Genomic DNA, 56588 nt, shown 5'->3' with positions numbered 1-56588 from the left:
GGCCGACCGCGAGCAGAAGGCCCGGCTGGCCAAGCTCTCCGCCGACCGGGTGCAGGCCGGGGAGCTGGCCGGCGAGCCGATCACCGCGGTGCTCACCGAGGCCCCGGGCAACGGCGCGGCCATCGGCGGACTGAAGGTGTGCACCGAGAACGCCTGGTTCGCCGCCCGGCCGTCCGGCACCGAGGACGTCTACAAGATCTACGCCGAGAGCTTCCACGGCGCCGACCACCTGGCCCAGGTCCAGGACCAGGCCCGGGCCCTGGTGGCGCAGGTCCTGGGCGACTGAGCGCCGGGTCGCCCGCCCGGGGCGGGGCGGGCGACCCGACTCCGGTCGGGCCTCAGAGCGGCTGCGCCCCGCCGCCGTCCGGACCGCGGACGGCGGCGGTGTTCCAGGGCTTGCCGACCGCCGCCAGCGAGGCACCGGCCAGGGCCAGCGCCTCGCCCAGCACTGCCGCGATCCGGCTCGCCTCGCCGAGCTGCTCGCGGGCGTCCCGGACGGTCCTGACCAGGTCGAGGTCGGACACCTCGGGGGTGGCGGGGGTGAGCCGGCCGGCCGCCTGCTCGCTGCTCAGGAAGGTGCCGAGCCGGTCGAACAGCTCCGGCAGGTCGGCCGCGAGGGCATGCAGCGCGCCGACCGTGTCGGTCAGCTGGTCGGCGTCCAACAGGCCCGGACGGTCGTGCAGTTGGGCGATCTGGTTGGCGGACCGGATGGTCTCGGCGGCCTCGGAGATCAGCTCCCCGATCGGGCGGTGCGACGGTACGGGCCGGATCATCGGCATACCCCTCGGCTGGTCGTCGGTACGGGCGGGGGCGGCCACCCGCCCCGCACTGAGCCTGCCCCGGGACAGGGGCTTCAGCGGATCGGAACCGGCCATCCGTGATGGCCGGATCGCGCCGGATCGCCGCGGGATCGTCGCGGGATCGCGCCGGGGCGGCCGGCAGCCGGGCCCCGGCATGGCATCCTGATGGCATGGCAGCGACATGACACCAGGGGGTCCCGGTGCTCCACCGCTCCGCTCCGGACCAGGGCTGGGAGATCGCCGAGGCCCGCCCGCACCCGTTGCTGCGTCCCGGCGTGCACGGCTACCGGGGCATCCGGCTGGCCCTGCGCCGGCCCCGGCGGCGGCTCGAACTCCCCACCGGCGAGGTCACCCTGTTCCTCGGGCTGGACCACCGGATCCGGATCCACGAGCCGGCCGCGACGCGGTCCGCCGCCGACGGGCCGCCCGCGGCCGGGGTACGGTCCGCCGCGGTGCGCTCCGCCTCGTACGGCTCGCTGCTGTCCGGCCCGCGCACCCGGGCGTCGACCGGCGAGCACGACGGCGAGCTGTTCGGTGTGGAGGTGGTGATGGCGCCCTGGGCCGCGTACCGGCTGTTCGGCCTTCCGATGGCCGAACTCGCCGGCCGTGCGGTCGAGTTGGACGCCGTGCTGGGTGACCGCGCGGCGCGGACCCTGACCGCCGGCCTGACGGCCGCGCCGGACTGGCCGCAGCGCTTCGCGGCACTGGACGTGGCGCTGTGCCGGCTCGGCGGCCCGGGACCGGACCCGGCGCCGCAGGTGCTCGGCGCCTGGGGCGAACTCGTGCGCACCGCAGGCCTGGTGTCGATCCGCCGGCTGGCCGAGGACAGCGGCTGGAGCTGGCGCCGGCTCGACCGGGCCTTCCAGGAACAGGTCGGCCTCGGCCCGAAGGCGGTGGCCCGGGTTCTGCGGCTGCGGCACTGCCTGCGGTTGACCTCGCAGGGCCGGCCGCCGGCCGAGGTGGCGGCGGTCACCGGCTTCTACGACCAGGCGCACCTGTGCCGGGAGTTCAGGGCGATGACCGGTCTGTCGACCGGCCAGTTCCTGGCCGGTCGACAGACCGCCAACCCGGGGCCCCCGGCCCTGGACCGGTTGAGCGGCGAGGTCACCAGTGTCGTCCTGCCCCCGTGACCGGACCTGGCACCCCCGTCCCGGCACCGGCCCGGGGCCCCGGTGTCCGTGCGCTCAGCAGGCGTGGGTCGCCCCGCCGTTGCTGAGGTACGCGTCGGCGAACCAGCCCTCCTGGCCGGTGCCGTCGATCCGGCCGTACGTCCAGGTGGACTTGCCGTTGACGCTGCTGCCGACCCGGTAGCACCAGTAGTAGATCTTGGTGCCCTGGCCGGCCTGGCCGTACGCGTCGCAGGACAGGTACGGGCCCGAGCGGCGGGCCAGCGCCGAGGCGGTGATCGTCCCCGACCCGCCGTCCTTGTTGCTGTGCCCGTAGCTGCACACGCCGGTCGTGCCGGTCTCCGCCGCCGTCGCGGCGGGGACGGTGACGGCCAGCGTGCCGGCCGCCAGTGCGGCCGCGGCGGCGAACCCGGCGAGCGTGGCGGACCTGGCGGAACGTCGTGCCATGGCGGTGCTCCCTTGACTCGGTGGACCGGACTGCGACGACCGTAACGACCGCCGCCGCCGGCCGTCTTGGAGAATTTGGCGCGCCGGACCGGGACGCCACCGGGTCGGACGGTGGTGCCGTGCGAGGGCGCAGGCAGCTGGGAGCGCTCCCAGTGGCGGTCCCGGTGACTCCTCGGGGAGGGGTGGGGGGGGGTGGGTGGTTCCGCGACGCGGAGATCGCCACCCATGAAGTCAGATCGCCTGCCGAAGCGTCAAGAGCTCCCGCAATGTTCAAGTCTTGAAGGATTAAGCCATCCGCTCAGGCGGAGCCCCGGACCACCGGTTCCGCACCGAGCGCCACCCGGTGGGCGGCCCGGCCCGGATCGGCGACCCGGTCGAGCAGCAGGCGGGCCATGGTCCGACCCATCTCCCCGGTGGGCTGCCGTACACCGGTGAGCGGAGGGTCGGTGTGGCGGGCGACTCGAACGGGACGGGGTTGTGGGTACCGCCTCGTGGCCTCCGCCGGACACGCTCCGGTAACGCATTGGACTTCAAGTCTTGACACATGACCCCACCGGGAAGCAATCTTCCGGCAGATGCATGGGAGCGCTCCCACACTCTCGTGGCAGAGCCGCCCCAGGCCTCGGCAACGCCACCAGCCGCACGTCAACCGGCCGAATCCGGGCCGTCCCCCTTCGCCCCCGCTCCCCGAGCGCACCGCCGCGCTCCGGACCAAGGAGATCGACATGCGCACGTCCCGTGCCGCCCGCCCCGCCCCCGCCCCCGCCCGCAGAGCCGCCGTACTCGTGACCGCCGTGCTGAGCGCCACCGCGCTGCTGGCCACCGGCTGTTCCAGCAGCGGCTCGGGCAGCTCCACGGACGCCAACGAGAAGATCACTCTGACGGTCGGTGACTTCGGGACCTTCGGCTTCAAGGAGGCCGGGCTGTTCGACGCCTACACCGCGGCGCACCCGAACATCACCATCAAGGAGAACACCACCACCCAGGAGGCGGACTACTGGACCGCGGTGCAGACCCACCTCGCGGCCGGCAGCGGACTCGACGACGTCCAGGCCCTGGAGGTCGGCCGCATCGCCCTGGCCACCTCCGACGCGCTGAGCGGCGCGTTCCAGGACCTCTCCGGGGCGTCGGGCATCAAGAAGGACGACTACCTGCCGTGGAAGTGGCAGCAGGGCACCACCGCGAGCGGCAGGACCATCGGCCTGGGCACGGACGTCGGCCCGATGGCGGTCTGCTACCGGCAGGACCTCTTCCAGGCCGCGGGCCTGCCAACCGACCCCGCCGCGGTCGGCGCACTGTGGGCTGGTGACTGGTCCAAGTACGTCGAGACCGGCAGGCAGTTCCAGGCCAAGGCGCCCAAGGGCACGTTCTTCATGGACTCCGCGACCGGGCTCTTCAACGCGGCCGTCTCCAGCTCCACCGAGCAGTACTACAAGGGCGGCAAGCTCGCCTACAAGGACGCCGCCGGCGTCAGGAAGGCCTGGGAGCTGGCCATGCAGGCCGACGCCGCCGGCACCTCGCAGGGGCTGAAGGAGTTCGACACCCCCTGGCAGACCGCGTTCTCGCAGTCCACCTTCGCCACCACCATCTGCCCGTCCTGGCAGCAGGCCAACATCGAGAAGTACTCCGGCCCGGCCAACGCCGGCAAGTGGAACGTCGCCCAGGCGCCCGCCGCCGGCAACTGGGGCGGTTCCTTCCTCGCGGTGCCCAGCTCGGGCAAGCACGTCGCCGCCGCGCAGGAGCTGGTGGCCTGGCTGTCCCAGCCCGAGCAGCAGGCGAAGGTCTTCCAGAAGGTCGGCAACATCCCCTCCAACCAGGGCGCCTACGCGCTGCCCGGGGTGTCGGACTTCAAGAACCCGTACATCGGCCCGGACGCCCCCACCGGCCAGATCTTCTCCACCGCGGCCAAGGCCATCAAGCCGGCCGAGACCGGTGCGCACGCCGGTGACCTGCAGAACGCGTTCAGCAACGGCATCCTGCTGGTCGAGCAGAACGGCAAGAGCGCGGACGAAGCCTGGAAGGCCACCGTGCAGCAGATCGACAGCACCATCCAGTAGCCCGCTCCCGGGGCGGGGCCGACCCTCGTGGCCCCGCCCCGCCGCCGCCCGTTCCCCGCGGAGTCCCACTGCCGTCCAGTGACACCGCACGCCGTCCTTCACGGAAGGAAGCCACCCGTGGCCACCTCCACCAGCGCACGCGGAAGCGGACCGGACTCCGCCACCGCGGACCCGCCGGGCCCCGCGCCCGCCGCGGACCTCCGCCGCCAGGCCCTGCGCAGCCGCCTCTACCGCTGGGACACCAAGGCCTCGCCGTACGCGTTCGTGGCGCCGTTCTTCCTGGTGTTCGCCGTCTTCGGCCTCTTCCCGCTGCTCTACACCGGCTGGCTCTCGCTGCACCGGGTCAGCCTGTACAACGTCGACCGGGCCGAGTGGGTGGGCCTGGACAACTACACCGACCTGTTCACCGGCCCGGCGAGCCACTTCTTCTGGAACGCCCTGGGCAACACCGTCACGCTCGGCGTCCTGTCCACGGTGCCGCAGCTGATGACGGCCCTCGGCCTCGCCCACCTGCTCAACTACCGGCTGCGCGCCAGCGCCTTCTTCCGCACCGCGCTGCTCGCCCCGTACGCGACCTCGGTCGCCGCCGCCACCCTGGTGTTCGCGCTGATCTTCAGTCCGGAGAGCGGCATGGCCAACTGGTTCCTCGGCCTGTTCGGCATCGACCCGGTGGCCTGGGAGGCCGGCGACTGGACGTCCCAGTTCGCCGTCTCCACCATCGTCACCTGGCGGTGGACCGGCTACAACGCGCTGATCTACCTGGCCGCGATGCAGGCCGTCCCCGGGGAGCTCTACGAGGCCGCCGCGATCGACGGCGCGTCCCGCTGGCGGCAGTTCCGCCACGTCACCGTCCCGGCACTGCGCCCCACCGTGCTGTTCACGGCGGTGGTCTCCACCATCGGGGCCACCCAGCTGTTCGGTGAGCCCTTCCTGTTCGGCGGCCAGAGCGGCCACCAGGGCGGCGCCGCCCACCAGTACGAGACCCTCGGCGTCTTCATGTACGACCAGGGCTTCCGCAACAGCCTGCTCGGCCGCGCCTCGGCCGTCGCCTGGACGATGTTCGCGCTGCTCCTGCTGATCGGCCTGGTGAACGCCCTGATCGCCCGCCGCCTGCGCACGTCGCAGTGAGAGGAGGAACCATGACCCCCGGAGCCGTGCCCCCCGGAGCCGCGACCGCCGGATCCGTGCCCGCCGAGGCCGTGCCCGCCGAGGCCGTGACCGCCGGATCCGTGCGCGCCGCGCGCCCGCGCACCCGCCTCCCGCGCGGCGTCCCGCACACCCGGGCCGGCCGCCAGCACCACGCCGGGCCGCTGACCTACGCCGTCCTGGTCGTCGTCGCGCTCGCCTCGCTGTTCCCGCTGTACTGGACGCTGGTCGCGGCGTCCACCGACGCGCACGCGGTGGTGTCCACCCCGCCGCCGCTCGTCCCGGGCGGCAACCTGTTCAGGAACCTCTCCTACGTCTGGCACAACGCCGGGGGCCGGGGGATGGGCGTCGCGCTGCTCAACTCGACGCTGGTGGCGGGGTCCGTGACGCTGGGCACGGTCTCCTTCTCGCTGCTGGCCGGCTTCGCCTTCGCCAAGCTCCGCTTCCCCGGCCGCGGCGCCCTGACCGCCCTGGTGGTCGCGACCCTGGCGGTGCCCGCGCAGCTCAGCGTGGTCCCGCTGTTCATCCTGATGAAGCACCTGGGCCTGGGCAACCACCTCGGTGCGCTGATCCTGCCCGCCCTGGTCACCGCCTTCGGGGTGTTCTTCATGCGGCAGTTCCTGGTCCAGGCGTTGCCCACCGAGCTGCTGGAGGCCGCCCGGATGGACGGCGCCAACTCGCTGCGGGTGGTGTGGCACGTGGTGGTGCCGATCGCCCGGCCCGCGACGGCGGTGCTCGGGATGCTGACCTTCGTCCAGTCGTGGAACGACTTCCTGTGGCCGATCATCGTGATGAACGGCTCCAGCAACCCCACCGTCCAGGTCGCCCTGGCCGGGCTCGGCACCGGCTGGTCCACCGACTGGTCGATCATCATGGCCGGCGCCCTGCTCGGCACCCTGCCGCTGCTCCTGGTGTTCGTGCTGTTCGGCCGGCACATCGTCGGCGGCCTCACCCAGGGCGCGGTCAAGGGCTGACCCCGACCCGCCGTCCGACCTCTCGCACAACCACCGCCCGGCCGGGCAGAGTTGATCCGTACCGAGACCACTCCGGTGGGATCCCGGCGCCCGGCCGCACCGACTCCAGCACTCTGATGGGAGCGCCTCCCGCATGACAGCCCCCTCTCCGTCCCCCGCCGCCCCGACCACCGCGGACCCGTCCGGCCGGCTCGCCTTCCCCCGCGGGTTCCTCTGGGGGGCCGCGACGGCGTCGTACCAGATCGAGGGCGCCGCCGCCGAGGGCGGCCGGACCCCGTCGATCTGGGACGTCTTCAGCCGCACCCCCGGCAAGGTGCACGCCGGGGACACCGGCGACCAGGCCACCGACCACTACCACCGGTACCGCGAGGACGTCGCGCTGATGTCCGAACTGGGCCTGCAGGCCTACCGGTTCTCGCTCTCCTGGTCGCGGATCCAGCCGACCGGCCGCGGCCCCGCCGTCGAACAGGGCCTGGACTTCTACCGCCGCCTGGTCGACGAGCTGCTCGCCGCCGGCATCCAGCCGGTCGCCACGCTCTACCACTGGGACCTCCCACAGGAGTTGGAGGACGCCGGCGGCTGGCCCGTCCGGGAGACCGCCGAGCGCTTCGGCGAGTACGCGGCGATCGCCGCCGACGCCCTGGGCGACCGGGTGAGGTTCTGGACCACCCTCAACGAGCCCTGGTGCTCCGCCTTCCTCGGGTACGGCTCCGGTGTCCACGCCCCCGGCCGCACCGACCCGGCCGACGCGCTGCGCGCCGCCCACCACCTCAACCTCGGGCACGGCCGCGCGGTGGCCGCCCTGCGCGCCGGCCTCCCCGCCGACGCCCGGGTCTCCGTCACGCTCAACCTGCACCAGGTCCGCCCGCTCACCGACGGCGCGGCCGACCGGGACGCCGCCCGGCGCATCGACGCCGTCGGCAACCGGATCTTCACCGGCCCGATCCTCGACGGCGGTTACCCCGCGGACCTGCGCGCCGACACCGCGCACCTGGTGGACTGGGACGACCTGGTCCGGCCCGGCGACGAGGCCGCCGTCGGGGCCCCGATCGACGTCCTGGGCATCAACTACTACACGCCGACCCTGGTGTCCGCCCCCGCCGGCGACGAGCGCCCCGCACCCGGCGAGGCCGCCCGCAACGACGCCCACGGCGCCAGCGACCACTCGCCGTGGCCCGGCGCCGAGCACGTCGTCTTCCACCTGCCGCCCGGCGAGGTCACCGCGATGAACTGGGCCGTCGACCCGACCGGCCTGTACGACCTGGTCACGGACGTCTCCCGGCGCCACCCCGGCCTGCCGCTCATGATCACCGAGAACGGCGCCGCCTACGAGGACACCGTCACCCCCGACGGCGAGGTGCACGACCCGCAGCGCATCGACTACCTGCACCGCCACCTGGCGGCCCTGCACCGCGCCATCGCCGACGGCGCCGACGTCCGCGGCTACTTCCTCTGGTCGCTGCTGGACAACTTCGAGTGGTCCTACGGCTACAGCCGCCGGTTCGGCGCCGTGTACGTCGACTACCCCACCCAGCGCCGCATCCCCAAGGACAGCGCCCGCTGGTACGCCCGGTCCGTCCGGGCGAACGCGATCCCCCCGGTCCGCGACTGACCCGACCCGGACCGGGGCAGGGCGCGGGGCGGCCCGGGCGGCCGAGGGCCTGCCCGCCCGTCCCGCGCCCGTCCACCCGACCGTGAGGAGCACACCCCATAACGACCGTCCGGCCCTACCGCCCCGCCGACCGCGACGACGTGTACGAGATCTGCGTCCGCACCGGCCACCAGGGCGGCGACGCCCGCGGGCTCCACCCCGACCCGGAGCTGCTGCCCACCGTCTTCGCCGGGCCCTACCTGCGGCTCGACCCGGACCTCGCCTTCGTCCTGGACGACGGCGGCCGGGCCGTCGGCTACGTCCTCGGCACCGCCGACACGGCCGCGTTCGTCCGGGCCTTCCGCACCACCTGGCTCCCCGAGGTCGCCGCCCGTTACCCGCCCCCGGACGCGGCACCCGTCACCCCCGGCGAGGTCGTCGTCGACCTGCTGCACCGACCCGAACGGATGCTCCTGCCCGAACTGGCCGCCCACCCCGCCCACCTGCACATCGACCTGCTGCCCGAGCACCAGCGGCAGGGCCACGGCCGCCGGCTGATGGGCACCCTGCTGGCCGCCCTCGCCGCGCGCGGCGCACCCGGCGTCCACCTCGGGACGGTCACCGCCAACACGGCGGCCCGCGCCTTCCACGACCGGCTCGGCTTCCGGGAGCTCCCGGTGCCCGACCCCGGCCCGCTGACCTACCTCGGCCTGCCGCTACCGGTCGTCTGACGCACCGCCGACCCGCCACGGGCCGCCGGGCGGTGACGGGGGGTGACGGGTGAACAGACCCAGGTGGCCGTACGGCGTTGCCCCTTACGCGTGTTCCCTCCGGCGCCGCCGCCGGGCCGGCCGGTGCCGGTGTGACAGGGTCGCACGCCAGGTCGCAGCGCGCGGCGGGCCGTACGCCCTCCGGCCGCCGGCCCGGGCGTGTCCCGCGCCGAGCGCAGGCGGGCGGCTGCCCGGCCTCATAGCCTCGCCGCCATGGACATCAACCGTCGCTCAGTGCTGCGCCGTGCGGTGCAGGCGGCCTCGGCGGGAGCCGCGGTCGCCCTGGCGGCAGCGGGCCCGCCGCGCCACCTGCTGCCGTTCGCCGACCACGGGCCGACCACCCCCGAACTCCCCGCCCTCGCCCTGCAGAGCGGCGCGCTGCCCGCCCCGCTGCCGCCGCCGCCGGTGGTGCGCCGCTCCACCTGGAAGACCGACGAGCCCGAGACGCAGACCCTGACCGACCCCTCGGTCCGGGTGGTCTTCATCCACCACACCGGCGACCGCAACGAGTACGGACCGCAGGACGTCCCCGAGATCCTCAAGTCGATCTACCAGGAGCATCGGGAGAACCAGGGCTGGGACGACATCGGCTACAACTTCCTGGTCGACCGCTTCGGCACCATCTACGAGGGCCGGCTCGGCAGCACCGGCCGACCGGTGGTCGGCGCCCACACCCTCGGCTTCAACCGCGAGACGATGGGCATCGCGGCGATCGGCTCGTACGACACCGGGATCGAGGTGCCCACGCCCGTCATCGACGCGATGGCCAGGCTGGCGGCCTGGAAGCTCGGCACCTACGGGTTCGACCCGCAGGCCAAGGCGGAACTCACCTCCAACAGCAGCGGCAGCCGCTTCCCCGAGGGGACCAACCACACCTTCGACACCATCTCCGGCCACCGCGACGCGTTCTGCACCCTGTGCCCGGGCGACTCGCTCTACGCCGAGCTGCCCCGGATCATCGAGCGGGCCGCCGGCTTCCTGCACGGCGCGGCCCCCGCCGTGAACCCCGCCCAGGACGGCCCGGGACGCGGCCGCTTCGCCGGGATCCCCAGCGGCTCGGTGCTGCGCCGACCCCAACGGTCCGTCTGATCCCGGCCCGGGCCCCTCGGCCGCTCGCACGGGCGTGGCCCCGCTCGCGGGCCGTGCGATGATCGCTGGGTGACGAGGGCGAACGAGCGGTGGCGGCGGCGGTCCCGGGCGATACGTGTCGGCACGGCCGCCGGGGCGGCCGCCCTGCTCGCGGCGGGCCCGGCGGCGGGCCCCGCGGCCGCCGCGGGACTGCCCCGCGAGGCCTTCACCATCTCCGACCCGCGGATCACCGAGTCCAGCGGGCTGGCCGCGAGCCGCGCCCACCCGGGCGTCTACTGGACCCACAACGACAGCGACGACGGCCCCTACGTCTACGCCGTCGACTCCGAGGGCCGCACCGTCGCGACGGTCACCCTGCGCGGGATCAAGCCGCGCGACACCGAGGCGATCTCGCTCGGCCCCGACGGACAGCTCTACCTCGGCGACATCGGCGACAACCGCGACGGCACCTGGCCCGAAGTGTGGATCTACCGCTTCACCGAGCCCGCGGAACTGCGCGACCAGACCGTGGACGTCACCCGCTACCGGGTCACCTACGAGGACGGCCCGCGCGACGCGGAGGCCCTGATGGTGCACCCGGTCACCGGCCGGGCGTACATCGCCAGCAAGAAGCAGAGCGGCGGCGGCAAGCTCTACCGGGGCCCCGAGGCGCTCTCCGCGACCGGGGTGAACGTCTTCCGCCCGATCGCCGACGTGCCGTGGGTCACCGACGGCAGCTTCTCGCCGGACGGCACCCGGCTGGTGCTGCGCGGCTACTTCTCCGGCACCGCCTACCGCTGGCAGGACGGCCGCCCGGTCGAGGACGGTTCGGTCAACGTGCCGCTCCAGCGCCAGGGCGAGTCGGTGACCTACACGGCGGACGGCACGGCCCTGATGTTCGGCAGCGAGGGCAAGGGCAGCACGGTGTGGCGCGAGGCGCTCGACGCCGAGCCCGCCCCCGACGGCAGCCCGACCGGCGCCGGCGCCACCGCACCGGCGGCGGCCGGTACCGACCGCCGGGCCGACGGCGGCGGGAGCACCGGCGGCAGCGGCGGCGGCGCGGGCGGGTCGGCGGTGCTGGCCGTCCTGGTGGTCGGCGCCATCGTGCTGCTGGTCCGCAAGCGCCGCGGCGACTGAGGCCGGGGGCCGCCGGAGCGGTCAGACAAGCCCGAGGGGCGTGGTGGCCTGGGCCGCGCTGTCGAAGCTGCGCGCGGCGTCGAAGACCCCCGTCAGGTCGGGCAGCCGGCCGACCAGGTCGTGGGCCAGGGCGAGTTCGGCGGGCTCCAGCCGCCGGGTCAGGCCCACGTGCGGGGACCACCGGCCCGGCAGGTACAGCGGGTTGGGTTCGTCCGCGGTGGCCAGGACGGTCCAGATCTCCTGGTGCAGGGTGAGCAGTTCGACCGTCGGGACCACCGACCAGGTCAGCACCCGGCGGCGGCTGCGCGCACTGAACGACAGCAGACCGGTCAGCCGCACCGGCAGCGGCAGCGCCCGGGCGAGCAGCTCGTCGACCCGGGCGAGCGCGCCGTCCGGCAGCGCGCCGCAGGCGGCGAGGGTCAGGTGCGGGCGGTGCGTGGGATGGGTGTTGGCGGTGAGGCTCGGCACCCCGCCGTCGGAGAGCTGCCCCCACACCTCGCGAACGGCCCGGTCGAGGGCCCCGTCGCAGGTCAGTTCCACGGTCTGCATCCGTCCACCGTAGATCGTCGGCACTGCGGGGCGGCAGGCAGGTCGGGTGCGGTCCGCGCACGGCCCGGGTGTGCGGAAGCCGGCGGCGCGGACCGGTGGCCGGCAAGTAACCTGGCGCCATGAGCAGTCAGGTCCACCACTCCCGCTACTGCCCGACCTGCGGCACGCCGGTCAAGGACGGCCCGCGCGGCGGGTACGTGTGCACGCTCTGCTACACGGTGGAGGAGCCGCCCGGTGCGGTCACCGACCGCACCGAGTGGCGCCACACCAAGCGGCGGCGGCTGGCGGCCGCCCGCGCCGTCTGGGAGCGCGAGGGGCTGCTCACCGCCGACTGACCGCCCCCGGCGGTCAGCGGGCCGCGGGCTGCGCCCCGGCCGCCGGCGCCTGCCGGAGGTCGGCGAGCGCGTAGCCGTACTGGCCGACCGCGGTGAACATCGTGGCCCGGTCCGTCAGCGCCCGGGCGAGCGCCGCGGGGCCCCCGGGGTGGTCGAGCGCGTGCAGGCGGCGGGCCAGGGCCACGGCCCGGTCGAACAGCGGGAGCAGCTCGTCCAGCATCCGGCCGGTACCGTTCCCGGCCTCGGCCCCGGCGTCGACCCCGGCCCGTACCAGGAGCCGGCGCTGCCGGGTGACCAGTGCGGCGAGGTGGGTGTCCGGGTCCGCCCCGGCGAGCGGTAGCAGGGCTTCCACCTCGGCCGCGAGGGACGCCCGTTCGGCCCGGAAGCGCTCCCGGACGTCCGGGGACCAGGTGCGCGGCGGCCTTCCGTAGGGCGGCACCGGTTCGCCGGGCGCCGGGTGTTCGTCCGGCCGGCCGGACAGCGCCAGCAGCGTCGCCCAGTACTCCGCCTGCCGGAAGCCGAACGGGTTCCCGCGGCTCCCGGACAGGTGGGTGAGCAGGCCGAGCGCCTCCGCCCGTGCCGCGGCGGCCTGCCCCGCCCGGCCGTGGGCGTCCAGCAGCCGGGCCCGGTGGAGCAGCGTGTACAGCAGGCAGGACATCGCCCCGGGCCACGGTCCGGCCTCGGCCCGCTGCCGGTCGACCAGCACGTCGAGCGCGTCGAGCGCGGCGTCGAGCCGGCCGGCCGCCTCCCACTGGGCCGCCAGGGCGATCACCGTCGCCGGGTTCTCGGGCCGGTCGGCCGTCCGGTCGCAGCGGACGATCTCGGCGTAGGCCTCGGCCGCCTCCCGGTGCCGCTGTTCCTCCGCCAGGCCGTCGGCCCATCCGGCCAGGCCCCCCGGCGGACCGTCCTGTGCCCCGGCCGCGCTGCGGCCCATGGCCAGCAGCCGGGCCCGCACCGCCAGCGCCTCGGGCCGCCGGCCCACCGCGCAGAGCTCCCGCTGGTGGGCGTCCAGCACGTGGGGCAGCAGGCCGTCCCGGAGCCGGTCCGCCTCGCTCAGGCCGGCGAGCGCCGTGAGCGCCTCCTCGGTCAGTTCCAGCCGGACCCCGGGCAGCTCCCGGAGCGCGGCGCCGTGCGTCGTGCGCACCAGCGCCCGGGCGAGTTTCGGCCCGTACGCCGCGGGGTTGACCTCCAGCAGGGTCCGGTACGCCTGGACCTCCCGGGCCAGGTCGAGCCGGTGCACGTCGAGCAGCAGGACCTTGGCGTGCAGCACCGCATCGTGATCCATCGTTCCCCCATCCCTCGGCCACCCCGCGAGACTGCCCGCCGGACGGCCGGGCAGCGCGACGCGCGCACCGGGGCGGCCTACGGGCGGCCCGGTACGGGCGGACGGGGTGGATGGGTCGAGTCTGAGGGGTGCCGCGGATCCGGGACAAGGCCGGGAAATCGTGCTGTTCGTCCTACCGCCGGGGCCGCTGACGAGGCATGATGGACCCGACACTCTGCTGAGGGGCCCTCAGCCGCCGGTCCGCCGGGGTGCGGCGGATGACCGGCCGTCAGGCCGGGCCCGCCGGGCCGGAGGCTCCCGTACCGGAGCGTGCCGGCCGTCCACCGGCTGCGCCGCCCTTCCCGCCGGTGCCCCGCGCCGCCTTCCGTCCCGCCGCCGGCCTCCCCGGGCCGTTGCGGTGCCCCGCGCCGGTCACCTGTGGTGTGCTGGAGGGGGCGGGAGCCCGAGCACCGAGCCGGTGAGGAGCCTTCATGCGAGCGCGAACCGTCGTCGCCGTCGCCGTCGCCCTGGTACTCGCCGCCGGCTGCGGCTCGGCGGCCGCCCCGGCGCCGTCCGGGTCCGCGCCGTCCGTCTCCGGCGCCACCGGGGGCTCGGCGTCCGCCGGGCCGTCCGGCAGCGGGGTCCGGGTCGCCGGGCAGGTCGCCGACGGCCTCAACAGCCCGTGGGGCGTCGCGGTGCTGCCGGGGGGCGACCTGCTGGTGGCGTCCCGGAACACCGGGAGGATCACCCGGGTCGCGGCCGCGGACGGCGCCAAGACCGACCTCGGGGCCGTCCCGGGCGTGGTGGCCGGGGGCGAGGGCGGCCTGCTCGGCCTGGCCCTCTCACCCGACTACGCCACCGACCACCAGGTCTACGCCTACCTGACGGCCGCCGACGACAACCGGATCGTCCGCTTCACCTACGACGGGCAGCGGCCGCCCGGCCCGCAGCTCGGCACCCCCACCACGGTGCTCACCGGCATCCCCAAGGGCAGCAACCACGACGGCGGCCGGATCGCGTTCGGGCCCGACGGGATGCTGTACGCGGGCACCGGGGAGTCCGGCCGCCCCGACCTCGCCCAGGACCCGGCCTCGCTCGGCGGCAAGATCCTGCGGATGACCCCGGACGGCGCCCCGGCCCCCGGAAACCCGTTCCCCGGCTCGGTGGTCTACTCGCTCGGACACCGCAACGTCCAGGGCCTCGCCTGGGACGCGCAGGGCCGCCTGTGGGCGTCCGAGTTCGGCCAGAACACCTGGGACGAGCTCAACCTGATCACCCCCGGCGCCAACTACGGCTGGCCGGTGGTCGAGGGCCAGGCCCACCGCGCCGGCTACACCGACCCGCTCGTCCAGTGGCACACCGACGAGGCCTCGCCCAGCGGCATCGCGTACGCCGACGGGGCCATCTGGATGGCGGCGCTGCGCGGCACACGGCTGTGGCGGATCCCCGTCGACGGCGACCACGTGACCGGCGCCCCGGAGGCCTTCCTCACGGACGCGTACGGGCGGCTGCGCACCGTCGTCGCCGAGGGGAACGGCACGCTGCTGGTCAGCACCAGCAACACCGACGGCCGGGGCGAGGTGCGGGCCGGCGACGACCGGATCCTGCGGGTCGCCGTCCCCTGAGGAGGTGCCCGCCGGAGTACACCGCGTCACCGGTTCGGGGCGGTTGCCGCCGCCACGCGCGCCCGTTCCCGCGCCACCCGGTGACGGCTCGTTACGGTCCTTCGTACGCTCCCGACGGGGTGCGCTCCCGAGGAGAGGGCCGGACCGATGCTGAACCTGCTCCTGCTGACCGCCCCCCTGCTGGTGGCCGCCGTGCTGGCCGCGACCGACCCCCGCGGCCGGGCCCGCGGCGGGGGCCGACCCGGCGCGGGCCGGCACCGCCGCCGGCCGCGCTGAGCGGGCCGTGCCGGCGGGCCGCCCGTGGGGGAGGCGGCCGGGCCGGAGCAGGCGCAGACTGGATCTACCGCAGGTGTGGGTCGGCGCGGCCGCGACCGGGCTCGGCCACCGGCCGCAGGTGGGTCCGGTGGCGCGGCGCGTCCGGCCGGGTGCCCCGCCGACGTCGACGAAGGAGCGTCTCATGGCCGGTCTCGTCCGCAAGAGCCTCGACACGCCGGACGAGGTCCGGCCCTTCGAGGGGGGCAAGGGAAAGCTGGAACTGGTCGAGCTGGCCGGCGGCCAGGTGGGCCGGGCGACCTTCGAGCCGGGGTGGAAGTGGTCCGAGCACATCAAACCGCTGGCGGGGACGGACAGTTGCATGGCGGCGCACACCGGCTACTTCGTCTCCGGCCGGATGCGGATCGTCATGGACGACGGCGAGACGATGGACTTCGGACCGGGTGACTTCATGACCGTGGCTCCCGGGCACGACGGCTGGGTGGTGGGCGACGAGCCCTGCGTCGTCATCGACTGGCAGGGGTACGGCGACTACGCCAAGGGCTGACCCCGACCCCCGACCCCTCACCCCCCCGGGCCCTCGGCCCCGAACCCGCCGCAGGCCCCCCGATCAGGCCCCCCGACCGCCGGTCGGGGGGCCTCTCCGTGTCCCGACCCGCCGGTGCCGTCCCCCGGCCCCGCGGGCCGCCGTCCCGTGCACGGGTCTTTCCCCGGCTCGCCGGCTGCCATGACAATGCACATGGCAACCATCGGGCGAACGACGGGACACGGCAGTGGAACTGACGGATCAGCGGATCAGCCGGCGCACCCTCGGCCGGGCGGTGCTGGCACTCGGCGCGACGGGCGCCCTCGGCACGGGGCTCGGGGCGGTGGCGCCGAAGGCCGGGGCGGCCCAGGTCCCCGGCGGGGCGGACTGGATGGGGGCGCTGCCCGGCGACAGCTGGCTGTCCCGGCTCACCGTGCCCGGCACCCATGACACCTGCTCGCTGCACGGCGGCCCGATCACCCAGACCCAGACCCTCTCGGTGCCCGACCAACTCACCGCGGGCGTACGGTTCTTCGACATCCGCTGCCGGCTGGTCGACGGGGTCTTCGCGATCCACCACGGCCCGTTCTTCCAGGAGATCTTCTTCGGCGACGTGCTCAACCAGTGCCAGGACTTCCTCGCCCGCCATCCGCAGGAGACCGTGCTGATGCGGGTCAAGCAGGAGTACTCGACGGCCTCCGCCGCCGACTTCCGGACCGTCTTCGAGGGCTACCGGGCGAGATGGGGCGGCCTGATGTGGGGCGAGAGCCGGGTCCCGCGGCTCGGCGAGGTCCGGGGCCGGATCGTGCTGCTCGCCGACAGCCCCGGCCTGCCCGGGATCCCCTGGGGCGGTGCGCTCACCGACATCGAGGACGACTACGACATCGGCACGATCTTCGAGATCGCCTCCCGCAAGTGGCCCGAGACCTCCGCCCACCTCGACGCGGCCCGCGCGAGCGGCGACCCGCAGCGGCTCTTCCTCACCTTCACCTCCTCCTCCGGCTGGGGGCTGTGGCCCCGCCAGGCCGCCGACGCGATGGCGCCCCGGCTGAACGGCTACCTCAACGGCCTGAACCGGGCCGCCGGCCCGGTCCTCGGGACGGTGCCGATGGACTTCGTCGGCGCCGACTCCGTCCGCCGGCTGTACGCGCTCAACTTCGGCGGCTGACCGGGCGCCCCGCTGTTGACACCGCCGCACACCGGTCCCTAGCGTGAGGCACCCGTCATTACCGGCCGGTAGGGGAAGCCATGGACGCCGATCGCCCGTACGACCTGGTGCTGTTCGGCGCCACCGGCTTCACCGGCGCGCTGACCGCCGCGTACCTGGCCGCCAACGCGCCGGACGGCTGCCGCTGGGCGCTCGCCGGCCGCAACCGCGCCAAGCTGGAGGCCCTGCGCACCCGCCTGGCCGCCCTGAACCCCCGCTGCGCGGACCTCCCGCTGCTCGCCGCCGACGCGGCCGACCCCGCCTCGCTGCGCGCGGTCGCCGCCTCGGCGCGGGTCGTCATCAGCACCGTCGGCCCCTACCTCCGGTACGGCGAGCCGCTGGTGGCCGCCTGCGCCGACACCGGGACGGACTACGTGGACCTGACCGGCGAACCGGAGTTCGTCGACCTGATGTACCTGCGCCACCACCGTCGGGCCGTGCAGACCGGGGCCCGGCTGGTGCACTCCTGCGGCTTCGACTCCGTCCCGCACGACCTCGGCGTGCTGTTCACCCTGGAACGGATGCGCGCGATCGACGTGCTGCCCGAAGGGGCGGCGGTCTCGGTCCGCGGCTTCGTCCGGGCCGGGGGCACCATCTCCGGCGGCACCTTCGCCTCCGCGCTGAGCGCGATGTCCCGGCTGGGGGCCGCCGGCCGGGCCGCCCGCGAGCGCCGCGCCGCCGAGCCCCGGACGGCCGGACGCCGGATCAGGACGACGGCCGGGCCGGTCCGCCGGTCGGCGGAGGCCCGCGCCTGGGCCGTGCCGCTGCCCACCATCGACGCCCAGGTGGTCGCCCGCTCGGCCGCCGCCCGCCCCGACTACGGGCCGGCCTTCAGCTACGGCCACTACGCGGCCGTCCGCCGCCTCCCGGTGCTGCTGGCCGGCGCCGCCGGGCTCGCCGCCCTGCTGGTCGCCGCCCAGGTCCCGCCGCTGCGAAGGGCGCTGACGGGCCTGCGCCGGTCCGGCGACGGGCCGAGCGCCGAGCAGCGCGCGGCCTCCTGGTTCACCGTGCGCTTCGTCGGCGACACCGGCCCCGGCACCCGGGTCTTCACCGAGGTGTCCGGCGGTGACCCCGGCTACTCCGAGACCGCGAAGATGCTCGCCGAGTCCGCCCTCAGCCTGGCCTACGACGACCTCCCGCCCACCGCCGGCCAGGTCACCCCGGCCGCGGCGATGGGCACCGCGCTGATCGACCGCCTCACCGCGGCCGGGATGCGCTTCACCGTCCTGGACGGCCCGCCGGCCACCGCCCCGGGCCGGGGCGAGGGCTTCTAGCTAGGCCCGGTCCGGGCCCTCGCCGAAGCTCGCCCGGAGCATCTCCTCGCGGGACACCACCTTGATCCGCTCGCGGCCCTCGCGGGCGCCGAGGGCGCGCTCGTGGGCGTCCAGCCGGTGCCACCCCTGCCAGGTGGTGTATTCGACGCCGCGGCTCTCCAGGAACGCGGGCACGGCGTCCTCGCCGGGTGCGGCCGGGGTCCGCAGCCGGCCGGCGCGGTGGTCGGCGACCAGGCAGGCGACGGTCTCGTTGGCGTCGCCCTTGGTGTGGCCGATCAGGCCGACCGGGCCGCGCTTGATCCAGCCGGTCACGTAGGTGGACGGCAGCGGCGCCCCGGCCTCCAGGACCCGCCCCGCCTCGTGCGGGACGGTCGCGGAGACCGGGTCGAAGGGCAGCTTCGGCAGTTCGGCCGAGCGGTAGCCGACCGCGCGGTAGGCCGCCCGGACGTCCCAGTCGCGGTAGGTGCCGGTGCCCACCACGTTGCCGGTGCCGTCGAGTTCGGTGCGCTCGGTGCGCAGGCCGACCACCCGGCCGTCCTCGCCGAGGATCTCCACCGGGGACTCGAAGAAGTGCAGGAACAGCTTGTGCGGCCGGTCGCCGACGTCGCGGATGGCCCAGTTCTCCAGGGTGGAGGCCACCATGTCGGCCTGCTTGTTGCCGCGGCGGGTGGCGATCGAGCCGTCGTCGTACTCGATGTCCTCGGGGTCGACGATCACCTCGATGGTCGGGGAGTGGTCCAGCTCGCGCAGTTCCATCGGGCTGAACTTGGCCTGGGCCGGTCCGCGGCGGCCGAAGACGTGCACCTCGACGGCGCGGTTGGCGGCGAGGCCAGCGTGGACGTTCGGGGGTATCTCGGTCGGCAGCAGCTCGTCGGCGGTCTTGGCCAGGATCCGGGCGACGTCCAGCGCGACGTTGCCGACGCCGAGCACCGCGACCCGCTCCGCCTCCAGCGGCCACCGGCGCGGCACGTCGGGGTGGCCGTCGTACCAGGAGACGAAGTCCGCTGCGCCGTACGAGCCGTCCAGGTCGATGCCCGGGATGTCGAGGTCGCGGTCGGCGTCGGCGCCGGTGGAGAAGATCACCGCGTCGTAGAACTGGTGCAGGTCGTCGAGGCCGATGTCGCCCGGGTAGTCGACGTTGCCGAACAGGCGCACCTGCGGTTTGTCGAGCACCTGGTGGAGGGCGGTGACGATCCCCTTGATCCGCGGGTGGTCGGGGGCGACCCCGTACCTGATCAGGCCGAACGGCGCCGGCATCCGCTCGAACAGGTCGATCGACACACCGGGGTCGGCGGCGAGCTCGGACTTGAGCAGGGCGTCGGCGGCGTAGATCCCGGCGGGGCCGGCCCCGACGATCGCGACCCGGACGGGACGAGGCATGGCGGGTTCCTTCGGTCGGTGCGCGGCCGGGAGATCACCCGTCCTGGGTGCCACCCTCGCCGCCGCCCGGGTGTCGCAGTAGGGCAGGCCGGCCTATGGGGGCATAGGGCAGGTCTATGGGTGGGTGGGAACGAAAGCGGCCCCCGCCGGCCGGCCGGACGGGGGCCGGGCCCCGGCTACCCCACCATGGCGGCCAGCACCGTCCGCCAGTCCTCGCCGGGCTCCGGCCGGAGCGGCCCGGCGAGCGCCTCCGAGCGGTAGCGCCACGGACGGGCGAGCTCCGGGTCGGCGTCCGGGCGCAGGTCGACGGTGCTGGACGAGCCCAGCAGGCGGACCAGTTCGGCGGTGAACTCCGGCCAGGCGACGTGCCCGCCGACCGCGTTGACCACCCGGCCGGCGGCCCGGCCGGTGCCGTCCGCGCAGGCGGCCAGGGCCCGGGCCAGCGCGGCCGAGTGCACCCAGGCCGCGCCGTACCAGGCCCGGCCGTCGGCCGTGGGGTCGGGCAGCACCAGGGGCCGGCCGGCCTGCGCGGCCTGGAACAGCTCGCCGGTCGCGCCCCAGCGCAGCTGCTCGCGCAGCCGCCGGTGCGGTCCCCAGACGATCGGCGCGCGGACCACCGTGCCGGCGCCCCGGCCGTCGCTGCCCGCGGCTTCCAGCAGGATCCGCTCGCAGTCCAGCTTGGCCTGCCCGTAGGCGGTGACCGGCAGCGTGGCGGGCGCGCCCTCCTCGACCTCCGTCCCGGCCGGGCGCCCGTACGCGTCGATGCTGCTGACGAACACGAAGCCGCCCTGCCGCCAGGCGTCCACCATGGCCCGCATCGCCGCCACGTCGACCTCGTGGGCGGTGAAGGTGCAGGCCGCGTGGATCACCGCGTCCACCCCCCGGACGGCCGCACGCAGGCTGTCGAGGTCGGCCAGGTCGCCCTCGGCCACCTCGACGCCGTCGAGCGCCACCAGGTGGGCGGACTCCGGCCGGGCGAGCGCCCGCACCGGGCGGCCCTGGGCGATCAGCTCCTGGAGGACGGCGGCGCCGACCCCGCCGGTGGCGCCGGTGACCAGCACGGTGCCCGGACGCACCGGCCGGGAGCCGCCCCCGGTCCGGCGGGGGGCCGCCGCCAGGCGTTCGGCGTCCCGGGCGGCCAGCAGTCCGGCCAGCGCCCGCGGGGTGCGTTGCTCCAGGACGTCCAGCCCGGTCAGCGGCAGCCCGGTGCGCAGCCGCAGCCGCTCGGCGAGCTGCACGGCGACCAGGGAGTGCCCGCCGAGGACGAAGAAGTCGCCGTCCGGGCCGGGCCGGGTGCCGAGCAGCTCCCCGAAGGCCGTCCGGACCAGCTCCTCGACACCGGCCGCGGCGGGCTGTCCGGCGGGTGCGGCCGCCGCGGGCAGCGGCCCGGTGCCGGGCAGTCGGGCCGGGTCGACGGAGCCGTCCGCGGTCCGGGGCAGCGCGTCCAGCAGGGTGACCGCGGCGGGCAGCTGGCCGGCCGGCAGCAGCGGGCGCAGCCGGGCCCGCAGTTCGGCCCCGCAGGAGGCGCCGCCCGGGCCGCCCGCCACCACGTACGCCAGCGGCGGCCGCCCGTCGCGGACCAGCACGTACGCCTCGCGGACCCGGGGGTCGGCCAGCAGCGCGGCCTCGGCGGGGTGGCCGGGCGCGGCCGGCAGCACGCTGCCGGGCAGCTGCCCGAGCCGGCGGCCGCCGTCCTCGGCGACGGCGGCCAGCACGGCGGCGAAGTCCGCGGCGAGCAGGGCACCGGCGGGCTCGGTGAGCGCGTCGGCGTCGTACTGGACCAGGCAGTGCGGCTGCGGGCCGTCCGTCACGAAGAGCCCGAGGTCGAACTTGGCCTCCCCGAGGTCGACCTCGGCCGGTACGGCGTCCAGGCCGGGCAGCGGCAGTGCCCCGGTGGCGGCGACCAGGTCGCAGGTGACCGACAGCAGCGGCGAGCCGTCCTGGCCGCGGGCGGCGGCCCCGAGGCGTTCGACGACCAGGTCGAACGGCACCTCCTGGCGTTCCTGCGCGGCGAGTTGGGCGGCCTGCACCCGGCCGAGCAGCTCGGTGAAGGCGGGGTCGCCGGACACGTCGGCGCGGACCGGGAGGGTGTTGACGCACAGTCCGACCAGCCGGCGCAGCGCGGGCCGGGAGCGCCGGCCACCGGCGCACCCGAGGGTGAGGTCGCTCTCCCCGGTGGCCCGCCGCAGGGTGGCGAAGGCGGCGGCCAGGACGACGGTGAACAGGGTCGTGCCGTGCGCGAGACCGAGGGCGCGCAGCCCGTCCAGGACGCCCGGCTCCAGCGGCAGGCTGTGCAGCCGGGCCGCCCCGGTCCGGGGACCGGCGGGGGCGGGGCGGGGCAGCGGCACCGGGCGGGCCCCGGCGAGCTCGTCGGCCCAGGCGTCGACCTCGGCGGCGAGCTCCGCGTCGCGGCCGCGCTCCCAGCGCGCGAAGTCCGCGTACCGCAGGCCCGGTTCGGGCAGCCGGGCGGGCCGACGCTGGACGGCGGCGGCGTAGAGCTCGGCCAGGTCGCCGGTGAGCACGGGCAGCGAGCCGCCGTCGATCGCGATGTGGTGCAGGGTGAGCAGGACGGTGTGGTCCTGCGGGCCGTGCCGCAGGACCAGCGCGCGCAGCACCGGCCCCGGGTCCAGCTCGAACGGGCGGGCGGCCTCGGCGCGCAGCAGCTCCTGCACCCGTCCGGCCGGGGCGTCCAGGACGGGCACCGGCACCGGGGCGACCGGCCGGACCTCCTGGTACGGCTCCTGGCCGTGCTGCCCGTAGCGGGTGCGCAGGATGTCGTGCCGGTCGGTCAGTGCGGTGAGCGCCTCGGCGAGCGCCTCGGTGTCCAGCGGCCCGCGCAGCCGGGTGGCCACCGGGACGTGGTACCGGGCGCCGGCCCGGCCGAGCCGGTCCATCAGCCACATCCGGTGCTGGGCGTGCGACAGCGGGGCCGGACCGGTGGGCTCGGTGCGCGGGATGTCCGCGGGGCGGGTGGCGTCGGCCCGTCGCCGGGCCTGCCGGAGCAGTTCGGCCTGCCGCTCGGCGCTCGGCGGGGTGCTGCCCATCGGCGGGGTGCTGCTCATCGGCCCTCCTCGGTGCCGTCGCCCAGGGCGGCGAGCAGCGCCCGCTCGACCAGGGCGGCCTGCGCGGCGACGGTGGGGTGGGCGAAGAAGTCCACCAGCGAGAGGTCCACCCCGAGGTCCTCGCGCAGGTCGTCGACGACCCACATGGCCATCAGCGAGTGGCCGCCCTCGGCGAGGAACTCGGCGTCCGGCCGTTCGACCGGGTGGCCCAGGGCCCTGGTCCAGGCCGCGGCGACCTCCTGCTGGAGCGGGGTCAGCCGGTCCGTGCCGGCGGGCCCGGCCGGGGCGCCGTCGAGGTCGCGTCCGGCCAGTTCGCGGCGGTCGACCTTGCCGCTCCCGGTCAGCGGGAGCGCGTCCAGCACGGCCCAGGCGGTGGGGACCAGGTGTGCGGGGAGACGGTCGGCGAGGTGGCCGCGCAGCGTCTCGCCGGTGGGACGCTGGCCGTCGGCGGGGACCACGAAGGCGGTCAGCGCGGCGTCGTCCGAGCCGGCCCGGCGGACCACGACCGCCGCCTCCGAGACCTCCGGGTGCAGCCGCAGGGTGTGCTCGACCTCGCCCGGCTCGATCCGGAAGCCGCGCACCTTGACCTGGTCGTCGGCCCGTCCGTGGAAGTCCAGGGTGCCGTCCGGCCGGGCCGAGACCAGGTCGCCGCTGCGGTACATCCGTCCGGCGCCCGGGATCTCCCGGAAGCGGTCGGCCGTCAGCTCCGGCTGTCCGAGGTAGCCCAGGGCCAGCCGGCTGCCGCCGATCCACAGCTCGCCGCGCCCGCCGGCCGGCACGGGGGCCAGCCGTTCGTCGAGCACGCGCACCGAGGCCCCGCCGAACGGCCGCCCGATCGGCAGCGGGCCCGTGCAGTCCTCCTCGCGCACCCGGTGCAGGGTGGTGAAGGTGGTCGCCTCGGTGGGCCCGTACACGTTGACCAGGTCGAGCCAGGGGAAGGCCCGCAGCACGGCCCCGGCGGGCTCCGGTGCCAGGGCCTCGCCGCCGACCAGCAGGGTGCGCAGCACACCGAAGATCCGGGACTGCCGGGCCGCCAGCCGGTGGAACAGGGCCGTGGTCAGGAACGCGGTGGTGACGCCGAACCGTTCGACGTCCCGGGCCAGGTCCTCGGCGGTCGGGCGCTCGGAGGGCGAGACCATCACGGCGCCGCCGGCCGCCAGCGGCGCCCAGACCTCGAACGTGGCGGCGTCGAAGGTGGACGGCGAGTGGAACAGCACCCGCTCGCCCGGGCCCGGCCGCACCGCGTCCGGCGCCGTGACCAGGTCGGTGATCGCCCGGTGGGTGACCTGCACGCCCTTGGGACGGCCGGTGGACCCGGAGGTGTACATCACCAGGGCCGGGGCCCGCTCCTGGTCGGCGGCCGGGTGCGGGGCCGTGACCCCGGCCCGCGGCAGGCCGTCGAGGTCCAGCGCCAGGGCCTGCGCGGCCGGGACCCCGGCCTCGGCCAGCAGCGCCTTGTCGCCGAGCGTCAGGACGGCGCCGGCGTCGGCGAGCATCCCGGCGGTCCGCGGCCGGGGGTAGGCGGGATCCAGCGGGACGGCGTGCCCGCCGGCCCACCAGACGGCGAGCTGGGCGACCACCAGCCGGGTGGAGCGGGCCGCCAGCAGGCCGACCGCGCTGCCGGGCCCGACCCCGCGGGCGGCCAGCTCGGCGGCCAGCGCGGAGGCGGCGGCCGCCAGTTCGCGGTAGGTCAGGGCGGTGGTGCCGTCGGAGACGGCGAGCGCCTGCGGCCGCAGCGCGGCGTTGCGGGCGACCAGAGCGGGCACGCCGTTCGGTCGGGAGTCGTCGAAGGTCATGGGTGGTTCCCTTCCGGGTGCCCCGGCGCGGGGCCGGGGCATCCTGGTACGGCGGTGGTCAGGAGGCGGAGGCGGCGTGCGGCCGGCCGGCCTCGACCAGCGCGGCCAGGCTGCGCAGGTCGGGCTGGCGCAGCAGCTGCGGGGCGCGCAGCCGTACGCCGCAGGACTCCTCCAGGGCCACCAGCAGGCGGGCGGCGGCCAGCGAGTTGCCGCCGGCGTCGAAGAAATTGTCGAGCGGGCCGAGCTCCGGGCGGTCCAGCAGCTCGCGGCACAGCGCCAGGACGGTCCGCTCGGTGGCGGTGCCGCCGTCGGCGTCCCCGCCCGGCGCGGCGGCCTCGGCCGCCAGCAGGGCGGCCCGGTCGACCTTCCCGTTGGCGTCCAGCGGGTAGCCGTCGACCAGCCGGACCACGGTCGGTACGGCCTGCTCGGGCAGCCACTCCCGGACCTGCGGCAGCAGGTCCGGGCCGGTGACGGGGCCGTCGGCGGCGGGCTCGACGAAGGCGAGCAGCCGGGCCGAGCCGGACGCGTCGCGGCGCACCGCGACCACGGCCCGCCGCACCCGGGGGTCGCGCTCGAACGCGGCCTCGACCTCGGCCGGCTCGATCCGCACCCCGCTGACCTTGACCTGGTCGTCCAGCCGGCCCAGGAACTCCAGCACCCCGTCGGCGCGCATCAGCACCCGGTCGCCGGTGCGGTAGACCCGGTCGACGCCCTCGACGCCCTGCGGCGCGGGCACGAACCGGCGCGCGGTCAGCTCCTCGTCCAGGTAGCCGAGCGCCAGCAGGCCGCCGCCGACCCGCAGTTCGCCCGACTCGCCGCGCGGCACCGGGCGGCCGTCCCGGTCCGTGACGAGGAGTACGGCGCCGGGCACCGGCCGGCCGATCGGCGGCGGACCGTCCCCGCCGGAGCCGGGTGCCATGGTGTGCACGCTGGTCACCACGGTGGCCTCGGCGGGCCCGTACGCGTTGTGCACATGGGCCGTGACGTCCGGCGAGGGGTGCCGGCGCAGCCGGTCGCCGCCGACCGACAGGTGCCGCAGCACCAGGCCGGCCGGCCACGGCCGGTCGAGCACCGGTTCGGCCAGCGGCGTGGGCAGGACGCCGACGGTGATGCCGGCCTCCCGCCACCAGTCGGTGAGCGCGCCCGCGTCCCAGCGGACGGCGTCCGGGGCGACGCTCAGTGCGGCGCCCGAGGTCAGCGTCGCCCACAGCTCCATCAGGTGCGGGTCGAAGGCGACCCCGATCAGCAGGCTGTGCCGGTCGCCGGGGCCGAGGCCGGTCAGTTCGCGGTACCAGTGCAGCATCGCGCCCAGCGAGCGCTCCCCGACGGCGACCGCCTTCGGGGTGCCGGTGGAACCGGAGGTGAGCACCGCGTAGTGGCTGCCCGCGGGGGCGCCGACGGCGTCCGCGGCGGACGGCGCGAAGGCGGCCACCACGGTGGCGGCGGCCGTCGCGCCCTCGGCGGGCACCGTCAGCGGCAGGTGGTCCGCCGTGCGGTGGGCGGTGGGCAGCAGCGCGGGGTCGCCGACCAGGCAGGCCAGCCGCAGCTTCTCGGCGACGGCCTGCAGGCGCCGCTCGCCGGGACGCGGGCCGAGCGGCAGGTGGACGGCGCCGAGCCGGGCCACCGCGAGGGTGACGGCGACCAGCGCGGCCGAGTGGTCCAGGCAGACGCCGACCAGCTCGCCGGGGCGGACCCGGTGGCCCAGGGTGGCGGCCACCGCGTCGGCCAGCGCGTCGAGTTCGGCGTAGCTCCAGCTGCGCCCGCCGTCGATCAGCGCGGGGGCGTCCGGGGTGCGGCGCACCCACTCGGCGAACAGCGCCGTGACGGGAGAGTCCTGGGCCGGGTGGCCGTGGGTGACGGATCGGGTGATGGTGTCAGAAGTCGTCATGTCGTGGTCTCCGAACAGTGGTTGCGGTCAGCCCAGGCCCATGGCCCGCGCGACGATCACCTTCTGGACCTCGGAGGTCCCCTCGATGATCGTCATCATCCGGACGTAGCGGTACAGGAACTCCAGCGGATGCCCGCGCACCCAGCCGGTCGCCCCGTGCACCTGCAGCGAGCGGTCCACCACCCGCACGGCGGTCTCCGAGGAGGTCAGCTTCGCCAGCGCGGCGTTCTCCGGCGCCTCGGTGCCCTCGTCCACCAGCCGGGCGCAGGCCAGCGTCAGCAGCTTCGCCGCCTCCACCTCGGCCCGGCTGCGCACCAGGTGCTCCTGGACGTGCTGGTAGGCGCCGATCCGCTCGCCGAAGGCCTGCCGCTCCCGGGCGTACTCGACGCCCAGGCGCAGCGCGTACTCGGCGACGCCGTTGCACATCGCGGCCACCACCAGGCGTCCGCGCGACAGGCTGTCCATGGCCAGGGCCATCGCGGCGCCGACCCCCTCCGGGCCGCCGATCACCGCGTCCATCGGCACCCGGACCTGCTCCAGCACCAGTTCGAACATCGGCTCGCCGGACATGCCCTCGTAGCGCTGGCCGATCCGTAGGCCGGGGGTGTCCATCGGGAGCGCGAAGGCGGTCGCGCCGACGGTCGGCCCGTCGCCCAGGTCGGTGGCGGTGACGACCAGCGCGAGGTCGGCCCGGTCGGCGTTGGAGACGAAGGTCTTCCGTCCGCTGATCACCCAGCCGTCACCGTCCCGGACGGCCGTGGTGGTGAGCCGGAACGCGTCCGAGCCGGCCTGCGGCTCGGTCAGCGCCAGGCAGCGGGCGCTGGTCCCGCGCACCAGCGGCACCAGGTACTTCTCCACCTGCTCGGGCGTGCCGTGCCGCAGCAGCGGGCTCGGACCGTCCGACCCGGCCAGCGCGTACGGCGCCAGCGCGCAGCCGCTGCGGCCGGCCGCGTGGTGGAGCAGCACCACGGCCGTGAACGGCATCCCGGAGCCGCCCAGCTCCTCGGGGTAGTCGCCGGCGTAGAAGCCGAGCGCGGCCGAGCGCTTGCGCACGTACGCCCGCAGGTCGGCGGGCGGCAGGTCGGCGGTCTCCGGCAGTTCGGCGGCCAGCGGGACCAGCTCGCGGCGCACGAAGCTCTCGAAGGCATCGACCAGTTCGCGGTGGCCGTCCTCCAGGACGGACGCGGGGGTGGAGTTCACAGCTGACCCTCCGTCAGGACGCGTGCCTGGTCGGCCAGGACGGGGTTCTGGAACAGCACGCGCAGGGGCGGGCGGCCGCCCAGGCGCGGTTCCAGCCAGGCGGCCAGCTGCGCGGCGAGCAGCGAGTGGCCGCCCACCTCGAAGAAGTGCGACTCGGCGGTGAACCGGTCGTGGCCCAGCACCTCCCGCCAGGCCTCGGCGACCAGCGCCACGCCCGGGTCGGCGAAGACCACCTCGCCGGCCTCCGGCTCGTCGCCGGGAGCGGGCAGCTCCGCCACCGCCCGGGCCAGCGCCGCCCGGTCGGGCTTGCCGCCGGGCAGCACCGGCAGCGAGTCGAGTGCCACCCAGGCGCCCGGCACCAGCGCGCCGGGCAGCCGCAGCGACAGCGCGGCGTGCAGCGCCGCCTGGTCGGGAGCCTGCGGACCCTCCAGGAAGCCGACCAGCCGCGGGCCGTTCGCGGCCGTGGCGTCCAGCACCACCGCGCAGGAGCGGCCGCCGAGTTCGGCGGAGGCCGCCGCCTCGATCTCCTCCAGCTCGATCCGGAACCCGCGCAGCTTGACCTGGTTGTCCCGGCGGCCCAGGAACCACAGCCGCCCGTCCCGGTCGCGGTAGCCGCGGTCACCGGTGCGGTACACCCGCTCGCCGCCCAGCGCCGCCACCTCGACGAACCGCTCGGCCGTCGCCTGCGCCACCCCCAGGTAGCCGTCCGCGAGCGCCGGCCCGGAGACCGCCAACTCGCCGACCCCGCCGGCCGGCAGCGGCCGCAGCCCCTCGTCCAGGACGTGCACCGCCGTCCCCGGGAGCTCGGTGCCCAGCGGGATCTCCGCCCCCTCCGCCAGGTCGGCGGCGGTGATCTCGTGCACCGTCGAGGTCACGGTCGCCTCGGTGACCCCGTACGCGTTGAGCACCGTCGCCCGGGTGTCCGCCAGCAGACCCTCCAGCGCCCGGGCGGGCAGCCGCTCGCCGCCCAGCACCAGCAGCCGTGGCGACCAGAGCCCGTCCCGCAGTGCCTCCCGCAGTTCCTCGCGCACCGCCAGGAAGTAGCTGGTCGGCAGGTTGGCGACGGTGACCCCGCGGGCCGCCAGCACCGCGACCAGCTCGGGCGCGGTCGGCACCTCCCGCTGCGGCAGCACCAGGCCGGCCCCGACGGCCAGCGCCGGCAGCACCTCCTCCAGCGCCACGTCGAAGGACGGCCGGGCGAACAGCAGCACCCGGTCCGCCGGAGTCAGCCCGTAGCGCTGCGCCACCGCGCCGACGTACCCGGCGAGCGCGGCCCGGCCGACCAGGACGGGCTTGGGCACCCCGGTCGAGCCGGAGGTGTGGATCACGTAGGCCGCGCCGTCCAGCACGGCGGCGGGCGCGGCCTTCGGGAAGGCCGGACCGTCCAGCAGGGCGGGGGTGCGGCCCTCGGCGGGCAGCGCCAGCGCGCTCTGCCGGGTGGCCAGCACCAGGGCCGGGTTCAGCCGGTCCAGCAGCAGGGCGAGCCGAGTCGCCGGGTCGTCCGGGGACAGCGGCGCGTACACCGCGCCCGCCCGCAGGCAGGCCAGCAGCGCGACCACGCTCTCGACCCCGCGCGGCAGCAGCACGGCGACCGGCTGACCGGCCGTCACCCCGGCGGCGCGCAGGCGCTCGACCAGTTCGCCGACCCGGCGGTCCAGGTCGCCGTAGGTGAGCCGCTCGGTGCCGGCGATGACGGCGAGGGTGCTCGGGTCCTGGCGGGTCAGCGGGTCGAGCGGGGCGGTCTGCTCCGCTGCTGTGGCTGTGGCTGTGGCTGTGGCTGTGGCCGTGGCCGTGGTCGGCGCCGGTGCGGCGAGTGCGGCCAGGGCGGAGTGCGGCTCGTCGAGGTAGGCGCGCAGCAGCTCCAGCAGGCGCCCGGCCAGCAGTTCGGCGACCTCCTCGCCGAAGACGTCGGCGTCGTAGTCCCAGACCAGGGTCATCCCGCCGGGGCCGTGCCGCTCGGTGACGGTGCGCCGGTCGTCCGGCAGCAGCACGAGGTCGAGGTCGAAGCGGGTGGTGCCGGTGTTGAAGCCCTCGTAGAGGGTGACCTCCAGGCCCGGGACGTCGATCTCCGGGAGCGCGGCGTCGTGCGCGCTGAACATCACGCTGAACAGCGGGTTGTCGGCGCCACTGGTGTGCAGCCCGAGCGAGCGGGTCAACTCCTGCACCGGCACGTCCTGGTGGGGCAGTGCCCGGAGCAGGGTGTCGGTGACCTCGTCCACGCTGTCGGTGCCGGGCGCGGCCGGGTCCAGCCGCAGCCGCAACGGCACGGTGTTGACGAACATCCCGACGGTGGACTCGAAGCCCACCGGCCGGTTGCCGACCGCGGTGCCGACCACCAGCTCGCGGTGGCCGCTGTGCCGGCGCAGCAGCTCGCCGAAGAGCGTGAGCAGGACGGAGAACGGCGTGTGGCCGTCGGCCCGCCCGCGGGCCCGCAGCCGCTCGGCCAGGTCGGCGCCGATCGACTGCCGCAGCTGGCCGCCCCGGTGGGCCCGCACCGCGCCCGGCCTGGCCAGACCGGGAAGCGTCAGGGCGAGCGGGGCGTCGCGCAGCTCCTGCTGCCAGAACGCCAGGCTGCGCGCCCGGTCGACGCCGGCGCCGGCCCGGGCGTGCTCCTCGTACGAGCGGGTGGCCGGCAGCTCGGCGCGCTCACCGGTGACCGCGGCGCGGTACGCCGTGAACAGGTCGCGCAGCAGCATCGCGAAGGAGTGCCCGTCGTGGATCAGGTGGTGCTCGACGTGGATCAGCCGGTGGTGCTGCTCGCCCAGCCGGACCAGGTGCCAGCGCAGCAGCGGCGCCTCCTCGGTGTCCAGCGGCTCCTCGGCCTCGGCGACCAGCAGCCGCTGGAAGGCGGCCGCCGGGTCGGCCTCGGCGGACAGGTCGCCGGTGCGCAGCCGCACCTGGGCGTCGTCGCGCACCCGCTGGTCGGGCAGGCCGCCGTCGCGGGCGACCAGTTCGAGCCGCAGCCCGGCGTGGTGGTCGAGCACGGCGGCGAGCGCGGTGCGCAGGGCGGCCCGGTCGAGCGTTCCCCAGAGGTCCAGGTAGGCCGTGAAGTTGTAGGCACGGCTGCCGGGCTGGAGCTGCTCGTGCAGCCAGACGATCTCCTGCGAGGAGGAGAGAGCGAACATGGGTGGTTCCCCTTGCTTGTGGCGGGACATGTGCGGACGCGGGTCGCCGGCCCGGTGGTGCCGGGAGCGGCCCGCGGCGGGTCAGACCGCCGGGCCGGGCGCGGTGGCGCCCAGGTGCCGGCGGAGGGTGGAGAGCAGGGCGTCGAACGCCTCGGCGGCGGCCGGGTCCGGCCAGTGACGGCGGTCCCAGGCCAGCCGGACCAGCAGGTCCTGGCCGTGCGAGGCGGAGACGGCGAACGGGGCGGCCAGCGGGCGCCCGGACAGGTGGGTCTCACGTCCGGACACCTCGCCGAGCACCAGCGGCGGGCGGCGGTGCAGGTCCTCGAAGGTCAGCAGGCCGTCCAGGGCCCCGGACCACTGCGCGCCGGCCGACCGGGCGGCGTGCACCACCTCGTCGAAGGGCATGTCGGCGTGGTCCAGGTCGTCCCACCAGTCGGCACTGAGCCGGTCGAGCCCGGCGGCGCCCGAACCGGCCGGGTGCACCAGGGTGTTGAGGAAGCAGCCGAGCACCGGCGGGGCGGCGGCGGGCCGGCCGCCCCACGGATAGCCGAGGGCCGGCGTGGCCGCCGGGCCGAGCAGGCTGCGGGCGGCCGCCGAGACGGCGTCCAGCAGCGCGGGGAAGACGGCGCCGCGGGCGGCGGCCGGGGCGGGCGGCAGCCGGTGCGTCAGCATGCCGGTGTCCGGTTCCGCCCGGTACGCCGGTCGCGCGGACGCCCGCAGCGCACCGAGCCGGGCCGCCCAGTGGGCCCGGGCCCGGTCGGCGGAGGCGGCGGCCTCCGCGGTCAACTGGGCCTCCACGGTGGCGCGGTACTCGGCGGTGGCGGCCGCGGCCGCGTCCGGCGCACCGTCCTGCGGGCCGGGATCGGTCGCGTACCCGGCACTGAGGCCGGCGGTGACGATCCCGAGCGACTGCTCGTCGCAGGCGGCGTGGTCCAGGGCGACGGCGAGGACCTCCTCCTCGTGCCCGGGCCCGCCCGCCAGCAGCAGGCGCAGCGCCGGGCCGTCCGGCGACCAGCCGAGCAGCTCGCGCCGCAGCGCGTCGGCGGCGCTCTCGCCGGGTGCCGGTTCGACCCGCCGGACCTCCGCCGCCGGTGGCCCCGTCCGCAGGACGGGCGTGCCACGCAGCGACGCGAACCGGCCGCGCAGCGCCGGGTGCCGGGCGGCCAGCCGGGTCGCGGCCGCCCGCAGCCGGGACAGGTCGACGGTGCCCGCCGGGAAGGCGAAGAACAGCGGGACGACGTCGGGGCGCCCCAGCGGATCGAGGCGCCGGGCGAGCAGGAAGCGCCGCTGCGCGCCGGTGACCGGCAGCAGGTCGGCGCAGTCGCCGGCCACGGAACGGTAGCGGGAAAGGTAGGCGGTGGTGATGCTGGAGTTCACGGAGGGCTCCGGTCCTGGTTCGCATCGTGGTCCGCGGCCGGGGCCGCATGGTGGTGCGCGGTCCGCGGGCGACGGGGTGTGGCGGGTGGGCGGGGTGCGGTCCGGGTCGCGCGGGTTCAGTCGGCGGCGACGGCCGCGGCGCTCGCCGGTCTGTCCTCGGCGCCGTCCTCGGCACCGTCCTCGTGGCCGGGCGCGGACGTCGGGAGGTCCCGCAGTCCACGCAGTGGCGACAGCAGCAGGGGCAGCGGCACGGTCAGGAAGCCCGCCGCGCAGACCCACAGCGCCGCCCTCGGCCCGGCCGCCGCCGCGACGGCGCCGCCGGCCAGCGCACCCAGCGGCATGGTGCCCCAGACCAGGAAGCGCATGGTGGCGTTCATCCGGCCGAGCAGCTCGGGCGGGCAGATCGCCTGACGGAAGCTCACCTGGGCCACGTTGTAGACCACCGCGCCGAAGAGCACCACGGCCGAGCCGATCCCGAACAGCAGCACCCCCGCGCTCCGCCCGGCCAGCGGCCACAGCAGCGCGAACGGCGAGGTGACCACGGTCGACAGCCAGATCAGCCGGGCCTGGCCGACCCGTCGGGCCAGCGGTCCCGCGCACAGCGCGCCGGCCAGCCCGCCGAGGGCGGACACCGACAGCAGCAGGCCGATGGCGCCGGGGGAGAGGTCGAGCACCCGGGCCCAGAACACCGTCTGCACGGCCATCAGCAGGGCGGCGAACAGGTTGGAGGCGGCGGTCGCAGCGGCGATCATCCGCAGCAGGGGGTGCTTCAGGACGAAGGCGACGCCTTCACCGATGTCGGCCCGCAGCGAGCGGCCGGGCACCGGCTCGGGCACCTCCTCCCGGGTGCGGACGCCCACCAGGAACAGGGCCGAGGCGAGGTAGCCGAACGCGTCGGCGACGATCGCGAGCGGCGCCCCGAGCAGTTGGACCAGGCCGCCGCCCAGCCCGGGCCCGCCGACCTGGGCGACCGAACGCACCGTCTCCAGCGCGCCGTTGCCCGCGACCAGCTGTTCCCGGGGCAGCAGCTGCGGCAGAAAGGACTGGTGGGCGACGTCGAAGAAGACCGTGGCCACGCCGGTCACCAGCGCCACGACGTAGAGCTGGGCCATCGTCAGGACGTCGGCCGCCGAGGCCAGCGGGACGGAGGCGACGGCGAGGCAGCGCACCACGTCGGCGCGGATCAGCACCGGCAGTCGTCGCGTCCGGTCGAGCCAGGCGCCCGCGGGCAGACCGACCAGCAGGAAGGCGGCGGTCTCGGCGGCAGTGAGCAGGCCGACCTGGAACGGCGGGGCGTCGAGCCCGACGACGGCGACCAACGGCAGTGCGACCAGGGTCACTTGGCTGCCGAACTGGCTGGTGGCCGATCCGGCGAGCAGCAGGCGGAAGTCGCGATGGCGTAAGAGGCGGCCCCGTCCGAGCCGCTGAATGATGTTCATCTGTTCGACTGTCGGTGAAGAGAGTGATACCGGGCAACCGGCGTGAACGATTCCGGACTTCTCTCCCGATGGGCCCTCGGGTCACTTGTGGAGGGTGGGCGGCGGCCGGTCCCCGGGGCCGGCGCGTGGCGCCGTCGCCGCTGTCGCACGGGCCCCGGGGCGGTGAACGATACGGAGGCGAACCGTCCGTATTTCGGACAGACGTTGTCCGGTCACCGGACAGATGCTTTCAGATATGGCTGGATCGAGCGGTTTCATGTTCGTTCTTCATCTGCCTGTAGAGGTGCTGTGATAACCCTGCGTCGGTCACCGGTCCGCACCGCACCGAGCCGCGTACCGAGTCGTCTGCCGGTCCGTCACGGGCCTGTCACAGGGGCCGATCCGGGTGGCGGGCTGTGGCACGGTGGGCGGCATGCGAATTCGAGTCGTCACCATCGGTCTGGCCGCGGCCGCCACCCTGTTCTCCCTCACGGCCTGCGGCAGCAGCGGCAGCGACAGCCCGCAGGCGGCGCCGACCAAGGCCGCCGGCACCCCCTCCGCCGCGGCCGGCGCAGCCACGGGCGGCACCGGGTCCGCGAAGCCGACCGCCTCGGGCTCCGTCGTCGTGCCGAGCCCCAACGCCGCCCAGCAGGCCGGTCTCCTCGCGGGCCTGAAGGCCGTCAACCCGGAACTCGCGGCGGACCCGGCCAAGGCCGTCGGCAGCGCCCAGTACGTCTGCGCCCAGATCCACACCGGCAAGGACGACGCGGCGGTGGCGAAGGAGGCCGCCGCCCGGTTCAGCGGCGGCAGCGTCACCCTGACCGACCAGCAGGGCAAGCTGGTCATCGCCGCCGTGCGCACCTCGTTCTGCACCATGCCCTGACCTGCTCGCCGGCCGCCCCGGCCGGCCTCGGACGGCCCCGGCGGTACCACCGCCGGGGCCGTCGGGCCGTCGGGCCGTCGGGCTGCCGGTACGCCGGGGCTATCCGGGGGCGTCGGCCGGTGTGCCCCACGCCTCGCGGTACTCGATGTGCAGCTCGCGCGCCGTGCCGAGGACGCCCTCCCGGGCGTGGAACTCCGTACAGAAGTGCGGCCCGGCCGGATGGGCCGACACGTGGGCCGGGCCCTCGACGGCCAGGTCGAGGAACTTTCCCGCGGTCTCCCCGAACACCTTCGCGCTGCCGGTCATGAACAGCGTCTCGGCGTGCAGGTGCTGCCGGAAGAGGTCCCGGTTCTCCCGGTGGTGACGGGCCGCGTGGTCCACGCGGTCCCCGTCGACGACGGCCGCCCGCGGCAGGTCGACCTGTTGCGGAAGGCCCGCGCCGAGCCGCCCGCGCAGTTCCTTCCAGCGTGACGGCGCGAACTGCAGGCGGTGGTGCAGCAGGACGAGGTCCAGCCGGCGGCCGTCCCCGGCCGGGACGTCGGGCGGCAGGTCGTTCCCACGGATCGGGAGGTGGACCAGGGTGCGGGGCGAGCGGGCCGCGAGCAGCCACAGCGCGGCGAACGCCCGGGCCGCCGTACGGTCCAGGTGCCCGTCCACGAACCGGTCGCGGTCCAGGAGCACGGCCCGCGGCAGCGGCCGGGCCGGCCGGACCACCCGGTACTCCACCGGCCCCAGCCGGGCGCGGTGCACCGTGACCGGCAGGCCGATCCGCGCCGCGCGCCCGCGCCGGGCGGGCGGCGGCCCGGGCGCCGCGCCGTCCTCCGTCGATCCGCCGTGCTGCACCGGGGGGCGGTTCAACCCTGCGGGAGGCGCTTGTGCCACTGCGGCAGCGCCACCCTGATCCGGGTGTCGGCGGAGCCGTCCCACTCCACCGGCAGACCGGCCGCGGTGAGCACCCCGGCGATCTCCCGGCCGACCGCCACCGCGTCCGCGCCGGAACCGCGCAGCGGGCCGTAGGACAGCCACAGCCCGCCGCCGGCGGCGACGCGGGCGGTGTCCTGCTGGTGGAAGAAGACGAACCCGTGGTCCCCGTCGGCGGCCTCGGCGTCGATCTCGGAGTGGCCGCAGTTGCGGCAGCAGGTGAAGTCGGCGCGGGCGGTGACCCCGGCCGCGCCGAGGGTGTCAAAGGCCGCCAGCAGCCGGTCGGCGTCGGTCGTCGCCGGCCATGCGGCCTGCTCCGCCAGCCGCTCCTCCCACAGCAGGTCGACCAGGGCGGCGGCCTGCTCCCGGGTCACCGGCTCCTTCGCCGGGTCGAAGTGCTCCTCGACGTCCCGGACGAGCAGGGCGCGGGTTCGGAAGCCGCCGTGGATCTGTTCCCGGGCGAACCGCTCGGCCTCCTCCCGGGTGGCGGTCGGCAGGTCGGCGGGGGTGGGGAGGTCAGCTCGTTCCGTCATGCCCGCATCCTGCCACCGGGCACCGACACCCCGGCCGGCGCCCTACGGCCGGCACCCCGTCAGCGGTGCGCTGTCGCCGGCCGGGCGGCCGCAGATGCGCTCCAGCTTCGCCTGGCCGTCGGTCTGCCGGGTGACCCGGACGATGTTGATGCCGTGCCCGGGCTGGGTGCCGGTGGCGAGCAGCGGGCGGGTCTCCCGGAAGTCGACGATGCCGGTGGCGCGGTTCTTCAGCTCGACGGCCCGCAGGCCGGCCATCACCGCGCCGCGCCCGCCGTCCTGGCTCGCGCCGGCGTTCAGCGCCCCGGCGTGCAGGGCCGCCGTGGCGTCGTACGCGAGGGCCAGCGAGCCGTCCGAGAAGACGTCGTCCTCGTACGGGTTGCCGCCCGGCGGCTTGGGGACGATGCCCAGCTCGGCGGCGGCCGTCTCGGCGAGGTCGGAGGCGCCGGCGGTGACGGCCGGATCGGTCAGCGCGATGTAGTAGAGGGTGGCCTGCGGCGCCATCCGGGTCTCCCCGGTGCTGAACTGGGCCTTGGTCAGGTCGTCGCCGGTGAGCACGGTGAGCGGGCGGTTGCACCCGGGGTCGGTGGCCAGCCGCTTCATCAGCTGGTTCACGTCGTCGGCCCGGCCGGCCAGGTAGATGACGGCCGGCGGCTGCCCGGACTGGCAGCTCCGGCGCAGCGCGTCCTCGTAGTCGGGATCCCCGGTGCTGGTCAGGCCGTACTCCAGGGGCCGGTCCTCGGTCAGCCGGAAGCCCGCCTCGCGAAGCATCGTGCTGCCGTACTTGGCCTGTTCGGGGCTGTACTGGTCGTCCCGGCTGGGTCGCCTGGTGAGGACGGTTGCGGTGCGGGCGTCGGGGGCCAGGGCCAGCCCGTCGGCGATCCTGCGGAGCTCGGCGGCCTCCTCCTCGTCGGTGGCGGCCAGCCCGAAGTAGTTGACGTGGTTGCGGGCGAGGTCGCTGCCGGAGTTGGTGGTGTCGACCACCGGGAGACCGGCGCTCTGCAGCAGGCCGACGGCGTTCTGGCTGTCGGTGGTGTTGCGGCCGAGCCCGACCACCCCGACGATCGAGCGGTCGCGCGCGGCCACCGCCACGATCCGCTCGACCATCTCGGTCTGGAAGTACATGTCCTGACCGCCGTTGGCGACCAGGACCTTGACCTTGGTGGGCTCGCCCACGTTGTTGCGCAGCTGGGCCAGGTGCACGCCGGTGAGCTCCTTGAGGCTGTTCAGCGCCCGTGACTCCTGCCCGCTCGCGGTGGTCAGCGATCCGGCGTACACGACGGTCACGAACCGGACGTCGGGCAGCGCGGCGACCCGGTCGTTCTCCCGGCGGATCGCCGCCTCCAGGGTGCCGAGCCCGATGTCCGCGCCGGCCTTCGCGGGGTCGCCCTCGTGCCCGGGCCGGGCGCCGCTGAGCCGCACGTCGTGGGCGGTCGCGAAGGACACCCCGCCGGTGGCCACCCCGACGCACTGCCGCGCGCCGCCCGGGTCCACCCGCCACACCGCGTCGTGGTTGGAGCCGAGCAGCCGGCCCTCGCAGTACTGGTCGGACAGCTGCTGGCTGCGCAGCACACCCCCGACCGAGGCCAGCACCAGGACCAGCAGCACCGTCCACCGCGACCACAGCACCCACGCCGAGCGGCGGACCGGCACGGCGGCCAGCCCGGTCGTGTTCCCGGCCTGCAACTGCCGCCGGCTGAGCCCGACCGGCAGGGTCCAGGCCAGCGCCCGCCCGCGGCTCGGCGCCTGCCGCACCCGCAGGTTGCTCACCCAGCTCTCGTACGGGCTGCCGCGGCGCAGCCCGCCGACGGGGACGGTGACCGGCCCGGCGGCGTCCGGCTGGAGCCAGCTCGCGGCGTCCGCGTGGGCGACGCCGGCGAGCACCAGCAGCGGGTCCTGCTCGCTGCGGCGGCTGCGCACGTCGCTGATCGCGCTGAGCACCCGCAGCCCGCCGTTGGCGGCGCCGGCGCTCGGCAGGAAGACCACCGGCGGCACCCGGCGCTTGCGGTCGCGCAGGTCCGGGTTCCACGAACGGTGGGCCGAGCGGAGGTCCTCCAGCAGGGCGAGGGCGCGCAGTTGCAGGTGGAACTCCTGGGCGCGCTCGCGTTCGTCGGCGGGGGTGCCGGGCAGTTGCGCCTTGAGGATCTCGCCGGCGACCTCCCGCGCCCTGGCCTGCGTGACGTCCCAGGACATCCGGGGCCGCCAGATCGACCAGGCGGCGGCCTGCCGCCCGGAGGCGGCCAGGAAGGTGGTGGTGGCGAACCACCGGCTGGCCTGTCCCAGCCAGGACAGCGGTGCGGTGTTGCGCCGGACCCAGCCGCTCACCATCAGCAGCACGAAGGTCGCCAGGACGACGCCGAGCACCACCTCCCAGTGCGCCTGGGTCAGCAGCGTGGTCAGCCCGGCGAGCACCACGGCGCCGATCAGGGTCGTGGAGTTGAGCAGGGGTGACAGGGTCTGCTGGAGGGTGCCGCCGCGCCGGTCCGGCCGCCAGTGCAGGTCGCGGAGACGGGCCAGCACGGCCTCCACCCGGTCGTCGAGCGAGGGTGTGCCACCGGTCGGCTGGTCGACCAGCACGTGCCGGGCCGCGGCCTCGACGGCGGCGATCAGCCGGGAACGGGGGACGGCGTAGTTCCGGTACCAGGAGGGCCCGCGCCGCGCCCAGGGCCCCCGGGCGACGGAGTCCAGGATGCCGATCGCGTTGAGGTGCGGGTCGCCGCCCTCCGCGCCGCCGACCAGCCGGTAGGGCAGGCCGCCGACCTCCTGGGCGTCCTGCACGGCGCTGACGACGCCGGTCACCTCCCGGTCGAGCGCGGTGTCCGCCTCGTCGGAGTACAGCACCACCACCGGCATCGGCAGCCGGGCGCGGCGGAACTGGTCGATCAGGTCCTTGAAGAGCGTGTCGACCTCGTACTTCGCGGTCGTCGGCAGCCCGCCGAGCCCCGTGTCGCCGTGTGCGGATCCCTGTGCCACGCCAGCCCCCCGTACGTCCCCGAACCGCCACCGATCACGCATGTCTGATGAGGTGTCAGGCCGCGAGTGTAGACCCGGGCCCCGACAGGAGGACATGTCGCGGGCGGTCGTCGGTTGCGGGGCGGGCGCCGGCCGTCAGGGGGTGGCGGCCGGGAGCCGGAGGCGGAGCTTGCGGGCGTCGGCGGCGGCCGGGGGAGCGGCGCCGAGGTCGGAGAGGGTGGTCACCAGGACGGCGTCGACGTCGGGGAGCCAGTTGCTGGTCTTGGACTGGACGCTGACGCTCTGGTGCTGGGGGGTGCCGTCGCAGACGATCAGCGTCGGGGAGGTGCGGGTGGAGCCGAAGGCGACGGCGGCCGGGTCGGCGGGGTCGGGCTGTTCCACCGAGGTGTTCAGCGACCGCTCGCCGTCGGGGGCCGCGCAGGTGTAGAGCAGCTCCACCCGGACGCGGCCCGGGAGCTTGGGGTCGATGCCGGCCGAGCCGACGGAGATCTCGGTCCCCGCGGCGGGCGGGGACGGCGCGGGGGTCGCCGCCGGCGCCGGCTCGGGTGCGGGGGAGGACACCTGGTCCGGCGCGGGGGCGGGCAGCGGATCCGCGATGGACCCGGCCGCCGGGCCGGCGGGTGCCGCGACCGGGTCGGTGTCGGCGGCGAAGATCGCGGTCGGGACGAGGACGACGCTCGCCCCGAGGGCGAGCGCGAGCGCGCCGCCGAGTGTTCTGCCTGGCATGGTCCTCCTCGTGTCGGGGTCCATGCACCGACTATCGATCAGGACGCAACCGCCTGCGAGTCGGTACGTCCGGCCAGGTGTCCGGTCGGACGTACCGGCGGACGGCTGCCCGGGCGCCCGGCCGCTCAGGTGTACATCAGCGAGCCGGGGGTGGTGAGCAGCTCGCCCGTCTCCAGCCAGGTCTTCAGGCCGGAGAGGATCATCGGCCAGCCGCCGTAGAGCTCGTCGTTCGCGCCCTCGCGCAGCTCGTCATGGGTGACGGTGAGCCGGCAGGAGTCGCCGACCGGCTCGATCTCCCAGGTGACCCGGCTGGTGCCCTCTCGCTTCACCTCGTCGCTCCAGAGCGCCACCATGCTCTGTACCAGCCGGCGGGGCGGGTCGACCTCCAGGTTCACCCCCTCGCCGATCGGGCCGTCCGCCCGGGGGGAGCCCATCGTGAAGCGGGAGCCCGGGGTCCAGTCCGAGTGGACCCCGACGCCGAAGTTGTACCTGGCGCGGATCTCCGGGTCCGTGATCGCCTCCCAGAGGCGTTCCGGCGTGGTGCGGATGTAGATCTCGAAGACCTTCTGCATGGGAGTCTCCAGTCGGCTCTTGAGGTCGCTGAGCGCAGCCGCCCACGGCCCCGTGTACTTGCTCACCCACCGGTCGTGGACGAGCCGGATGGGGACCGGGTTCAGGAAGTGGAGCTTCTCCCGGCCCTGTCGCCGGGTGACGACCAGCCCGGCCTCCTCCAGCAGTTTGAGGTGTTTCATCACGGCGAAGCGCGTCATGTCGAAGCGGGCTCCGAGGGCTCCGAGCGTCTGCCCGTCCTGTTCGAAGAGGGCGTCGAGCAGGCTCCGCCGGGTCGGGTCGGCCAGGGCTTTGAACACCAGATCCACCCTTCGAGAATAGGTGACTGTTTGGTCACATGTCAACGCGGAGGCCACCCCCGGAGCGACTCGCCCCGGCGAGCCGGTGCGCTCGTCCGGTGGTCACGTTGCGCGGTCGCCTACGGTCGGACCAGTGACGGACGAGGCCCTGCCGCGGCGACGAGGAGACGGCCGACCCATGGAACGCAAGTGGTGGACCCTGGTCGCCGTACTGGTGGCGACGTTCATGCTGCTGCTCGACATCACCGTGGTGAACGTGGCGCTGCCCGCGATCCGGGCGGACCTCGGGGCCAGCTTCACCGACCTGCAGTGGGTGTTCGACGCCTACGCGCTGACCCTCGCCGCGCTGGTGCTGACGGCGGGTTCGCTCGCCGACCGGCTGGGGCGCCGCCGGGTGTTCGCCGTCGGCCTCGCGGTCTTCTCCCTCGCCTCGCTGCTCTGCGCGGTCGCGCCGAACCCGACCTTCCTCAACCTCGCCCGCGCACTCCAGGGCGTCGGCGGCGCGGCGATGTTCGCGGTGTCGCTGGCCCTGGTCGCCCAGGAGTTCGCGGCCGGGCGCGAACGCGGCACGGCGATGGGCATGTACGGCGCCACCATCGGGGTCGCGGTCGCGATCGGCCCGCTCGTCGGCGGAGCCCTCACCGACTGGCTCGGCTGGGAGTCGATCTTCTACGTCAACGTGCCGATCGGGCTGCTGACCCTCGCCGCCACCTACGCCAAGGTGCGCGAGAGCCGCGACCCGAACGCGACCCGGGTCGACTGGGCCGGTGTCGCGACCTTCAGCCTGTCGCTGTTCCTGTTGGTGCTGGCGCTGGTCCGGGGCAACGCCGAGGGCTGGGGCAGCGCGCTGATCGTCGTGCTGTTCGTCGGCTCCGCGCTGCTGATGGGCGCGTTCGTCCTGGTCGAGCGGCGGGTCCCCGAGCCGATGCTGCCGCTCGGCCTGTTCGCCCGCGGCGCCTTCACCGGCGTCCAGCTGGCGGCGTTCGCGGTCTCCGGCTCGCTCTTCGCCCTGTTCCTCTACATGACGCTCTACCTGCAGAACTACCTCGGCTACTCGCCCTTCCAGGCCGGCCTGCGCTACCTGCCGGTCACCGTGCTCAGCTTCGTCGTCGCGCCGATCGCGGGCATCATGCTCTCCCGGGTCCAGGCCCGCTACATGCTCGGGGTCGGCCTCGGCGCCGTCGGCGCCGGCCTGCTGCTGATGAGCGGCATCGACGCGGACTCCGACTGGACGACGCTGCTCAGCGGCTTCCTGGTGGCCGGCGCCGGGGTCGGCCTGATCAACCCGGTCATCGCCGATGTCGCCGTCAGCGTCGTGCCCAAGCAGCAGAGCGGCATGGCGGCCGGCATCAACGACACCTTCCGGCAGGTCGGCATCGCCGTGGGCATCGCCGTCTGGGGAGCCGTCTTCGTCGGCCGCGGCGCCGCCGAGGTCCGCGACCTGACCGCCGGGACGGCCGCGGCCGAGGGATCACGCCCGCGCGAACTCGTCGAGGCCGCCTCCTCCGGCAGCCTGGAGCAGGCCGTCGCCGCCTTCCCCCCGCCCGCCCGGGCCGCGGTCACGGCCGCCGCCCGCGAGGGCTTCCTCGCCGGCTTCAACGACGTGCTGACGCTCGGTGCGCTGCTGAGCTTCGCCGGAGCGGTCCTCGCCCTGTGGCTGGTCCGGGAGGACGAGATCGAGCGCGAGCGGCCCGAGCGGCCCGAGGTGGCGGCGGGCTGACCGCAGCCGGCCGTCACCCCTCCCCGACTGCCGCGAGCCCGCCGGCCGCCGGTCGCACGGCGGCCAGGTAGGCGTGGATGGCGTCGCGGTTGCGGGCCAGGCAGTCGATCCGCTGCTGGAGCCGATCGGCCTCGCCCCGCATCAGCGCCTCGGTCTCCGGGGTCAGGCACTCCGGGTGGACGTGGATCTCGTCCGGCCGGTCCAGGTACGGCAGGATGCGGCGGATGATCTCGGTGGTGAGGCCCGAGTCGAGCAGCCCGCGGATCTGCTGGACCCGGTAGACCTCCGCCTCGCGGTACGCGCGGTAGCCGTTCTCCGCCCGCTCGGGACGGAGCAGCGACTGCTCCTCGTAGTAACGCAGCATCCTGGCCGGCACACCCGTGCGGCGGGACAGCTCACCGATCCTCATGACACTCCCCGGCAGGCCGGTACGGCGGAGCTCCGGCCCGTGCTTGCCCTCACACTGATGTGAGGGTTCCACCATGAGTCTATGCCCCCCGCACCCACCACCGACCTCCCGGAACCACGGCTCAAGAACCCCGCACGGCTCCCGCTGCGGGCCCTGCTCGCCCTGTTCGCCACCGCCTTCGGCGCGGTCATGACCGAACTGCTCCCCGCCGGGCTGCTGCCCCGGATGAGCGACGGACTGCACGTCCCGGAGGCCCGCGTCGGCTACCTGGTGACCGCGTACGCCGCCGCCTCCTTCCTCGCCGCCGTCCCGCTCACCGCCGCCCTGCGCGGCGTCCGGCGCCGCCGCGTCCTGATCGGCGGACTCCTCGGCTTCGCGCTCGCCAACACCGTCACCGCCGTCAGCACCTGCTACCCCCTGACCCTCACGGCCCGCCTGCTCGCCGGAGCCGTCGGCGGCACGCTCTGGGCGATGCTGGCCGGCTACGCCGCCCGGCTGGCCCCGCCCGAGCGCCGCGGCCGCGCCATCGCCGTGGTCCTGGCCGGCATCACCGTCGCCCTCGCCCTCGGCCTGCCCGCCGGCACCGCCCTCGCCGGCGCCGTCGGCTGGCGCACCGTCTTCGCCCTGCTGGCCGCCCTCGCCCTCGCCCTCGTGCCGTGGAGCCTCGCCCACCTGCCCGACGCCCCCGGCGAGAGCGCCACCGGTCGCGCCCCGCTGCGCCGCATCGCGGCGATCCCCGGCATCCCCGCCACGCTCGCCGTCACCCTGCTCCTGCTGCTCGGCCACCAGGCGCTGTACACCTACCTGGTGCCCTTCGCCGCCCACGGCGGGCACGGTGGCGCCGGGCGCCTGCTCCTCCTCTTCGGCCTCGCCACCGTGGCCGGCGTCTGGCTCGGCGGGGCGCTCGTGGACCGCCGTCCCCGGCTGGTCCTGCTGGCCGCACTGGCCCTGATCGCGGGCGCGATGCTCGCCCTCGGCCTGTCCGGCGGCGCACCCGCCGTCACGGGGACCGCCGTCGCCCTGTGGGGCGCCGCCTTCGGAGCCGCGCCCACCCTGCTGCAGACCGCCCTGGTGGACCTCTCCGGGCCGCGCCACGCGGACGTGGCCACCGCCCTCCAGGCCACCGTCTACAACCTCGGGATCGCCGCGGGATCGCTGACCGGCGGCATCGCCCTGGACACCGCAGGCGCCGGAGCACTGCCGTGGACGGCCCTCCCGCTGGTGACGGCGGCGCTCGCCGTCGTCACCCTGACCCGGCGCCACGCCTTCCCCACCCGCCGTGCGACGGACGCCGCGACGCCTGCGGCCTGACCTCGAACGCCTGCGACCCGACCGGGAACACCTGCGACCGCGGGCCCGGCGGACGGGACGCCCCCCCCGGCGGGGGCCGTCCCGTCCGCGGCGGTGCGCCGCCTTCCCCGGGCGGCCCGCCGCTGACATGCTCGTCTGCCATGGCCCAGAACCGTCGTGAACCGATCACCGGCCCCGCCGCGGCGCCCGTGGCCGCCGCCGGGCCCGCCCCCGACACCTATCCGTCCAACACCGCGCTGTACGCCGACCCCGCCCTCGTCGAGGGCGTCGACTACGGCCTGCGCTCCCGCCGGCACCCCGCCGATCCCCGGGACCCGGCCGGCCGGACACCCGCCGTACGGACCACGGTCATCGCGCCGCACGGCGGAGGCATCGAGGAGGGCACCTCCGAACTCTGCCTGGCCATCGCCGGCTACCACCCCGCCGGACTGCACCCGCACCCCGCGGGCGGACCGGTCCACGACTTCTGGCTGTTCGAAGGCCTGCGCGCCGACGGGAACGCCGCCCTGCACGTCACCGCCAGGCACTGCGACGACCCGACGGCCCGCGCGCTCGCCGCCGGCAGCTGGAACGTGGTCGCGGTGCACGGCTGCTCCCCGGCCCGCGCGGGACTCCCGCCCGGCGCCCGGGCGGTGCTGGTGGGCGGCCTCGGCCAGGTCCTGCGGCAGTACCTGGTCGAGGAGTTCACCGCCGCCGGGATCCGCGCCGTGCCGGCCACCGGGCGCGAGCGCATCGCGGGCATCGCCCCGGACAACATCTGCAACCGCACCCTGCTCGGTGCGGGCGCCCAACTGGAGATCACCGCCGACCTGCGGGCCTCGATGTTCGCGCCCGGCCACAACACCCTGGCCCAGCGGGCCACCAGCACGCTCCCACTGTTCTGGGCGTTCACCGCGGCCGCCCGCGCCGCGATCGCCCGCGTCGAGGCCGAGCAGCGCCGCAGCTGACCCCGCGTGCCGGCGCCGACCGCCGCGCCGCTACCAGTGCGAGGGGCGGTCGAGCCCGTCCGGGAGCCCGGTCGCCGCGTCGCCGCGCGCGGCGTTCAGCTGCGACTGGGTCAGGAAGATGCTGCCGGTGAGGTCCGCGCCCCGCAGGTCGGTGTCCCGCAGGTCGGCGCCGATCAGATCGGCCGCGCGCAGGTCCGCGCCGCGCAGGTCGGCCCCGATCAGGTACGCCCCCCGCAGGTTCGCGCCGCGCAGGTCCGCTCCCTTGAGCCGGGCCCCGATCAGGTCGGCCCCCCGGCGGTCCTTCCGGCGCCCGGGGTACCCGGCGCGGACGAGCTCACTGGTGCGCAGCAGCAGCACGTTGACCCGCCCGCGCACGGCGGCCACGTCCAGCTCCAGCAGCGCCTGCGGATCCTGGCCGGCCAGCCCCTCGGTCTCCGCCAGCGCGAGCGCCAGCTCGGCGCGGACCGGGCGGGCCGCCGGCAGGTCGAGCGCCTGGGTCAGGTACCAGAGCAGCTCGTGCAGTTGCCGCATCACCGGCAGGACCCGGAACATCCGCTGCGCACCGTCCGGCTCCTGCCGCCAGTCGCGGCCGCCGAAGGTCACCTGCGACACCCGCTGACCGGCCCCGAAGCAGTCGTACCCGGTGCATCCGGCGAACCCGCTGGTCCGGAGCTCGGTGTGGATGCCGCAGCGGAAGTCCTGCCGCAGGTTGGGGCAGGACTGTCCGGCGTCCTTGTCGATCGCGAAGTCCGACGACCGGGTGAAGGCCAGCGCCACGCAGCAGAGCCCGAAGCAGTTCCCGCAGTCGGACCGCAGCAGTGCGAGGCCGCCGTTGGGGGCGGGCCGTGCGGCGCGGTGGTTCTCGGACAAGGCGCGTGTTCTCCTGCGTGTCGTCTGCGGGTACTGGCCGGGTGTCGCGGTGGCCGGCCCCCGCGAGCGGGTGGGTTCCGCCCCCCCCTACTCTCTCAAACCTCCGCCACCGGTTTTCGCCCCCCGCCGTCACGGCCGTCCGCGGGCGCCACCGGAAATGCCCGAGCGGGACGCGCCGGCCGCGTCCCGCTCGGGCATTCTCCGGCTCCGCCTACCAGCGGTACCAGCGGCCGCGGGCGCCGGACGCTCCGGTGCCGCGGGCGATGAATCCCAGCAGCCAGACCACGAGCACGATGACCGCGACCCACCACAGTGCCTTCAGTGCGAAACCCGCACCGAAGAGAATGAGAGCCAGCAGCAGGACGAGAAGAAGGGGAACCATCGTTTTACCTCCGCTGTCGTTGTCGGGGATCGGCTGCCCCGAACCGGGCCGCTCAATCAGGGGAATTCGCCGGACTTTCCGCGCGGGCGAATTCCGGGCCGTTCACTCCTCCGCGAGGAGGGCCGCGCGCAGGCCGCCGAGCGTGCGGCTCAGCAGCCGGGAGACGTGCATCCGGGACAGGCCGCGCTCCGCGCCGATCTGGGCCTGGATGAGCTCGGCTCCGATCCGCAGGCGCAGGACGGTGCGTTCCCGCTCCGGGAGCGCCGCGACGAGCGGCGTGAGGGTCTCGTGGTCGAGTACCGCCTCGAAGCCGCGCTCCTCGACCGCGAACCGGTCCGCGATGCCGGGGCCGGCCTCCTCCGCGTCACCGGTTGACGCGTCCAGGGAGTGCGCGCGGTAGGCGTTGGCGGCCGTGAGCCCCCTCGGCGGCCTCCCGCTCGTCGATCCTCAGCCGGGCGGCCAGCTCGGCGACGGTGGGTGCCCGGTCCAGCTGCTGTTCGAGCTCGTCCGAGGCCCGGGCCAGCGCGAGCCGCAACTCCTGCATCCGGCGCGGGACATGGACCATCCAGGTGGTGTCCCGGAAGAAGCGCCTGATCTCGCCGACGATGGTGGGCAGGGCGAAACCGGCGAACTCGAACCCCAGCGCCGGGTCGAACCGGTCGACGGCCTTGATCAGGCCGATCGTGCCGACCTGGACGACGTCGTCCATCGGATGGCCGCGACGGCCGAACCGCCGGGCGGCGAACCTCGCCAGCGCCGTGTTCAGTTCGATCAGCGTGCCGCGGACGTACGAGTACTCGGGGGTGCCCTCCTCCAGGGCGCGCAGGCGGCCGAACAGTTCGCGCGACAACTCGCGCGCGTCCACCAGGGCGAGCCCGCGTCCCGAGGTGGCGTCGGCGTCCGGGCCGCGCAGGACGGGCGTGCGGGGGGACGCGTCGTGGACGCTCACGAAGAGGCAGTCCCCGTCCCACATGAGCACCAGGTCGGCGGTGCTGCAGGCGTGGATGTGGGCGTTGGTGATCAGCTCGGAGACGGTGAGGACGACCGCGTACGCCGTCTCGGGAGCGGATCGCGTCCACCCGAGGTCGTCCAGGTGCCGGCGGGCGAAGTCGCGCCCCGCCCGTACGCCGAGGGACACCGGTAGGGTCCGTGCCCATCCCAGGGCCCGGACCGAGGGCTGGTTTCGTGTCATGAAGCGTCTCCCTCCGCGTCGTCGGCCATGCCGTCCTCGTGCCGACCTCGTGCCGTCGTGCCGACTCACGCCTGCCCTGGTTCCCCCGCCCCACGCAACCACCGACCAGGGCCTCCCGCGGTCGACATGGAAGTCATATGAGCACCGGCGCCGGGATACCGGCCCAAGAGTGCTACATCGGTTCCATGCGGTGCGAGGTTCGCCCCGCTGACGAGCTCTTGGGAGAGACCATGCGCAGAGGTGCACTGACCGGCGCGATCGTGCTGGCCCTCGGAGCCGCCCTGCTGGGCGGGGCGGGACCGTCGGTCGCCGACGGCCACGGCTACGGGCACTTCGACCGCCGCGGCCTGGCGGTGATCGGCCTGACCGATGACCAGCGGCTGGTGGAGTTCCGCACCGGGGACGTCGAGTCGGCCGCACCGCTCGGCCGGGTGTCCGGCCTGACCGGCGACACCCGGCTGGTCGGGATCGACTTCCGGGCGCAGAACGGGGAGCTCTACGGGGTCGGCGACAAGGGCGGGGTGTACACCCTGGACATCGACACCGCCGCCGCCAGCAAGGTCTCGCAACTGACCGTCGCCCTCCAGGGCACCCGGTTCGGTGTCGACTTCGATCCGGCAGCCGACCGGCTGCGCATCATCTCCGACACCGGTCAGAACCTGCGCCACAACCTCGACGACCCCCAGGGCCCGCCGGCCGCCGGGACCACCGCCGTCGACGGGACCCTGGCCCTGCCCGCCGTTCCCCCGGCCACGACGGGGGCCACGGCCACCGGCGTGACCGGTGCCGCCTACACCAACAACGACCTCGACGCCGCCACCGGCAGCACCCTCTTCGACATCGACACCGCCCTGGACCGGGTCTCCCTCCAGTCGCCCGCCGACACCGGCTCCCTCGCCCCGACCGGATCCCTCGGGGCGGCGGCCGAGGCGGGCGCCGGATTCGACATCTACTTCAGTCCCATCCACCACAGCAACACCGCCTACGCCAGCCTCCAGGTGGACGGCGCCCGCCGCTTCTTCCGCATCGACCTGCTCACCGGCGCGGCACTGCGGCTCGGGTCCTTCCCGGTCGCCCGCCAGGTCACCGACATCGCCCTGCCCCTCGCGCAGGACGACGACCAGGACTGACCCCGCCGCGGGCTCACCTGCCACCCGGTTCCGCCGCGCCGGCCCGCTCGTTGGAGTCGGTCCGGTCGTTCCGGTCGTTCCGGTCCGTCCGGTCCGTCCGGTCGCCGAGCGCCGGCGGCGGTTCCGGGGGCTGCCGGTGCGGCCGGGCCGGCTCCGGTCCCGGGCCCTCGGAGACGGGTGGCATCGGGCGGCAGGTCTCCCAGGGCCACGCCTCGAACGCCCGGGCGCAGGCCGCGACCAGGGCGCCGCCGCATCCCGCGCCCGCCCGGGGCCGCCCCGGCCGCCGAACGCCCGCCCGGTCGGGCCCGCCGTCGGTGACCGCCCTCGCCGTCAGGCGGCGGCCTCCTCCGTCCAGACGCCCTCCGGGTGCCGGTCGACCGGGAGCCACAGGCTCGGCTGGGCGCGGCACCCCGGACTGGCCCGCTCGTCCGAGGGCCACCGGTGTTCCCGGTCGGGCCAGACCAGTTGGACGACGGGCACCGGCGTCCGCCGGTAGAAGCCGACGGCCGTACCGAACAGCGGCAGGTGCCATCCGGGGTCCACCGGCCGGACCTCGACCCGGCACCCCTCGATGACGTCGGGGAGCAGGGTGCCGGGCTCGGTCGACGCCCCGTCGCGCACCCTGGCGGCGGCCTCGCCGACCCAGTGCATCAGCCCGGGCAGTTCCAGGCCGAACATGGCGACCTCCGGAAGCCGACAGGAGTGCCACAGGCCGACGGTGAAGGCCCAGTCGGGGACTTCACCGCCGCCGCCCACGCCCACCACGTGCCGGCCGTGCCGACGGACCTGCGCCATCACCGGCGCCCAGTGCCGGGCCCGCCTCCGCCGCGCCCGGAAGGACGCGGAGGCAGCGGGATCGCAGAGCACACAGGGGTACGGAGCAACGGTGAGGCGGTCGGTCACCGGGGTATCCAAGCAGATCGGGCCGGCCCCGGAGGCACCCCGCGGCGTCGCCGGCCGCGCCGGGCAAATCCACTGGCCCCGAGAGCCCCCGCATGGCGAGACTGCACCGGTGGACACCCTGCCGCCGCCCGGCCCGATCCCGCCGCCCGGTCCTATGTCGTTGCCCGGTCCGATCCCGCCGCCCGTACCGGACCCGCGTGTCCGCGGGGTGGTTCCCGACCACGCGGACATGGACGCCTTGGTCGCCGACCTGGTCCTGCCCGGCCACGCGTCGATGTACGTCATGAGCGCGATGGAGACGTCCCGTGAGCTCATTCGGTACTCCTCCTACCGGTACGAGTTCGCCACCGTCGCCGTCGCGCATTCCCTGTTCGCCCTGGAGCAGGTCCTCGCCGAGCGTCTGGCCGCCGACGAACCGCTCCAGGTCCTCATCGAGTGGGCCGGCGAGGCAGGACTCGTCCCGTCCGGACTCACTGCCGAGCTCGACCGCAGCCGACGGCTGCGGGACGGCCTCGCGCAGGGCACCGTGACAAGTGCCGCCTTCGGCCCGGGCAGGGCCGTCGTTCTGGTGCGTGCCGTCTTCGACGCCGTGTCGCTGCTCCTTCGCCCACCCCCGGCGACGGGCACGGTCGCGGGCGACCCGAGTCGAGCAGTGCCCGACGACCGGCTCGCGCGGCTGTGGGCGGAACACCGGCGGGCACTGTACCCCGACAGCTTCCGCGGCGTTGACATCGAGGGCGTGGAGCTGATCCTCCTGGACGCCGACGTCGCCGGACTCGTCCAGCGCGAACTGAACGGTGGGCTCGACGACGGCGGCATCGCGCACCTCTGGGCGTGCATCGCCGACCTCGACACGATCGTGCCCCTGATCAACTCGGCGTACTGCGCCTCGTACTTCGCGAAACTCCGGACGATCGCCAGGCTGGCGGGGGCGCGCCACGTCCCCTCGGCGACCTGACCGGGGGAGTCGACATCGTGCAGCCGTTCGCCGTCCGCTCGGGGCCCGGCCGGGCCGGCGACGAAAAACCGGGTGCGTGCCAGTGTCCTCGCCCCGGTCGGGTCGTTGTGCAGCGCATGGGATGCCCTGGACCCGAGGCGAACGCGACGGAGCCCCCGCACGGTGTGCGACGGGTGCCCGGTGTGCCGGTCCGGCGCCGTGCGGCGGCGAGTGGCGGGGCGCCGGCGTCCTGACCGAGGGTGGCGGCGCCCGGAGTCACCCGGGCCGTGGAGAGGCAGTCGAGAACCGTCCGGGGTGACCGTCGACGGGTCGAATGAATTGTCGACGGCTACTCCGGGAGGGTGATGTTGCCGAAGTTCCTGGCGGGGAAAAGCCTCGGGCACGAAGAAGCGCGACCTCGAAAGGGCTGTCGGGGGATGTGCGCCCCGATTCGCGGTCCGATTCCACGATCCAATCGCCGTTCGGACGGCGAAATTCGCTACTCTGCGTAACAGGTTCCTTGTGCTCCGTCACGTTCCGGTCGTAGTGTCTCGCTTCGTCAGGCAGCCGCCTGAAGAGGCCGATCACGGTGCGTCCGGGAGTCGGTCGAATCGAGAATGCCGCAAGGAAAGAGAATAGAAATGATCAACCTGTCGCTGCTCGAGTCCGAGACCGCCGAGCTGCTCCCGAAGCGCGAGGCGCTGAGCCGCTTCAGCTTCAACCTGCACAAGACGACCACCGTGACCAAGCACACCGCGGTGGTGCACGCCGAGAACAACTCGCTCGCGGTGAACGACCACTCCCGCGACTCGCTGGCGAACTCCGAGGCGAAGCAGATCATCAACATCGCCCAGTAACACCCGCCGACGTCGTCAACAGAGGCTGAGAAGGTCCACCGGGCCGCCGCGGATATCGGCGCACCGGGGGACACGGGGACAACAGCCGAATCTTGATCACCTCGGTTAACAGGGCGTTCCCGGCGACGCCAGAATCGTCGCCGGGAACGCCCTCTTTCACGTCAACGACCATCAGCCAGGAAAGTCACGTGACCGAGCACGGAAGCGGCCTCGACGGCCGATTGCCCCCGTCCCGCCGCAGGGCGAAGGCTCGGCACCGCCAGGTGGCCGGCGCACGGCGGACCACCCCACCGGGCGAGCAGGACCGGCCGCAGCCGGATCTCGGCGACCGGGCCGTCGCCGGGCCCGCGGACCCGGACGGGCCGACCGCCGGGACGGCCGCCCCGATACCGCCGCAGCTGTGCGCCGGCACCGAACTCCTCGGCGAATACCAGGACTCCGGCTTCACCACGCCCCGCTACCTGGTCCGACGGGCCGACGGCCAGGTGATCCAGCTGAGCCGGCTGCTCTACCTCGTGGTGTGCGCGATCGACGGATCGCGCTCCCGTGCGGCGGTGGCCCGGCACGTGAGCGGCCGGTTCGGGAACGAGGTGGGCGTCGCGGACGTCGCCTACCTCATCGAGGGCAAGCTCGACCCGCTGGGAATCACCTCGGCCGGTGGCACGGCGGAAATCGCCGTGGAGGTTCCGGCGACCGATCTCCTGCTGACGCTGAAATTCCACCGCGTCCTGCTGCGGCAGGCGGCGGTGGAAAGGATCGCCGGTGTTCTCGCGTGGCTGCACCGGCCGGCCGTCGTCGCACCGGTCCTGCTGTCCGCGATTGTCGCGGACTGCTGGCTCTTCGCGGTCCACGGCGCGATGGTGCCCGTTCTGCACACCCTGGAGCAGCCGGTCCTGCTGCTCCTGGTCTTCGCGCTCACGATCGCGTCGACGGTGTTCCACGAATTCGGCCACGCCTCCGGCTGCCGGTACAGCGGCGGGCATCCCGGCTGCATCGGGTGCGGAATCTATCTCGTGTGGCCGGCCATGTACACGGATGTCACCGATGTCTACCGGCTCAAAAGGGGCGGGCGGCTGCGGACCGATCTGGGCGGCGTGTACTTCAATGTCGTGTTCGTCGCCGTCCTCTTCTCCGCCTATTTCGGTACCGGCCGGGACTTCTTCCTGACGGCGGTGTACCTGGCGCATTACGAGATCCTCGAACAGCTGCTGCCGGCCCTGCGGCTGGACGGTTACTACATTCTGGCCGATCTCGCCGGGGTGCCCGACCTCTTCGGCAAGGTCGGCCCGATTCTCCGGAGCATGATTCCCGGGCGACCGGTGCCGGCGCAGGTCGCGACGCTGAAACGCTCGTCGAGGGTCATCGTGACCGGCTGGGTCGTCACGATGGTCCCCCTGCTCGTGGGCGAGGTCGCCTACGCGCTGTGGAACCTGCCCCGTCTCCTGGCCACCAGCGCGAGGTCGCTCACCGACCAGCTCGAAGGGACCTACCGGGCGCTCACCGAAGGCGCCGCCGCCTCCTTCCTGCTCGGGGTGATCGGCTGCGTCATGCTGCTGCTGCCCTCCGTGGGGCTGCTCTACCTGCTGTTGCGGCTGAGCACCCGCGGGGTCAGGGCGGTGCGGCGGGCCGCCCGCGGCGGCCGGTCCCGCGTCTGTCTGGTGACGGCCGCCGGCCTCTGCACCGTCGCCGCCCTCGCCGTGGCCTGGGTGCACGGCATGACCCCCGAACCGCTCGCGCCGAGGCCGCCCGCCGTTCCGGCGCTCCAGCCGAACGTGCCCGCGAGCCGGCCTGCGGTGCGGCCCTTCGAGGCCGTGCCGCCCGAGGAGAGCCCCTCGCAGCCGGCCCGACCGCTGCCGTCGAGGCCGCCGCGGGCCGTCCTGCCGCCCGGCACGTTCCCACCCGCCGTCGCCGGTACGCCGACGCCCGGCGCGACAGCGGCGACCGGGGTCGGTGCGGCTCCGACCCCGGTCGCGCCGGCGGCCTCGCCCACCCCGGCGGCGCCGTCACCGCCCGGTCCGTCGACGCCGACGGCCACCGCCACGGCGACGGCCACCGGGACGGCCACGGCCGATCCGGCCCCGCCGTCCCCCAGTACCTCCGGGACTCCCGGAACCCCCGTACCGAGCCCGTCCGTCAGCTGACCCCCACCCACACAGGAGGCAAGCCCATGTCCGAACCGCACCGCAAGGCCCCCGCCCGCAGACTCCCGCCGCTCCTGCGCGCGGGCCTGCTCACCACCACCGCCGCGGCCGTCCTGGTCGCTGGCACCCCGATGGCGGCCTCGGCCGCCGTACGGGCCGACCGGCCGAGGTCGGCGCCGGCCGTCACGGTCCACACCACCAGCGCGATCAGCACGGCCAGCCCGATCCGCACCCGTGACTTCCAGGTGGCCTTCGACGTCCGCCAGTTCGGCGACCTGGTCGGGGCCGGCGCGGACAACCGGGCCATCGCCTCGTCCCGGTTCTGCGACGGAAGCCTGCACTGCAGCTCGGTCGCCCTGTCGTTCCAGATCGTCACCATGGGCGGCGACCACCGCCACCTGCACACGGACAACGTGAGCCGGGCGACCAACAACCACTGCACCGGCTGCCAGACCCTCGCGGGGGCCTACCAGTTCGTGCTGGACACCCCGGAGCCGATCGCCCTGGGGCCCGAGACCCTGCGCCGGCTCGGCGAGGTCGAGGCGGCCCTGCGAGCGGCCCGCAACCAGTCGCCGCAGACCCTCAGGGCAACGGTGGACGGCCTGGTGTCGCAGGTCGTCACCATCCTCGGGGACGCGGCCGCCGCCCATGCGGCGGCGCCGGTCCGCACGGCGGTCGCGGTACCGGCCAGAACCGGCGTCACGCTGAACCGGACCCTCGACGGTTGGCCCGCCGGCAGCTGAGCGGCCCCCGAGCCGCGCCGGGCGGCCGACCCGCCCCCTGATCGCCCTCCCGTGCCCTCCCCCCTGGGGGCCGGACGTCCCACCCGAAGTAATACCGAGTACGCAGTACCAGGCCGGAAGAGATGTCCGCCCGCTGATCTGGCAGCGGGCGACCCCGCGGTGACGCACCACCCGCCCAGGCCGTACGCCGCGCTGAGGACCACGCGCGCGCAGTGCCCGCCGGCCACCCGCCCGGCCCGTGCCCGCCCCCGTACCGCCCGCCCGGCCCCCGTACCGCCCACCTGGCCCCGTACGGGGACACCCACCACCGTTCTCCCGCACGCAGGTCCGACCCTGCCGTGCCCACTCTGCGAGGTATCAACTCATGCGCCGTGTCAGCGCAGTTACGGCCGTCATCGCACTCGCCACCGCCACCGCACTCGGCGGTCCGGCCCGGGCGGCGGCCCCGCACACCGCGGACCCGACCGGTCCGGCGCCCCGCCTGGAGGTCCGGGGAGTGCCGCAGAACGTCGAGGCCGGGGGCAGCGCCCGGTTCTCGGCGGAGCTGTTCAACACCACCGGCGCCGACCTGGCCTTCCACCCGGCCGTCCGGGTCTCCGGTGACCACCGCGGGCTGCCCCGGGCGGGGATGCCGCTGCGGTACCGGCAGACCGAGGACGAGGACTGGCACACCGGCGCACCGGTACCGGCACCCGGCGACAGCCCCGTTCTCGTCCCGGCGGGCGCGTCGAGGACGCTTCGCCTCGAACTGCCGCTCCCCGCCGGCCTGGAGGACGGTCCGCTGGACTTCGAGGCCGTGGCGTACTGGGCACCCGTCGGCACCGGATCCGGCGGGAGCGGCGGGACTGGCCACGTCGTGCTGAGCGGTCCGGAGGTTCTCTGCGTCACGCCCCACGGAGGCACGCCCCACGGAGAGACGCCGACCGGAGGCACGCCGACCGGACCGCACCCGTCCGGCGGTCCGTCGACCGCTCCCCCCTCCGCCACGCCGACCGGCCCCGCCACCACGCCCTCGGGGTCGGCCGCGCCGAGCGTCACCGCGTCCCGTCCCGGGCCGACGACCAGCGGCTCCGGGGCCGCGGTGGTGCTGGCCGCCACCGGCGGCGGCACGGACCGCGGGCTGGTCGCCACGGGCCTCGCGTTCATCGGCGCCGGCTTCGGAGCGGTCGTCGCGTTGCGCCGCTACCGGCACCGCGGGAAGCACACCTCCTGATCCGCGCCGACCAGCCACCCGCCCCCACCACAGCTTGGGTACCCATCCGTGAACGGTCTGCGAGGAGCCGCCCGCTCCCCGAACGACGCCGCACCACACCGGCACCGGCCGCCGGCCGACCCGCCGGACGCGGTCGCCGCCCAGAGCGCGGTGGAGGACCTGGTCAGCCGGGCGCAGTCCGGCGAGGAGGAGGCCTTCGCCGCCCTCTACCGCCGCTGCGCGCCCCAGGTCAGCCGCTACCTCACCCGGCGGATCCGCGACCCGCTCGCGGTGGAGGACCTGACCAGCGAGACCTTCCTGCGGGTGCTCCGCCGCATCGGCACCTTCCACTGGCAGGGACGCGCCTTCGAGGCGTGGGTGCTGACCATCGCGCGCAACCTGGCGACCGACCACCAGCGGGCCCTGGTGCTCGCCCGCAACCGCCCGGATGCCGACCTCCCCGGTCAGCGGCCGTCGCCCAGCGCGGAGGACGAGGCCCTGACCCAGATCTTCCAGGACGGCCTGGAGGCGATCCTCGACGGCCTGACCCCGCCTCAGCGCGAATGCCTGAGGCTGCGCCTGATCGCGGACCTCTCCGTCGACGAGACGGCGCGGATCATGGGCCGCACCACCGGCGCGGTGAAGACCCTGCACTACCGCGCCCGGAAGAAGGTGTCCGAGCGGATCTGCGCGGACTACGGGGTCCCCCCGCAGGCCCGGTCCGGGCCCGGCCCCGGCCGGTAGGGATGGCGGCGACGCCCGCGCGCGAGGACGGGGGGACGGCGGGCCCGGCCGCGGAGGTCCCCGGTGCGGACACGGGCCGGTTCCCCGCGTACGACGGCGGCCCGGACGAGGACCGCGGGCGGTTCGGCTGCTTCCTCGCCTGGTGGGCCCGGATGCGGATGGCCGACTGGCAGGAGGGCGGCTACCTCTGACGCCGCCGGCCGTCCGGGAACGGCGGAGGGCCGCCGGTGCCGTGCTGTGCGAGCAGCGGCCCCGGCGGCCCGGTGGCGTTCCGGCCGACCCTCAGCGGCCGTCCGCCGATCCGTCCACCCGGCCGGACCCGGGTCGTCGCGACGACGGGACGACGGTCGGTCGGGCGCCGGCCGGTGAACGGAGGACCATGGCGTCAGCTGGGGAGTCCGACGGCGCGTTCGCCGCTGCGGCGTTGCTGGATGACGACGGCGACGACGAGCAGGGTGCCCTGGGCGACGTTCTGCCAGAAGGCGTTGATGCCCTGGACGGTGAGGCCGTTCTCCAGGCAGCCGAGCAGGGCGACGGCGAGGAGGGTGCCGCCGATGCCGCCCTTGCCGCCCTTGAGGGCGCAGCCGCCGAGGGCGGCGGCGGTGATGGCTTTGAGTTCGAGGCCTTCGCTGCCGGAGGTGGGTTGGCCGGAGCCGGTGCGGGCGGTGAGGAGGATGCCGGCGAAGGCGGCGACCACGCCGATGAGGGCGTAGACGGCGACGAGGTACTTGTTGATGTTGATGCCGGCGAGGCGGGCGGCGGTGTCGTTGCCGCCGATGGCGTAGATGTTGC

The 56588-nt window shown here is 75.3% G+C and carries 50 protein-coding genes and 1 pseudogene (1 of these 51 running past the window's edge); 27 read left to right on the top strand and 24 right to left on the bottom strand.

Annotated elements, in window-relative coordinates; all coding sequences use genetic code 11:
• On the top strand, positions 1-286 hold the 3' portion of the coding sequence (gene pgm / locus ACIOFR_RS14850; protein ID WP_400996551.1) for a phosphoglucomutase (alpha-D-glucose-1,6-bisphosphate-dependent). 1355 nt of this gene lie to the left of the window's left edge; 286 of the gene's 1641 nt are visible here — the last part of the coding sequence; the start codon falls outside the window, past its left edge; it ends in the stop codon at positions 284-286.
• Between the two features lie 52 nt (positions 287-338).
• Here pgm and ACIOFR_RS14845 read toward each other — a convergent pair whose 3' ends face one another.
• Entirely contained in the window at positions 339-773 is a 435-nt protein-coding gene (locus tag ACIOFR_RS14845; RefSeq protein WP_400996549.1) for a hypothetical protein, read from the bottom strand.
• A 227-nt stretch (positions 774-1000) separates the two neighbouring features.
• Between ACIOFR_RS14845 and ACIOFR_RS14840 the strand changes: the two genes are divergently transcribed.
• Positions 1001-1930: a helix-turn-helix domain-containing protein gene (locus tag ACIOFR_RS14840; protein ID WP_400996547.1), complete on the top strand. Its 930-nt coding sequence runs from the start codon at positions 1001-1003 to the stop codon at positions 1928-1930.
• Between the two features lie 54 nt (positions 1931-1984).
• On the opposite strand, the gene ACIOFR_RS14835 is transcribed toward ACIOFR_RS14840, so the two are convergent.
• Positions 1985-2374, bottom strand: coding sequence for a hypothetical protein (locus ACIOFR_RS14835; RefSeq protein WP_400996545.1), 390 nt, complete (start codon positions 2372-2374; stop codon positions 1985-1987).
• A 298-nt stretch (positions 2375-2672) separates the two neighbouring features.
• Positions 2673-3101, bottom strand: a complete 429-nt coding sequence (locus tag ACIOFR_RS14830; RefSeq protein WP_400996543.1) for a substrate-binding domain-containing protein — start codon at positions 3099-3101, stop codon at positions 2673-2675.
• On the opposite strand from ACIOFR_RS14830, the gene ACIOFR_RS14825 reads away from it, so the two are divergent.
• From ACIOFR_RS14825 to ACIOFR_RS14795, 7 genes are all read left to right on the top strand, one after another.
• Entirely contained in the window at positions 3100-4431 is a 1332-nt protein-coding gene (locus tag ACIOFR_RS14825; protein WP_400996541.1) for an extracellular solute-binding protein, read from the top strand. The two genes, ACIOFR_RS14830 and ACIOFR_RS14825, sit on opposite strands and share 2 nt — an antisense overlap.
• A gap of 117 nt (positions 4432-4548) precedes the next feature.
• Positions 4549-5559, top strand: a complete 1011-nt coding sequence (locus ACIOFR_RS14820) for a carbohydrate ABC transporter permease (RefSeq protein WP_400996538.1) — start codon at positions 4549-4551, stop codon at positions 5557-5559.
• Positions 5560-5570: 11 nt separating this feature from the next.
• Positions 5571-6551, top strand: coding sequence for a carbohydrate ABC transporter permease (locus tag ACIOFR_RS14815; protein ID WP_400996535.1), 981 nt, complete (start codon positions 5571-5573; stop codon positions 6549-6551).
• Between the two features lie 133 nt (positions 6552-6684).
• Complete coding sequence (locus tag ACIOFR_RS14810; RefSeq protein ID WP_400996533.1) at positions 6685-8163, top strand: GH1 family beta-glucosidase; 1479 nt, start codon at positions 6685-6687, stop codon at positions 8161-8163.
• Between the two features lie 140 nt (positions 8164-8303).
• The gene (locus ACIOFR_RS14805; RefSeq protein ID WP_400996531.1) at positions 8304-8873 is read left to right on the top strand and encodes a GNAT family N-acetyltransferase; all 570 of its coding nucleotides are present in this window, start codon (positions 8304-8306) and stop codon (positions 8871-8873) included.
• 252 nt (positions 8874-9125) lie between these two features.
• Entirely contained in the window at positions 9126-10001 is an 876-nt protein-coding gene (locus tag ACIOFR_RS14800; protein ID WP_400996529.1) for a peptidoglycan recognition protein, read from the top strand.
• A gap of 69 nt (positions 10002-10070) precedes the next feature.
• Entirely contained in the window at positions 10071-11117 is a 1047-nt protein-coding gene (locus ACIOFR_RS14795; RefSeq protein ID WP_400996527.1) for a hypothetical protein, read from the top strand.
• 21 nt (positions 11118-11138) lie between these two features.
• Here the strand turns inward: ACIOFR_RS14795 and ACIOFR_RS14790 are convergent, their stop codons facing one another.
• Positions 11139-11666, bottom strand: a complete 528-nt coding sequence (locus ACIOFR_RS14790; protein WP_400996525.1) for a 2'-5' RNA ligase family protein — start codon at positions 11664-11666, stop codon at positions 11139-11141.
• 119 nt (positions 11667-11785) lie between these two features.
• Here ACIOFR_RS14790 and ACIOFR_RS14785 point away from each other — a divergent pair, with 119 nt between their 5' ends.
• Entirely contained in the window at positions 11786-12001 is a 216-nt protein-coding gene (locus ACIOFR_RS14785) for a hypothetical protein (RefSeq protein ID WP_400996522.1), read from the top strand.
• Between the two features lie 13 nt (positions 12002-12014).
• Here ACIOFR_RS14785 and ACIOFR_RS14780 read toward each other — a convergent pair whose 3' ends face one another.
• Entirely contained in the window at positions 12015-13286 is a 1272-nt protein-coding gene (locus ACIOFR_RS14780) for a hypothetical protein (RefSeq protein WP_400996520.1), read from the bottom strand.
• A 470-nt stretch (positions 13287-13756) separates the two neighbouring features.
• Here ACIOFR_RS14780 and ACIOFR_RS14775 point away from each other — a divergent pair, with 470 nt between their 5' ends.
• The 5 genes from ACIOFR_RS14775 to ACIOFR_RS14755 all read left to right on the top strand — a co-directional run bounded on the left by ACIOFR_RS14775 (position 13757) and on the right by ACIOFR_RS14755 (position 18170).
• Positions 13757-14890 carry a PQQ-dependent sugar dehydrogenase gene (locus tag ACIOFR_RS14775; protein WP_400996517.1) on the top strand — a complete coding sequence of 378 codons (1134 nt, stop codon included), beginning with the start codon at positions 13757-13759 and terminating at the stop codon, positions 14888-14890.
• A 147-nt stretch (positions 14891-15037) separates the two neighbouring features.
• Positions 15038-15166, top strand: coding sequence for a hypothetical protein (locus ACIOFR_RS14770; RefSeq protein WP_400996515.1), 129 nt, complete (start codon positions 15038-15040; stop codon positions 15164-15166).
• Between the two features lie 181 nt (positions 15167-15347).
• A complete protein-coding gene (locus tag ACIOFR_RS14765; protein WP_400996513.1) occupies positions 15348-15710 on the top strand; it encodes a cupin domain-containing protein in 363 nt (120 codons plus the stop codon).
• A gap of 226 nt (positions 15711-15936) precedes the next feature.
• Complete coding sequence (locus ACIOFR_RS14760) at positions 15937-16857, top strand: phosphatidylinositol-specific phospholipase C (RefSeq protein ID WP_400996510.1); 921 nt, start codon at positions 15937-15939, stop codon at positions 16855-16857.
• Between the two features lie 80 nt (positions 16858-16937).
• Positions 16938-18170 (top strand): saccharopine dehydrogenase family protein, encoded by a 1233-nt coding sequence (locus tag ACIOFR_RS14755; protein ID WP_400996508.1) that lies wholly within the window; start codon positions 16938-16940, stop codon positions 18168-18170.
• Here ACIOFR_RS14755 and ACIOFR_RS14750 read toward each other — a convergent pair whose 3' ends face one another.
• From ACIOFR_RS14750 to ACIOFR_RS14715, 8 genes are all read right to left on the bottom strand, one after another.
• On the bottom strand, positions 18171-19550 hold the full coding sequence (locus ACIOFR_RS14750; protein ID WP_400996505.1) for an FAD-dependent oxidoreductase: 1380 nt from the start codon (positions 19548-19550) through the stop codon (positions 18171-18173). It abuts the gene before it with no gap.
• Positions 19551-19726: 176 nt separating this feature from the next.
• Positions 19727-22612, bottom strand: coding sequence for a condensation domain-containing protein (locus ACIOFR_RS14745; protein WP_400996503.1), 2886 nt, complete (start codon positions 22610-22612; stop codon positions 19727-19729).
• The gene (locus ACIOFR_RS14740) at positions 22609-24408 is read right to left on the bottom strand and encodes an amino acid adenylation domain-containing protein (RefSeq protein ID WP_400996500.1); all 1800 of its coding nucleotides are present in this window, start codon (positions 24406-24408) and stop codon (positions 22609-22611) included. Before ACIOFR_RS14740 ends, ACIOFR_RS14745 begins: the two co-directional genes overlap by 4 nt.
• A 58-nt stretch (positions 24409-24466) precedes the next feature.
• Complete coding sequence (locus ACIOFR_RS14735; protein WP_400996497.1) at positions 24467-26296, bottom strand: amino acid adenylation domain-containing protein; 1830 nt, start codon at positions 26294-26296, stop codon at positions 24467-24469.
• A 27-nt stretch (positions 26297-26323) separates the two neighbouring features.
• The gene (locus ACIOFR_RS14730) at positions 26324-27496 is read right to left on the bottom strand and encodes an acyl-CoA dehydrogenase family protein (RefSeq protein WP_400996495.1); all 1173 of its coding nucleotides are present in this window, start codon (positions 27494-27496) and stop codon (positions 26324-26326) included.
• Positions 27493-30621 (bottom strand): amino acid adenylation domain-containing protein, encoded by a 3129-nt coding sequence (locus ACIOFR_RS14725; RefSeq protein ID WP_400996493.1) that lies wholly within the window; start codon positions 30619-30621, stop codon positions 27493-27495. Before ACIOFR_RS14725 ends, ACIOFR_RS14730 begins: the two co-directional genes overlap by 4 nt.
• Before the next feature lie 81 nt (positions 30622-30702).
• On the bottom strand, positions 30703-31998 hold the full coding sequence (locus ACIOFR_RS14720; protein ID WP_400996490.1) for a non-ribosomal peptide synthetase: 1296 nt from the start codon (positions 31996-31998) through the stop codon (positions 30703-30705).
• A gap of 116 nt (positions 31999-32114) precedes the next feature.
• Positions 32115-33437 (bottom strand): MFS transporter, encoded by a 1323-nt coding sequence (locus tag ACIOFR_RS14715; protein ID WP_400996488.1) that lies wholly within the window; start codon positions 33435-33437, stop codon positions 32115-32117.
• Between the two features lie 412 nt (positions 33438-33849).
• Here ACIOFR_RS14715 and ACIOFR_RS14710 point away from each other — a divergent pair, with 412 nt between their 5' ends.
• Positions 33850-34299 carry a DUF732 domain-containing protein gene (locus ACIOFR_RS14710; protein WP_400996486.1) on the top strand — a complete coding sequence of 150 codons (450 nt, stop codon included), beginning with the start codon at positions 33850-33852 and terminating at the stop codon, positions 34297-34299.
• 99 nt (positions 34300-34398) lie between these two features.
• Here the strand turns inward: ACIOFR_RS14710 and ACIOFR_RS14705 are convergent, their stop codons facing one another.
• The 5 genes from ACIOFR_RS14705 to ACIOFR_RS14685 form a co-directional block, all read right to left on the bottom strand.
• Positions 34399-35142, bottom strand: coding sequence for a hypothetical protein (locus ACIOFR_RS14705; protein ID WP_400996484.1), 744 nt, complete (start codon positions 35140-35142; stop codon positions 34399-34401).
• A gap of 11 nt (positions 35143-35153) precedes the next feature.
• Complete coding sequence (locus ACIOFR_RS14700) at positions 35154-35753, bottom strand: DUF6891 domain-containing protein (RefSeq protein WP_400996482.1); 600 nt, start codon at positions 35751-35753, stop codon at positions 35154-35156.
• 42 nt (positions 35754-35795) lie between these two features.
• Positions 35796-38723, bottom strand: a complete 2928-nt coding sequence (locus ACIOFR_RS14695) for a hypothetical protein (protein ID WP_400996480.1) — start codon at positions 38721-38723, stop codon at positions 35796-35798.
• 135 nt (positions 38724-38858) lie between these two features.
• Entirely contained in the window at positions 38859-39449 is a 591-nt protein-coding gene (locus ACIOFR_RS14690) for a hypothetical protein (protein WP_400996477.1), read from the bottom strand.
• Between the two features lie 125 nt (positions 39450-39574).
• Entirely contained in the window at positions 39575-40327 is a 753-nt protein-coding gene (locus ACIOFR_RS14685; protein WP_400996474.1) for an ArsR/SmtB family transcription factor, read from the bottom strand.
• Between the two features lie 169 nt (positions 40328-40496).
• Here ACIOFR_RS14685 and ACIOFR_RS14680 point away from each other — a divergent pair, with 169 nt between their 5' ends.
• A complete protein-coding gene (locus tag ACIOFR_RS14680) occupies positions 40497-42038 on the top strand; it encodes an MFS transporter (protein ID WP_400996471.1) in 1542 nt (513 codons plus the stop codon).
• 13 nt (positions 42039-42051) lie between these two features.
• On the opposite strand, the gene ACIOFR_RS14675 is transcribed toward ACIOFR_RS14680, so the two are convergent.
• Positions 42052-42447, bottom strand: coding sequence for a MerR family transcriptional regulator (locus ACIOFR_RS14675; protein ID WP_400996468.1), 396 nt, complete (start codon positions 42445-42447; stop codon positions 42052-42054).
• An 81-nt stretch (positions 42448-42528) separates the two neighbouring features.
• Between ACIOFR_RS14675 and ACIOFR_RS14670 the strand changes: the two genes are divergently transcribed.
• Positions 42529-43758 carry an MFS transporter gene (locus tag ACIOFR_RS14670; RefSeq protein WP_400996466.1) on the top strand — a complete coding sequence of 410 codons (1230 nt, stop codon included), beginning with the start codon at positions 42529-42531 and terminating at the stop codon, positions 43756-43758.
• A gap of 140 nt (positions 43759-43898) precedes the next feature.
• Positions 43899-44705 (top strand): poly-gamma-glutamate hydrolase family protein, encoded by an 807-nt coding sequence (locus ACIOFR_RS14665; RefSeq protein ID WP_400996464.1) that lies wholly within the window; start codon positions 43899-43901, stop codon positions 44703-44705.
• A 30-nt stretch (positions 44706-44735) separates the two neighbouring features.
• Here ACIOFR_RS14665 and ACIOFR_RS14660 read toward each other — a convergent pair whose 3' ends face one another.
• From ACIOFR_RS14660 to ACIOFR_RS14650, 3 genes and pseudogenes are all read right to left on the bottom strand, one after another.
• Positions 44736-45575 carry a pentapeptide repeat-containing protein gene (locus ACIOFR_RS14660; protein WP_400996461.1) on the bottom strand — a complete coding sequence of 280 codons (840 nt, stop codon included), beginning with the start codon at positions 45573-45575 and terminating at the stop codon, positions 44736-44738.
• A gap of 211 nt (positions 45576-45786) precedes the next feature.
• Positions 45787-45957, bottom strand: coding sequence for a hydrophobic protein (locus ACIOFR_RS14655; protein ID WP_400996459.1), 171 nt, complete (start codon positions 45955-45957; stop codon positions 45787-45789).
• A 102-nt stretch (positions 45958-46059) separates the two neighbouring features.
• Positions 46060-46930 (bottom strand): annotated as a pseudogene (locus tag ACIOFR_RS14650) (SigB/SigF/SigG family RNA polymerase sigma factor).
• Positions 46931-47379: 449 nt separating this feature from the next.
• Between ACIOFR_RS14650 and ACIOFR_RS14645 the strand changes: the two are divergent.
• A complete protein-coding gene (locus ACIOFR_RS14645) occupies positions 47380-48279 on the top strand; it encodes a DUF4394 domain-containing protein (RefSeq protein WP_400996457.1) in 900 nt (299 codons plus the stop codon).
• A 330-nt stretch (positions 48280-48609) separates the two neighbouring features.
• Here the strand turns inward: ACIOFR_RS14645 and ACIOFR_RS14640 are convergent, their stop codons facing one another.
• Positions 48610-49074 carry a DUF4262 domain-containing protein gene (locus tag ACIOFR_RS14640; RefSeq protein WP_400996455.1) on the bottom strand — a complete coding sequence of 155 codons (465 nt, stop codon included), beginning with the start codon at positions 49072-49074 and terminating at the stop codon, positions 48610-48612.
• Positions 49075-49411: 337 nt separating this feature from the next.
• On the opposite strand from ACIOFR_RS14640, the gene ACIOFR_RS14635 reads away from it, so the two are divergent.
• The 7 genes from ACIOFR_RS14635 (at position 49412) to ACIOFR_RS14605 (ending at position 55987) form a co-directional block, all read left to right on the top strand.
• Positions 49412-50140 carry a hypothetical protein gene (locus ACIOFR_RS14635; protein ID WP_400996453.1) on the top strand — a complete coding sequence of 243 codons (729 nt, stop codon included), beginning with the start codon at positions 49412-49414 and terminating at the stop codon, positions 50138-50140.
• Positions 50141-50760: 620 nt separating this feature from the next.
• Positions 50761-50976 carry a hypothetical protein gene (locus ACIOFR_RS14630; RefSeq protein WP_400996450.1) on the top strand — a complete coding sequence of 72 codons (216 nt, stop codon included), beginning with the start codon at positions 50761-50763 and terminating at the stop codon, positions 50974-50976.
• Between the two features lie 188 nt (positions 50977-51164).
• Positions 51165-53117: a hypothetical protein gene (locus ACIOFR_RS14625; protein WP_400996448.1), complete on the top strand. Its 1953-nt coding sequence runs from the start codon at positions 51165-51167 to the stop codon at positions 53115-53117.
• Between the two features lie 26 nt (positions 53118-53143).
• The gene (locus ACIOFR_RS14620; RefSeq protein WP_400996446.1) at positions 53144-53860 is read left to right on the top strand and encodes a hypothetical protein; all 717 of its coding nucleotides are present in this window, start codon (positions 53144-53146) and stop codon (positions 53858-53860) included.
• 364 nt (positions 53861-54224) lie between these two features.
• Complete coding sequence (locus ACIOFR_RS14615; protein ID WP_400996444.1) at positions 54225-55073, top strand: hypothetical protein; 849 nt, start codon at positions 54225-54227, stop codon at positions 55071-55073.
• Between the two features lie 48 nt (positions 55074-55121).
• Positions 55122-55796, top strand: coding sequence for a sigma-70 family RNA polymerase sigma factor (locus ACIOFR_RS14610; RefSeq protein WP_400996442.1), 675 nt, complete (start codon positions 55122-55124; stop codon positions 55794-55796).
• A gap of 2 nt (positions 55797-55798) precedes the next feature.
• Positions 55799-55987 carry a hypothetical protein gene (locus ACIOFR_RS14605; RefSeq protein WP_400996440.1) on the top strand — a complete coding sequence of 63 codons (189 nt, stop codon included), beginning with the start codon at positions 55799-55801 and terminating at the stop codon, positions 55985-55987.
• 194 nt (positions 55988-56181) lie between these two features.
• On the opposite strand, the gene ACIOFR_RS14600 is transcribed toward ACIOFR_RS14605, so the two are convergent.
• Positions 56182-56588: ABC transporter permease (locus ACIOFR_RS14600; protein ID WP_400996438.1), on the bottom strand; the 407-nt coding region annotated here is incomplete at its 5' end.

The sequence above is a fragment of the Kitasatospora sp. NPDC088346 genome (assembly GCF_044740765.1).
Classification (GTDB): domain Bacteria; phylum Actinomycetota; class Actinomycetes; order Streptomycetales; family Streptomycetaceae; genus Kitasatospora.
The sequence above is the reverse complement of the archived record's forward strand: the minus strand, read 5'-3'. Positions and strand labels throughout refer to the sequence as shown.

What these genes read in the sequence shown, in the direction of transcription:
- ACIOFR_RS14780 (WP_400996520.1), bottom strand. Translation starts at nt 13,286, where the DNA reads ATGGATCACGATGCGGTGCTGCACGCCAAGGTCCTGCTGCTCGACGTG.
- ACIOFR_RS14830 (WP_400996543.1), bottom strand. Translation starts at nt 3,101, where the DNA reads ATGTCGATCTCCTTGGTCCGGAGCGCGGCGGTGCGCTCGGGGAGCGGG.
- ACIOFR_RS14655 (WP_400996459.1), bottom strand. Translation starts at nt 45,957, where the DNA reads ATGGTTCCCCTTCTTCTCGTCCTGCTGCTGGCTCTCATTCTCTTCGGT.
- ACIOFR_RS14735 (WP_400996497.1), bottom strand. Translation starts at nt 26,296, where the DNA reads ATGACGACTTCTGACACCATCACCCGATCCGTCACCCACGGCCACCCG.
- ACIOFR_RS14675 (WP_400996468.1), bottom strand. Translation starts at nt 42,447, where the DNA reads ATGAGGATCGGTGAGCTGTCCCGCCGCACGGGTGTGCCGGCCAGGATG.
- ACIOFR_RS14800 (WP_400996529.1), top strand. Translation starts at nt 9,126, where the DNA reads ATGGACATCAACCGTCGCTCAGTGCTGCGCCGTGCGGTGCAGGCGGCC.
- ACIOFR_RS14710 (WP_400996486.1), top strand. Translation starts at nt 33,850, where the DNA reads ATGCGAATTCGAGTCGTCACCATCGGTCTGGCCGCGGCCGCCACCCTG.
- ACIOFR_RS14740 (WP_400996500.1), bottom strand. Translation starts at nt 24,408, where the DNA reads ATGACCTTCGACGACTCCCGACCGAACGGCGTGCCCGCTCTGGTCGCC.
- ACIOFR_RS14620 (WP_400996446.1), top strand. Translation starts at nt 53,144, where the DNA reads ATGTCCGAACCGCACCGCAAGGCCCCCGCCCGCAGACTCCCGCCGCTC.
- ACIOFR_RS14790 (WP_400996525.1), bottom strand. Translation starts at nt 11,666, where the DNA reads ATGCAGACCGTGGAACTGACCTGCGACGGGGCCCTCGACCGGGCCGTT.
- ACIOFR_RS14750 (WP_400996505.1), bottom strand. Translation starts at nt 19,550, where the DNA reads ATGCCTCGTCCCGTCCGGGTCGCGATCGTCGGGGCCGGCCCCGCCGGG.
- ACIOFR_RS14755 (WP_400996508.1), top strand. Translation starts at nt 16,938, where the DNA reads ATGGACGCCGATCGCCCGTACGACCTGGTGCTGTTCGGCGCCACCGGC.
- ACIOFR_RS14635 (WP_400996453.1), top strand. Translation starts at nt 49,412, where the DNA reads ATGGACGCCTTGGTCGCCGACCTGGTCCTGCCCGGCCACGCGTCGATG.
- ACIOFR_RS14815 (WP_400996535.1), top strand. Translation starts at nt 5,571, where the DNA reads ATGACCCCCGGAGCCGTGCCCCCCGGAGCCGCGACCGCCGGATCCGTG.
- ACIOFR_RS14715 (WP_400996488.1), bottom strand. Translation starts at nt 33,437, where the DNA reads ATGAACATCATTCAGCGGCTCGGACGGGGCCGCCTCTTACGCCATCGC.
- ACIOFR_RS14680 (WP_400996471.1), top strand. Translation starts at nt 40,497, where the DNA reads ATGGAACGCAAGTGGTGGACCCTGGTCGCCGTACTGGTGGCGACGTTC.
- ACIOFR_RS14605 (WP_400996440.1), top strand. Translation starts at nt 55,799, where the DNA reads ATGGCGGCGACGCCCGCGCGCGAGGACGGGGGGACGGCGGGCCCGGCC.
- ACIOFR_RS14745 (WP_400996503.1), bottom strand. Translation starts at nt 22,612, where the DNA reads ATGAGCAGCACCCCGCCGATGGGCAGCACCCCGCCGAGCGCCGAGCGG.
- ACIOFR_RS14845 (WP_400996549.1), bottom strand. Translation starts at nt 773, where the DNA reads ATGATCCGGCCCGTACCGTCGCACCGCCCGATCGGGGAGCTGATCTCC.
- ACIOFR_RS14835 (WP_400996545.1), bottom strand. Translation starts at nt 2,374, where the DNA reads ATGGCACGACGTTCCGCCAGGTCCGCCACGCTCGCCGGGTTCGCCGCC.
- ACIOFR_RS14770 (WP_400996515.1), top strand. Translation starts at nt 15,038, where the DNA reads ATGCTGAACCTGCTCCTGCTGACCGCCCCCCTGCTGGTGGCCGCCGTG.
- ACIOFR_RS14810 (WP_400996533.1), top strand. Translation starts at nt 6,685, where the DNA reads ATGACAGCCCCCTCTCCGTCCCCCGCCGCCCCGACCACCGCGGACCCG.
- ACIOFR_RS14690 (WP_400996477.1), bottom strand. Translation starts at nt 39,449, where the DNA reads ATGCCAGGCAGAACACTCGGCGGCGCGCTCGCGCTCGCCCTCGGGGCG.
- ACIOFR_RS14700 (WP_400996482.1), bottom strand. Translation starts at nt 35,753, where the DNA reads ATGACGGAACGAGCTGACCTCCCCACCCCCGCCGACCTGCCGACCGCC.
- ACIOFR_RS14785 (WP_400996522.1), top strand. Translation starts at nt 11,786, where the DNA reads ATGAGCAGTCAGGTCCACCACTCCCGCTACTGCCCGACCTGCGGCACG.
- ACIOFR_RS14670 (WP_400996466.1), top strand. Translation starts at nt 42,529, where the DNA reads ATGCCCCCCGCACCCACCACCGACCTCCCGGAACCACGGCTCAAGAAC.
- ACIOFR_RS14825 (WP_400996541.1), top strand. Translation starts at nt 3,100, where the DNA reads ATGCGCACGTCCCGTGCCGCCCGCCCCGCCCCCGCCCCCGCCCGCAGA.
- ACIOFR_RS14775 (WP_400996517.1), top strand. Translation starts at nt 13,757, where the DNA reads ATGCGAGCGCGAACCGTCGTCGCCGTCGCCGTCGCCCTGGTACTCGCC.
- ACIOFR_RS14665 (WP_400996464.1), top strand. Translation starts at nt 43,899, where the DNA reads ATGGCCCAGAACCGTCGTGAACCGATCACCGGCCCCGCCGCGGCGCCC.
- ACIOFR_RS14615 (WP_400996444.1), top strand. Translation starts at nt 54,225, where the DNA reads ATGCGCCGTGTCAGCGCAGTTACGGCCGTCATCGCACTCGCCACCGCC.
- ACIOFR_RS14725 (WP_400996493.1), bottom strand. Translation starts at nt 30,621, where the DNA reads ATGTTCGCTCTCTCCTCCTCGCAGGAGATCGTCTGGCTGCACGAGCAG.
- ACIOFR_RS14630 (WP_400996450.1), top strand. Translation starts at nt 50,761, where the DNA reads ATGATCAACCTGTCGCTGCTCGAGTCCGAGACCGCCGAGCTGCTCCCG.
- ACIOFR_RS14645 (WP_400996457.1), top strand. Translation starts at nt 47,380, where the DNA reads ATGCGCAGAGGTGCACTGACCGGCGCGATCGTGCTGGCCCTCGGAGCC.
- ACIOFR_RS14765 (WP_400996513.1), top strand. Translation starts at nt 15,348, where the DNA reads ATGGCCGGTCTCGTCCGCAAGAGCCTCGACACGCCGGACGAGGTCCGG.
- ACIOFR_RS14640 (WP_400996455.1), bottom strand. Translation starts at nt 49,074, where the DNA reads ATGGCGCAGGTCCGTCGGCACGGCCGGCACGTGGTGGGCGTGGGCGGC.